This is a genomic window from Gracilibacillus sp. HCP3S3_G5_2, from assembly GCF_052063305.1.
Taxonomy (GTDB): domain Bacteria; phylum Bacillota; class Bacilli; order Bacillales; family Amphibacillaceae; genus Gracilibacillus.
This window is the reverse complement of sequence record NZ_JBQHXU010000004.1, coordinates 1-57,671: the sequence shown is the minus strand read 5'-3', so window position 1 is coordinate 57,671 and position 57,671 is coordinate 1. Positions and strand designations below refer to the sequence as shown.

45 protein-coding genes, 5 pseudogenes, 1 riboswitch and 2 other annotated features (1 of these 53 running past the window's edge) are annotated in these 57,671 nt (G+C 37.9%); of the genes and pseudogenes, 31 read left to right on the top strand and 19 right to left on the bottom strand.

Features of this window, described 5'->3' with window-relative positions:
• Window positions 1-1,787 carry the 3' portion of a beta-galactosidase gene (locus ACTNEP_RS07400; protein WP_441161172.1) on the top strand. It extends 265 nt beyond the left edge of the window, so only the last 1,787 of its 2,052 coding nucleotides appear in the window; the start codon falls outside the window, past its left edge; it ends in the stop codon at window positions 1,785-1,787.
• A gap of 467 nt (window positions 1,788-2,254) precedes the next feature.
• On the opposite strand, the pseudogene ACTNEP_RS07395 reads toward ACTNEP_RS07400, so the two are convergent.
• The 10 genes and pseudogenes from ACTNEP_RS07395 to ACTNEP_RS07350 all read right to left on the bottom strand — a co-directional run.
• Window positions 2,255-2,429: pseudogene (locus ACTNEP_RS07395) on the bottom strand (TnsA endonuclease N-terminal domain-containing protein); the annotation flags it as partial.
• Between the two features lie 87 nt (window positions 2,430-2,516).
• Window positions 2,517-4,280, bottom strand: a pseudogene (locus ACTNEP_RS07390) (vitamin B12-dependent ribonucleotide reductase); the annotation flags it as partial.
• A 249-nt stretch (window positions 4,281-4,529) separates the two neighbouring features.
• Complete coding sequence (locus ACTNEP_RS07385) at window positions 4,530-5,423, bottom strand: endonuclease domain-containing protein (RefSeq protein ID WP_441161171.1); 894 nt, start codon at window positions 5,421-5,423, stop codon at window positions 4,530-4,532.
• A 117-nt stretch (window positions 5,424-5,540) separates the two neighbouring features.
• A pseudogene (locus tag ACTNEP_RS07380) lies at window positions 5,541-6,335 on the bottom strand (ribonucleotide reductase N-terminal alpha domain-containing protein); the annotation flags it as partial.
• Between the two features lie 177 nt (window positions 6,336-6,512).
• Window positions 6,513-7,559 (bottom strand): aldose epimerase family protein, encoded by a 1,047-nt coding sequence (locus ACTNEP_RS07375; RefSeq protein ID WP_441161170.1) that lies wholly within the window; start codon window positions 7,557-7,559, stop codon window positions 6,513-6,515.
• 20 nt (window positions 7,560-7,579) lie between these two features.
• On the bottom strand, window positions 7,580-9,073 hold the full coding sequence (gene galT, locus ACTNEP_RS07370; protein WP_441161168.1) for a UDP-glucose--hexose-1-phosphate uridylyltransferase: 1,494 nt from the start codon (window positions 9,071-9,073) through the stop codon (window positions 7,580-7,582).
• 2 nt (window positions 9,074-9,075) lie between these two features.
• Window positions 9,076-10,068: a UDP-glucose 4-epimerase GalE gene (gene galE / locus ACTNEP_RS07365; protein WP_441161166.1), complete on the bottom strand. Its 993-nt coding sequence runs from the start codon at window positions 10,066-10,068 to the stop codon at window positions 9,076-9,078.
• A 160-nt stretch (window positions 10,069-10,228) separates the two neighbouring features.
• Window positions 10,229-11,416 (bottom strand): galactokinase, encoded by a 1,188-nt coding sequence (locus ACTNEP_RS07360; RefSeq protein ID WP_441161165.1) that lies wholly within the window; start codon window positions 11,414-11,416, stop codon window positions 10,229-10,231.
• Between the two features lie 234 nt (window positions 11,417-11,650).
• Window positions 11,651-13,939 carry a 5-methyltetrahydropteroyltriglutamate--homocysteine S-methyltransferase gene (gene metE / locus ACTNEP_RS07355; protein WP_441161164.1) on the bottom strand — a complete coding sequence of 763 codons (2,289 nt, stop codon included), beginning with the start codon at window positions 13,937-13,939 and terminating at the stop codon, window positions 11,651-11,653.
• Window positions 13,940-13,960: 21 nt separating this feature from the next.
• Window positions 13,961-15,802, bottom strand: coding sequence for a bifunctional homocysteine S-methyltransferase/methylenetetrahydrofolate reductase (locus tag ACTNEP_RS07350; RefSeq protein WP_441161163.1), 1,842 nt, complete (start codon window positions 15,800-15,802; stop codon window positions 13,961-13,963).
• 83 nt (window positions 15,803-15,885) lie between these two features.
• Window positions 15,886-15,990, bottom strand: a riboswitch (SAM riboswitch).
• A gap of 170 nt (window positions 15,991-16,160) precedes the next feature.
• Between ACTNEP_RS07350 and ACTNEP_RS07345 the strand changes: the two genes are divergently transcribed.
• Window positions 16,161-16,727 (top strand): nitroreductase family protein, encoded by a 567-nt coding sequence (locus ACTNEP_RS07345; RefSeq protein ID WP_441161162.1) that lies wholly within the window; start codon window positions 16,161-16,163, stop codon window positions 16,725-16,727.
• A 150-nt stretch (window positions 16,728-16,877) separates the two neighbouring features.
• Here the strand turns inward: ACTNEP_RS07345 and ACTNEP_RS07340 are convergent.
• Window positions 16,878-17,024 (bottom strand): annotated as a pseudogene (locus ACTNEP_RS07340) (short-chain dehydrogenase); the annotation flags it as partial.
• Window positions 17,025-17,068: 44 nt separating this feature from the next.
• Window positions 17,069-17,779, bottom strand: coding sequence for a DNA alkylation repair protein (locus tag ACTNEP_RS07335; RefSeq protein ID WP_441161161.1), 711 nt, complete (start codon window positions 17,777-17,779; stop codon window positions 17,069-17,071).
• Window positions 17,780-18,539: 760 nt separating this feature from the next.
• On the opposite strand from ACTNEP_RS07335, the gene ACTNEP_RS07330 reads away from it, so the two are divergent.
• The 15 genes and pseudogenes from ACTNEP_RS07330 to ACTNEP_RS07260 all read left to right on the top strand — a co-directional run.
• Window positions 18,540-20,084 carry a bifunctional metallophosphatase/5'-nucleotidase gene (locus ACTNEP_RS07330; RefSeq protein WP_441161160.1) on the top strand — a complete coding sequence of 515 codons (1,545 nt, stop codon included), beginning with the start codon at window positions 18,540-18,542 and terminating at the stop codon, window positions 20,082-20,084.
• A gap of 203 nt (window positions 20,085-20,287) precedes the next feature.
• On the top strand, window positions 20,288-21,091 hold the full coding sequence (locus tag ACTNEP_RS07325; protein ID WP_441161159.1) for a LysM peptidoglycan-binding domain-containing protein: 804 nt from the start codon (window positions 20,288-20,290) through the stop codon (window positions 21,089-21,091).
• Window positions 21,092-21,540: 449 nt separating this feature from the next.
• A complete protein-coding gene (locus tag ACTNEP_RS07320; protein ID WP_441161158.1) occupies window positions 21,541-22,836 on the top strand; it encodes a Gfo/Idh/MocA family protein in 1,296 nt (431 codons plus the stop codon).
• A 327-nt stretch (window positions 22,837-23,163) separates the two neighbouring features.
• Window positions 23,164-23,712, top strand: coding sequence for a 3-dehydroquinate synthase II (locus ACTNEP_RS07315; protein ID WP_441161157.1), 549 nt, complete (start codon window positions 23,164-23,166; stop codon window positions 23,710-23,712).
• A gap of 85 nt (window positions 23,713-23,797) precedes the next feature.
• Window positions 23,798-24,034, top strand: a binding site (T-box leader).
• Between the two features lie 59 nt (window positions 24,035-24,093).
• Window positions 24,094-24,314, top strand: a binding site (T-box leader).
• A 60-nt stretch (window positions 24,315-24,374) separates the two neighbouring features.
• Window positions 24,375-25,754 carry an anthranilate synthase component I gene (trpE, locus tag ACTNEP_RS07310; RefSeq protein WP_441161156.1) on the top strand — a complete coding sequence of 460 codons (1,380 nt, stop codon included), beginning with the start codon at window positions 24,375-24,377 and terminating at the stop codon, window positions 25,752-25,754.
• On the top strand, window positions 25,751-26,338 hold the full coding sequence (locus tag ACTNEP_RS07305; RefSeq protein WP_441161155.1) for an anthranilate synthase component II: 588 nt from the start codon (window positions 25,751-25,753) through the stop codon (window positions 26,336-26,338). The genes trpE and ACTNEP_RS07305 overlap by 4 nt, the downstream gene beginning before the upstream one ends.
• Window positions 26,335-27,360 carry an anthranilate phosphoribosyltransferase gene (trpD, locus tag ACTNEP_RS07300; protein ID WP_441161154.1) on the top strand — a complete coding sequence of 342 codons (1,026 nt, stop codon included), beginning with the start codon at window positions 26,335-26,337 and terminating at the stop codon, window positions 27,358-27,360. Before ACTNEP_RS07305 ends, trpD begins: the two co-directional genes overlap by 4 nt.
• Window position 27,361: 1 nt before the next feature.
• On the top strand, window positions 27,362-28,141 hold the full coding sequence (gene trpC, locus ACTNEP_RS07295) for an indole-3-glycerol phosphate synthase TrpC (RefSeq protein WP_441161152.1): 780 nt from the start codon (window positions 27,362-27,364) through the stop codon (window positions 28,139-28,141).
• Between the two features lie 4 nt (window positions 28,142-28,145).
• Window positions 28,146-28,784, top strand: coding sequence for a phosphoribosylanthranilate isomerase (locus ACTNEP_RS07290; protein ID WP_441161151.1), 639 nt, complete (start codon window positions 28,146-28,148; stop codon window positions 28,782-28,784).
• Window positions 28,759-29,964 carry a tryptophan synthase subunit beta gene (trpB, locus tag ACTNEP_RS07285; protein ID WP_441161150.1) on the top strand — a complete coding sequence of 402 codons (1,206 nt, stop codon included), beginning with the start codon at window positions 28,759-28,761 and terminating at the stop codon, window positions 29,962-29,964. The genes ACTNEP_RS07290 and trpB overlap by 26 nt, the downstream gene beginning before the upstream one ends.
• Window positions 29,957-30,745 carry a tryptophan synthase subunit alpha gene (gene trpA / locus ACTNEP_RS07280; protein WP_441161148.1) on the top strand — a complete coding sequence of 263 codons (789 nt, stop codon included), beginning with the start codon at window positions 29,957-29,959 and terminating at the stop codon, window positions 30,743-30,745. Before trpB ends, trpA begins: the two co-directional genes overlap by 8 nt.
• A gap of 697 nt (window positions 30,746-31,442) precedes the next feature.
• Window positions 31,443-33,056, top strand: a complete 1,614-nt coding sequence (locus ACTNEP_RS07275) for an extracellular solute-binding protein (protein WP_441161147.1) — start codon at window positions 31,443-31,445, stop codon at window positions 33,054-33,056.
• 63 nt (window positions 33,057-33,119) lie between these two features.
• Window positions 33,120-34,070, top strand: a complete 951-nt coding sequence (locus ACTNEP_RS07270) for an ABC transporter permease (RefSeq protein ID WP_441161146.1) — start codon at window positions 33,120-33,122, stop codon at window positions 34,068-34,070.
• 34 nt (window positions 34,071-34,104) lie between these two features.
• Window positions 34,105-35,019: a carbohydrate ABC transporter permease gene (locus ACTNEP_RS07265; RefSeq protein ID WP_441161145.1), complete on the top strand. Its 915-nt coding sequence runs from the start codon at window positions 34,105-34,107 to the stop codon at window positions 35,017-35,019.
• A 240-nt stretch (window positions 35,020-35,259) separates the two neighbouring features.
• Window positions 35,260-35,464: pseudogene (locus ACTNEP_RS07260) on the top strand (zinc-binding dehydrogenase); the annotation flags it as partial.
• A 25-nt stretch (window positions 35,465-35,489) separates the two neighbouring features.
• Here the strand turns inward: ACTNEP_RS07260 and ACTNEP_RS07255 are convergent.
• The 3 genes from ACTNEP_RS07255 to ACTNEP_RS07245 form a co-directional block, all read right to left on the bottom strand.
• Entirely contained in the window at window positions 35,490-36,098 is a 609-nt protein-coding gene (locus ACTNEP_RS07255; protein WP_441161144.1) for a YesL family protein, read from the bottom strand.
• Window positions 36,099-36,264: 166 nt separating this feature from the next.
• Entirely contained in the window at window positions 36,265-37,884 is a 1,620-nt protein-coding gene (locus tag ACTNEP_RS07250; RefSeq protein WP_441161493.1) for an ABC-F family ATP-binding cassette domain-containing protein, read from the bottom strand.
• 135 nt (window positions 37,885-38,019) lie between these two features.
• On the bottom strand, window positions 38,020-38,346 hold the full coding sequence (locus ACTNEP_RS07245) for a hypothetical protein (RefSeq protein ID WP_441161143.1): 327 nt from the start codon (window positions 38,344-38,346) through the stop codon (window positions 38,020-38,022).
• Between the two features lie 103 nt (window positions 38,347-38,449).
• On the opposite strand from ACTNEP_RS07245, the gene ACTNEP_RS07240 reads away from it, so the two are divergent.
• Both ACTNEP_RS07240 and ACTNEP_RS07235 read left to right on the top strand, forming a co-directional pair.
• Window positions 38,450-39,334: an AraC family transcriptional regulator gene (locus ACTNEP_RS07240; protein ID WP_441161142.1), complete on the top strand. Its 885-nt coding sequence runs from the start codon at window positions 38,450-38,452 to the stop codon at window positions 39,332-39,334.
• 113 nt (window positions 39,335-39,447) lie between these two features.
• On the top strand, window positions 39,448-40,746 hold the full coding sequence (locus ACTNEP_RS07235) for an alpha-glucosidase/alpha-galactosidase (protein WP_441161141.1): 1,299 nt from the start codon (window positions 39,448-39,450) through the stop codon (window positions 40,744-40,746).
• A 62-nt stretch (window positions 40,747-40,808) separates the two neighbouring features.
• Here the strand turns inward: ACTNEP_RS07235 and ACTNEP_RS07230 are convergent, their stop codons facing one another.
• Window positions 40,809-41,465 (bottom strand): YczE/YyaS/YitT family protein, encoded by a 657-nt coding sequence (locus tag ACTNEP_RS07230; RefSeq protein ID WP_441161140.1) that lies wholly within the window; start codon window positions 41,463-41,465, stop codon window positions 40,809-40,811.
• A 269-nt stretch (window positions 41,466-41,734) separates the two neighbouring features.
• Between ACTNEP_RS07230 and ACTNEP_RS07225 the strand changes: the two genes are divergently transcribed.
• From ACTNEP_RS07225 to ACTNEP_RS07215, 3 genes are all read left to right on the top strand, one after another.
• Complete coding sequence (locus tag ACTNEP_RS07225; RefSeq protein ID WP_441161139.1) at window positions 41,735-42,340, top strand: helix-turn-helix domain-containing protein; 606 nt, start codon at window positions 41,735-41,737, stop codon at window positions 42,338-42,340.
• 16 nt (window positions 42,341-42,356) lie between these two features.
• Entirely contained in the window at window positions 42,357-43,520 is a 1,164-nt protein-coding gene (rodA, locus tag ACTNEP_RS07220; protein ID WP_441161137.1) for a rod shape-determining protein RodA, read from the top strand.
• Between the two features lie 375 nt (window positions 43,521-43,895).
• Window positions 43,896-44,414, top strand: coding sequence for a redoxin domain-containing protein (locus tag ACTNEP_RS07215; RefSeq protein WP_441161136.1), 519 nt, complete (start codon window positions 43,896-43,898; stop codon window positions 44,412-44,414).
• Between the two features lie 158 nt (window positions 44,415-44,572).
• Here the strand turns inward: ACTNEP_RS07215 and ACTNEP_RS07210 are convergent, their stop codons facing one another.
• From ACTNEP_RS07210 to ACTNEP_RS07200, 3 genes are all read right to left on the bottom strand, one after another.
• Entirely contained in the window at window positions 44,573-45,343 is a 771-nt protein-coding gene (locus tag ACTNEP_RS07210; protein WP_441161134.1) for a YibE/F family protein, read from the bottom strand.
• Entirely contained in the window at window positions 45,340-46,443 is a 1,104-nt protein-coding gene (locus ACTNEP_RS07205) for a YibE/F family protein (protein ID WP_441161133.1), read from the bottom strand. The genes ACTNEP_RS07210 and ACTNEP_RS07205 overlap by 4 nt, the downstream gene beginning before the upstream one ends.
• Window positions 46,444-46,595: 152 nt before the next feature.
• Window positions 46,596-48,041, bottom strand: a complete 1,446-nt coding sequence (locus ACTNEP_RS07200; RefSeq protein WP_441161492.1) for a PLP-dependent aminotransferase family protein — start codon at window positions 48,039-48,041, stop codon at window positions 46,596-46,598.
• Between the two features lie 150 nt (window positions 48,042-48,191).
• Here ACTNEP_RS07200 and ACTNEP_RS07195 point away from each other — a divergent pair, with 150 nt between their 5' ends.
• The 9 genes from ACTNEP_RS07195 (at window position 48,192) to ACTNEP_RS07155 (ending at window position 57,554) form a co-directional block, all read left to right on the top strand.
• Window positions 48,192-48,803 (top strand): LysE/ArgO family amino acid transporter, encoded by a 612-nt coding sequence (locus tag ACTNEP_RS07195; protein ID WP_441161131.1) that lies wholly within the window; start codon window positions 48,192-48,194, stop codon window positions 48,801-48,803.
• Window positions 48,804-48,927: 124 nt separating this feature from the next.
• The gene (locus ACTNEP_RS07190) at window positions 48,928-50,013 is read left to right on the top strand and encodes a GerAB/ArcD/ProY family transporter (RefSeq protein ID WP_441161130.1); all 1,086 of its coding nucleotides are present in this window, start codon (window positions 48,928-48,930) and stop codon (window positions 50,011-50,013) included.
• Between the two features lie 7 nt (window positions 50,014-50,020).
• The gene (locus ACTNEP_RS07185; RefSeq protein ID WP_441161129.1) at window positions 50,021-51,574 is read left to right on the top strand and encodes a spore germination protein; all 1,554 of its coding nucleotides are present in this window, start codon (window positions 50,021-50,023) and stop codon (window positions 51,572-51,574) included.
• A complete protein-coding gene (locus tag ACTNEP_RS07180; RefSeq protein WP_441161128.1) occupies window positions 51,561-52,715 on the top strand; it encodes a Ger(x)C family spore germination protein in 1,155 nt (384 codons plus the stop codon). Before ACTNEP_RS07185 ends, ACTNEP_RS07180 begins: the two co-directional genes overlap by 14 nt.
• 13 nt (window positions 52,716-52,728) lie before the next feature.
• Window positions 52,729-52,962 carry a hypothetical protein gene (locus tag ACTNEP_RS07175; RefSeq protein WP_441161127.1) on the top strand — a complete coding sequence of 78 codons (234 nt, stop codon included), beginning with the start codon at window positions 52,729-52,731 and terminating at the stop codon, window positions 52,960-52,962.
• Window positions 52,963-53,192: 230 nt separating this feature from the next.
• Window positions 53,193-55,358, top strand: coding sequence for a DNA topoisomerase III (locus ACTNEP_RS07170; protein ID WP_441161126.1), 2,166 nt, complete (start codon window positions 53,193-53,195; stop codon window positions 55,356-55,358).
• 220 nt (window positions 55,359-55,578) lie between these two features.
• Window positions 55,579-56,145, top strand: coding sequence for a hypothetical protein (locus tag ACTNEP_RS07165; RefSeq protein WP_441161125.1), 567 nt, complete (start codon window positions 55,579-55,581; stop codon window positions 56,143-56,145).
• A 344-nt stretch (window positions 56,146-56,489) separates the two neighbouring features.
• Window positions 56,490-57,083, top strand: coding sequence for a DUF3889 domain-containing protein (locus ACTNEP_RS07160; protein WP_441161124.1), 594 nt, complete (start codon window positions 56,490-56,492; stop codon window positions 57,081-57,083).
• Window positions 57,084-57,245: 162 nt separating this feature from the next.
• Window positions 57,246-57,554, top strand: coding sequence for a lmo0954 family membrane protein (locus ACTNEP_RS07155; protein ID WP_441161123.1), 309 nt, complete (start codon window positions 57,246-57,248; stop codon window positions 57,552-57,554).
• Window positions 57,555-57,671 lie beyond the last annotated feature (117 nt).

Here is a 57,671-nt window from a genome sequence, read left to right as displayed (position 1 = left end):
GTGCAAGACCGGCGTGGATGTCTGAGAAATATCCAGAAGTATTACGTGTTGGAGCTAACCGTGTCCGCAATCTACATGGAATGCGTCACAATCACTGTTTTACGTCACCTGTATACCGTGAAAAAGTGCAGATTATCAATAGTAAATTAGCTGAACGATATGCGGATCATCCGGCAGTAATTGGATGGCATGTCTCCAATGAATATGGCGGAGAGTGCCATTGTAATTACTGTCAGGATGCGTTCCGTGCATGGTTAAAGCGAAAGTATAAAACGCTAGACGCACTAAATGATGCATGGTGGACAACGTTCTGGAGTCATACGTATTCAAGCTGGTCTCAAGTAGAATCACCTGCCCCTCATGGAGAAGTAATGGTTCATGGCCAGAACCTTGATTGGAAACGCTTTGTTACGGATCAAACATTAGATTTTTATCGCCATGAGGTAAAACCATTAAAAGAGGTTAAGCCAGAGATGCCTGCAACAGCCAATTTTATGGAAACTTTTGAAGGATTAAACTATGCAAAATTTGCGAATGATATCGATGTGATTTCATGGGATTCTTATCCGACCTGGCATGATCAGCAAGATGAGTCCTACCTTGCTGCCTATACAGCGATGAATCATGACTGGTTCCGTTCATTAAAAGATGGTAAGCCATTTTTATTAATGGAAAGTACACCAAGTTTAACGAATTGGCAGCCGATCAGCAAATTGAAAAAACCAGGCATGCATGTATTATCATCACTACAGGCGGTTGCACATGGATCTGATTCTGTACAGTATTTTCAATGGCGTAAAAGTCGAGGATCTAGTGAGAAGTTTCATGGGGCGGTCGTTGATCATGCCGGCCATGAATATACACGCGTCTTCCAAGAGGTCAAAGAACTTGGGGAAGGTTTAGCGAAGTTAGATGAAGTAGTAGGCACAACTGTTGACGCACAAGTCGCCATTATCTTTGATACCGAAAATCGCTGGGCAGTAAAGGATGCTCAAGGACCACGTAATGCAGGTGTTCATTATGAACGTACAGTAACAGAGCATTACCAAGCATTCTGGGAACAAGGTATCGCCGTTGATGTTATAGATTCGGAAAAAGACCTTTCTAAATATAAACTAGTCGTTGCGCCGATGCTTTATATGGTGAGACCTGGAGTTGGTGAAAATATTGAAAAATTTGTCCGCAATGGTGGGACATTTGTGACAACATACTGGTCAGGAATTGTTGATGAAAATGATCTTTGTTTCTTAGGAGGATTTCCGGGGCCATTGCGTAAAACATTAGGAATCTGGTCAGAGGAAATCGATGGTCTGTATGATGGAGAATCAAATCGGGTTAAAGTAGTTGGCAATAATGAATTAGGCTTGCGTGGAGAGTTTAAAGCAAAAGAATTGTGTGATTTGATCCATTTAGAAGGTGCAGAAGCCTTAGCACAATATGGTAGTGACTTTTATGCAGGCAGACCTGCATTAACTGTCAATCATTATGGTGAAGGTAAAGCCTATTATATTGCTTCGAGAAATGACGAGGCATTCCATCAAGCCTTTTTCGAAAAGTTAGCAGATCAACTAGCTCTAAAACGGGCAACAGGCGGCTTATTACCAAAAGACGTCAGTGCTCAAGTTCGTACGGATGGGGAAAATGAATTTCTATTCTTAATGAATTTTTCAAACGAGACAAAAGACATTGATTTGAACGAACAAACGTACCAAGATTTGATAACAGGCAATGAAGTAGCAGGGATCGTGTCATTAGCAGGATTCGGTGTGAAAGTATTAAAAAAATAGTATGCTAAAGGGTATTCCTAGACAAGGAATACCCTTTTTAACATGTAACGAAAAAGTTTGTTCCTTTTTGGCAGATCTTAGAAGAACGTTCTGCTTTATCAGACAAATGACAGCGCGAGGAAGATCCATCTTCATTAAGTTTCTTTGGGTCATTCACATTCAAATAATAAGGAAAAGTGCCATCTTCCATTCTAAGCATGATATGATCACCACTTCAAATTCTAAGCCTTTTGAGACTTCCATAGTGATTCCAGTGCCAAAACATTATATTCTATAGAATTATATTTACTACTAATTCGGGAGGATACTTCTTTAAAAATATCAATGGGAAGTTTTGATCTCAATTTGACCAATATTCATCCACCCGTTCTCTTCCTGTTCCTCATTAGCGAAACGGAATGCCTTAGCGTTAGAGGTCAACTTCGATAAAGGATTAACAACTCTAACTAAAATCTGATAGCTACCTTTAAAAATTCATGCTGCCTTTCTGTTTTCATTCCTTTCAATCGGCTAGAGCGACCTAATGAAGAGAGAAGAGACATCTTGAATATTCAACCACGGTTTATAATCTGAGCCAGTCCCGGCTCCACGGCCTTCTTTAATCCATTTGTCGATTTTAGATGTTCTTGTTCTTTTAGACATAAAAAAAAACACCCCTTTAGACAATAATATCCAAAGAGGTATTCCTTTCCAACTTTATTTCAAAACCACATATGTCCCAGCCTCTTCCTATAAGCCACATTTAAGCTGGGCACCACAGTTTGTACATGTATTACAGCCACCGATATCTTCAACACTACCCTTACGGCAGACAGGGCAAGTGTCGCCAACTTCTGAGCCGATCGACATGTCAGTTTTGTCTAATTCGTTCACTGTATCGACAATAACTACTTTCTTTTCCTCGTCTTCAAATAGCTCTGTTTGTTCGGAGAAAGTATTTTCCTCTGCTTTGAGCGTTAAGACTTGAGAATCACGGCTTCCGTCTACATAAACCGTACCACCTTTGGCACCACCACGATATAGACGACGGTAGACTTGCTCTACTTGTTCGACTTTATATCCTTTTGGTGCATTCACAGTCTTAGAAATAGAACTGTCTACCCAACGCTGGATCACACATTGCGTATCTGCGTGTGCTTCTGGTGATAAGCTCATCGCTGTTACGAACCATTTAGGTAAATGATCGGGATCCTGTTCTGGATTGTTGTCTAAATATTCCTGTACAATATCAGCTTTTACTTCAATAAATTTACCTAATCTTCCACTTCGATAGTAGGTAAAGGAGAAGTAAGGTTCCAGCCCAGTTGAAACACCTACCATTGTACCAGTTGAACCTGTTGGCGCAACGGTTAATAAATGTGAGTTGCGAATGCCATATTTTAAGACACCTTCACGAATGTCTTCTGGCATACCTTTCATATAACCGGTAGAGATAAAGTTTTTACGTAATTGCTGTGTTTCTTCTTCTGTTTCCCCAACTAAGAATGGGAAGCTACCTTTTTCTTTTGCTAATTCGATTGATGTCCGATAAGCAGTAGTCGCAATCGTTTCGAATATTTTATCTACTAATTCATTACCTTCTTTTGAACCATACTCAGATTCACAGTAAATGAGTAAGTCATGAAGACCCATTACACCTAAACCGACACGACGCTCACCTAGAGCTTGTACACGGTTTTCTTCTAGAAAGTATGGTGTAGAATCAATAACATTATCTTGCATGCGTACACCGATTTCGACCGTTTGTTTTAACTTCTCAAAGTCTGGGACTTTCTTTTCTTTATCCGCTACATTCGCTAAGTTAACAGCTGCTAAATTACAGACAGAAAACGGAGCGAGGGGTTGTTCTCCACATGGATTTGTCGCTACTACTTTTTGTCCGTAAGCAGTTGCGTTTGTTTTCTTATTTGCATTATCAATGAAGAAAATACCTGGTTCAGCAGAGTATGTGGCGCAAACGTTAATTAGATCCCATAACTCTTTAGCTTTGATGCGTTTATAAACTTTTACACCGAACCCTAATTTCTCCCATTCTCTAACGTCGCCAATTTCATGCCAATGCTTGTTGTAGTAATCCATTTCCTCTTCATCATAATTTTCTACATCAGGGAAGCGTAATTCGTATTCAAGGTCTTTCTCAACTGCTTCCATAAATTCATCGGTAATACAAACGGAAATGTTTGCACCGGTTAAAAAGTCAGGATTATGAACAGAATAGGAACCACCATCACGTAATTCTGCTTCTGCTTTCTCGATATTGGCATCCGTGAATCCACCTTGACCAGGCATGTTTTTAAAATTGACAATACCTTGGTAAAGTTGTACATCGTCACCAGAAAGTGGGGTGAATTTTAACTTATCATTCGCTAATTGCTGAATCGTTTCATCTTTCGTATTTTCAATTAAATAACGTAAAATTCGTGGATTTTGCATTTTGGAAATAATGAATTCAATGACATCAGGATGCCAATCGTTGAGCATGATCATTTGAGCCGAATAGAATGTTGCGTTGATTCGTGATATCAACTCTCTAGGTCACCCTAGAGTTCAGACCATATCTTGTATCTAATTTTTAAATTAGATACCCTCGCGCTTCGGAAGCACTTGCTTCCTACTCTACTCCCTTTCACGAAAATTGTGTGGTTTCGATGGTCGTTGAACCTTCTCCATTTTACAGGAGCTTGGCTGCTGATTGTCTTTCTCGACTTGTTGTTTTTGAGCTTTCACGCTTACCGTTTCCGGTTACGTTGTAGCCAGCAAGTCATGTAGAATGCTTTTTATATAATCAAAGTTGTTTATTATATCGTCTTCCCAAAAACGAACAATTTGATATCCATGATTTTTAGCTATCACATTTTTTTCTCTATCCATGTGTATTCTTTCAATCTGCCAATTTTCAGGATTAGGATAATATTTAGGATTAGCATGCCAATAATCTCCATCGCATTCGATTATTAGATTGAAATCCATCAAACAAAAATCATATTGTCTTTTCTCTAATATAAAGGAATATTTATAGTTAACATTGATTTCAATTAAATAACTTTCCATTATTTTTTCAATTCTAGTTTTCTGAAATTTCTCGTTTTCCATTTGTTTTAGTGTGGATGCTCTAATCTTTTCAATTGTCTCCTTACTATAGACTCCTGTTTTACCGCTATTCCATGAGGGGGTGTTGTTTCTTTTTCTTGTTTTTGCTGTTTTAGTAATAATTTTTCTAAAATGTTTTTCTTTTTCCTCTGGATGCATTGATTTATGCCATTGTTTTATTTTCGCGGATTTCAGTTTCTTTGCACAGGATTTGCTACAAGTCTTAGTTGCTCTATTAGGTCTTGTTGATGTATCAAACTTATTACCGCAAATGATACAAGTAAGTGGTTTTCCTTTGCTACGGCCGGAGCATATAGCGCTGCAATATTTTTTTGGCTTGCCTCTATAGAGCCCCACAGTATTTTGACAAAGTATATAAGAGCATTTCAAATCTTCTGGAAAGTAATAATATCGTAATAAGTATTCCTCTAAAGATAAGTTGTGGTAGTTTTTTAAATGTAGTGTAAACCATCCTTGTTTATTATGGGATGTTTTGTATTCACACAGTTTACAACTTTGATTATTCTTAGCATCATATATTTTCATGATAATCTCCCTTGTATAAACTGACAAATTTATAAGGTGGGATTTCAATTACCATTTATTCTTTAAAGAGTTCCCAGCAATTCACGAGGTTTTTTTATAGACGAGGCACTCAAATTTACCACGTCTTGATCCACCTTGCTCAACTAAATGAGTCAATTTAGCAATATCGTCTAGCCATGAGACAGAACCAGAAGACTTACCATTAACACCTCTAGCTAAAGCATTTCGAGGACGAAGAGTTGATCCGTTTGTACCAACACCGCCACCGCGTGACATAATTTCCATGACCTGCTTACGATGATCACTAATTCCTTCGCGGGAATCTTTTACAAAAGGCATAACATAGCAGTTGAAATAGGTTACATCTGTATGAGAACCTGCTCCGTAAAGGACACGTCCTGCTGGCACGAAATTCAAGCTGGATAGTTCCTGATAAAAATGCTCAAACCATTCATCCTGCTTCTCTTTTGTAGTTTCCACTTCCGCAAGCCCTGTTGCGTTACGTTTAGCAATTTGTTCATAAAAGACCTCTAACGGTTTGTCAATAATGCTTAAAGGACGCTCGATTACACCTGTTTCACGCTCTTCATCCTTTTCTAATACATGAACATATTCTTCCTCTACCTGGATCTTCGCTTTACGGCTAGTTTCATCGATCTCTAAAATGAAACCAGTACCTCTAGCAGGGAATTTAGGGTCTTCCTTAATGGTTAAAACAACAAAGTCACCTTTTTTTAATGTCTTTTTTTCTGTATCTTTGAATGCATATCGGTCTAGCATAACAAGTCGCGATACACCTTTATGTGTTGTCTCCATATCAGGTGTAATCGGGTGAACTTGAGGGAACTCTTTAATATCTTCATTTAACTGTTCCACATTGATTGCTAATGACCGTTTTTTCGTCAAATGCATTGAGTAGTAGCCTCCTTTATCTCTATAGGTGAAAAGATGATAACTAAATTAATCTATTCTAGCGTATCAAAATTAACGCATTTCATCAATATATTGTGCTCTTTTTACAAAAATAGACACTATATATTGATAGAAGCCAAAAAAGACACTCTTTCAGGTAAAAGAGTGTCTTTTTCCTTACTCTATTATATCAAAAATAAAAGTAGTTTTGCCAAAATATTTTTCGTCTTTATCTAACCAGACCGATGGAAAACCTTCATGATGAATGGATGCAGGTGAAGCTTGTGTTTCAAGACAAAGTCCTAAATATCTAACTGATTCCCGTTCACGTAACGCTAGTCCTTCAGGCAGATTATTAGATGTATACATGACAACACCTGGTTGATCAGTAATAACCGTTAATTGGCGGCCACTTTCTTGCTCGCGAACAACAACACTTTCTTGTTTAGAATGATCAAAGATGAAATAATGATCATATCCATGATTTGCTACAAGATTTTGTTTATAATCAGATGTTACACCATCCTTCATCAAGCGCCCTTTACGGAAATCATACACTGTATTATCCACATCTAAAATGTTACCAGTAGGTATTAATTCCTCATCTAATTCAAGAAATTTACTACTGTCTAACGTAATCTCATGATGTTGGATGTCTGATTTTAGATTACCACTAAGGTTAAAGTAGGAATGATTAGTACTTGTTAAAACGGTTTTTTGATCAGCGATACCTTCATACGTAATCGTAAACGCATTATCATTAGTTAAAGTGTAGGTTACCGTCATTCGTAAGTTTCCAGGATAGCCATTCTCACCATCTTCACTTTGTAATGTCAGTGTTAATCCTACTTCCTTCTTATTTTCAAAAGGAACGACCTTCCATATCGATTTATGAAATCCTGGCTCACCACCATGTAAGTGATGCATTCCTTCATTTTTTGGAAGTGTAAAGGTCTTGCCATCAATCTCAAACTGCGCATTTTCAATACGTCCTGCGACACGACCGATCAAAGCACCCAAAAATCCAGGGTTATCAAGATAATCTTCGTAATTCTCAAAACCAATGACAACATTTTCTAGCTGTCCGTTACGATCGGGCGCAAGAATCTTGGTGATAATTCCACCAAAATCCAGAATCGATATAGCCATCTCGTTATCATTGATTAATGTAAATTCCTTCCATTCTTGACCTTGCACGTTGACTACATTTGTTTTGATTTCCATCGCTTTCGTTTCCCCCTACATTATTCTTCGTTTAAGTATGACAAAAATCGCTTGAATGCATCTCTTCCAGTTTTATCTGTTTTGTATACACCTGCATCTTCTAAGACACGAGCGAATTTTTGGCCTAATGCATCTTCTACAATTTTGTTAACGTTGTCTTTTGTGATAGTGGAATGCTTATCTTTTATTGATTGTACCCAATCCTGATGGTATTCTGCAACCGGTACCTCTTCCCCTAATAGGTCTTTCTTGATCATCTCAAGCTCATCCTTTAATCGAGGAGGAAGTACTGCAAGCCCCATTACTTCGATAAGTCCAATATTCTCTTTCTTGATATGGTGGACATCTTCATGTGGATGGAAGATCCCCATCGGATATTCATCTGTTGTTCGATTGTTACGTAAAACTAGGTCCATTTCGTATAATTCACCACGTTTACGAGCGATTGGTGTAATGGTATTGTGTGGTGTATCACCTGTATATGCAAGGATATCTGCTTTAGGATCACTGTATACTTGCCATTTCTGTAAAATATAATCACAAGTATCTACTAGTTGCTGACGATCGCTTGATCGAAGGCGAATGACCGATAATGGCCACTTAACGACAACTGCTTCAACATTAGCAAAAGGATTCAGTGTAAACGGGAATTCCTCTTTCGCATTTGTCATCGCAAACGTATAATTACCTCCTTGATAGTGATCATGTGATAAAATACTGCCACCAACAATCGGTAAGTCTGCATTAGATCCAATGAAGTAGTGTGGGAACTTTTCAACAAATGCTGTGAGACGTGCAAAAGCATCCCGGTTTATTTTCATAGGACGATGCTCTCCTGAAAACAGAATAGAGTGCTCATTGTAATATACATACGGAGAATATTGTAAAAACCAATTTTCCCCTTCTAATGGGACTGCAATAATCCGGTGATTAGATCGTGCTGGATGACCGATGCGACCGACATATCCTTCATTTTCTGCACATAATAAATTCTTCGGATAGGCGAGATCCTGCTTCATTTCTTTTTCACGTTTAATCTGTTCCGGATCCTTCTCAGGTTTTGACAGATTGATCGTAATGTCTAACTCTCCATAGTCTGATGCGGTTTTAAAATGAATGTTCTGAGCGATTCGTTTTGTTTGGATATAGTTACTATCTTTACTTAATTGATAGAAATAGTCTGTCGCTTTTTCGGGTGACTCCTGATAATGTTGATAAAAGGTTTCGTTTACTTCTGAAGGCTTGGAGATGAAAACATCCATGATTTTGGCTGTTAATTGCTCTTTCTCATCAAGTAGTCCTTCGATCAAACCTTTGTTTATAGCTTGTTCTGCTAATTTTTCCAAAATATCCGGGATATCAAGATGAAGCAGTGTTGCGTCTTCTTGGTAACTTGCTTCATTGAGTAGCCCTAACACTTGGTTACGTGTGTAGATCTGGTCACTTTCCTTGATCAAATCTTTCTCAATGGCTTTGTTAACTAGTGTTTTTACTAAGCTTGAGATATTCGTCATGCTTAATCCTCCTTATAACCTGATGGATTTGCTTGATGCCAATTCCAAGCATCGGATATGATTCGATCAATATCAGTTCTTGTCGGGTTCCAGCCAAGAATCCGCTTCGCTTTATCAGATGCTGCAATTAACGTGCTAGGGTCACCTGCTCTTCTTGGTGCTACTTTTGCTGGAATCTCATGGTTTGTGACTTTCCGTGCGGTATCGATAATCTCTTTTACGGAGAAGCCTTGGCTGCTGCCGAGGTTAAAGATATTACTCTCTCCACCTTCTTTTAAATAGTTGAGGGCCAATAGATGAGCATCAATCAAATCTTCGACATGGATGTAGTCTCGAATACATGTTCCATCTGGTGTGTCATAATCCTCACCAAAAATCGATATATGCTCTCTCTGACCTAACGCTACTTGTAAAACAATTGGAATCAAGTGTGTTTCAGGACGGTGATCTTCTCCAATTTCCCCTGTGCTTCGAGCACCAGCAACATTAAAGTAACGAAGGGAAACAAAACGGATACCATGTGCCGCCTCGGTCCATTTCATCATTTTTTCCATTGTTAATTTTGTTTCTCCGTACGTATTGGTAGGTTTTGTCGGCATTGTTTCGGTAATCGGTACTTGCTCTGGTTCACCATATGTTGCGGCTGTAGAAGAAAAGACGATATGTTTGATGTCGAATTCTGTCATTGCCTGCAGTAATACTTGTGTTCCATAAACATTGTTATCGAAATATTTCAGTGGATCCTCCATGGATTCTCCCACTAGAGAGTTCGCTGAAAAGTGGAGCACTCCATCGATTTTTTCGTGTGTAAATACTTCCCGCAGGAATTCAATATCACGGATATCACCATTATAAAAAGTAGCATCAGGATGAATAGCTTCCCTGTTACCAGTCAATAAATTATCAATCACCACTACCTCATACCCTTGGTCAATTAACTGATAGACAGCATGTGAACCAATATATCCTGCTCCGCCTAAAACTAAAATACGCATCTCACATCATCCCTTCTATTATTATAAGATTATTAAAATCTGTAACTATTACTATCCCGTTTCGGCAGAATACTGTGCTTTCCGAGGAAGCTGAGGGCGTGCCCGGGGAAAGCGAAGTATTTTCCCGGAACGTATGCATACCTCACCAAAATTCAAAAAATTATACTTGGCTATTTTTTATGGAAATTTCCTTGGCGCCATCACCAATTGCCGCTACATAAAAGGTTGGTGCATAACCTGTTTTTTCACGATAGACTTTGTCAATTGCTGCTTTTACATTTTCTACTTCTGTTTTCTCCACAATTGCAATTGCACACCCACCAAACCCAGCACCTGTCATACGGGCACCGAGGACTCCCTTTTGTTGCCAAGCTGTTTCAGCAATGGTATCAAGCTCTATACCTGTGACCTCATAGTCATCACGTAAAGAAATATGGGATTGGTTAATTAATTTGCCAAACTGTTCAAGTTCACCAGTGTTTAATTTTTTCAAGGCATCAATTGTTCGGGCATTTTCATATACAGCATGTTTAGCGCGCTTCTGATTAATTTCATCTTTTATGAAAGATCGAGTTTCTTCAAATTGTTCTGGTGTTAATTCACCAAGGCTATTAATCGTTAACTCTTTTTGCAGATCAGCTAGTGCGGTTTCACATTGGCTGCGTCGTTCGTTGTATTTTGAATCAGCGAGTTCTCTTCTTTTGTTCGTATTAATGATGATAATATCATGATTTTCTAATTTAATAGGAGCATATTGATAGTTTAGCGTATCACAATCTAATAACATGGCATGATCTTCTTTTCCCATACCGATTGCAAATTGATCCATGATACCACTGTTAACCCCGATATATTGATTTTCTACTTTTTGCCCGATTTGGACCATGCGAATACGGTCAATATCCAGTTGAAAGAGATTTTCTATTAAAACGCCTGTTACTAATTCAATGGAAGCGGAGGAGGAGAGGCCTGCACCGTTTGGAATATTTCCATAGAATAACACATCAAACCCTGTATCAATGTGCCATCCTTCTTCCCGAAAGTATAAAACCATTCCTTTAGGAAAATTTGTCCAATCGTCTTCTTTTTTGTACGATAGGTCATCAAGCGTGACTTCGATTACACCTTTATCAGGGAAATTATCCGAATAAAGACGTATTAAGTTATCGTGTCGCGGTACTGCTAATGCATAAGTACCAAACGATATAGCGGCAGGGAAGACATGCCCGCCATTATAATCGGTATGTTCACCGATGAGGTTAATTCTCCCTGGTGCAAAGAATATTCTTGGTTGTTCTTTTGTCTGGAAAATATCATGGAACTTGGTAACTAACTTGGTTAAATCCATCGTTTTTATCATCCTTTGAAGTATTTTGTCGACTTAATTAATTTAATTTACTAACTATATTGTACGCGATTTCGTGATCAGATACAAGACTAAAAATGTAATTAATGTGAGAACTATAGGGGGGGTTAAATGGGAGGTGCTGTCCGCGAAATAATTGATGCTGCTCACGAGATATTCTTACTTATCTCGTGAACAGCAGTACTTATCTTGCCAATAGAGGGAAATTCTTTATTCTTACTGAAAAACATCAGAGCTATTTGCTTCTTTTACCCATTGATCTCGTGCTTTTTTCGCTGCAGCTACCATATTCTCAAGGGAATCAATTGCTTCAGCTTCGTTTCTTGTCTTCAGTCCGCAGTCTGGATTGATCCAAAATTGCTCGACGTCAATCGTCTCCAAAGCACGTTTGATGTTGGTTTCGAGCTCTTGAAGTGTGGGAATTCGTGGACTGTGAATATCATAGACGCCAAGCCCGATATCCTTCTTATAGTCATTTCTTTCAAAGGTTTTGACCATTTCGCCGTGACTTCTGGATGTTTCAATCGAGATAACATCTGCGTCTAATCTATCGATCGCTTCATAAATTGCTCCGAATTCAGAGTAGCACATATGTGTATGAATTTGTGTTTCAGGTTTTACGGTTGAGGTTGTAAGTTGAAAAGCATTAACTGCCGCGTCAAAGTAAGCTGGCCATTTTAAACGATCCAGTGGTAACCCTTCGCGCAAGGCAGGCTCATCTACTTGGATGATGCTAATGCCGGCTTTTTCAAGCGCCAATACTTCTTTTTCTAATGCTAAGGCAATTTGATCTTGTACGGTAAATCGCGGTAATTGCTCATGAACAAACGACCAGTTGAAGATAGTAACAGGTCCGGTTAACATTCCTTTTACTGGTTTATCGGTTAAGGATTGCGCATAGGCGATTTCTTTTACGGTGATCGCTCTTTCCCATTCAACATTACCAACCAATAATGGCGGTTTGACACAGCGTGAGCCATAGGATTGTACCCAGCCAAATTCGGTTACTGCAAAACCTTTTAACTTTTCTCCAAAATATTCCACCATATCTGTTCGTTCAAATTCTCCATGAACAAGCACATCTAAATCTAAATCCTCTTGAATGTGAATCCATCTTCTCGTTTCTGACTCAATAAAATCATTGTACACTTGATCAGAAATCTCACCTTTACGCCATTTCGTTCTGGTTTGTTTTACTTTGCGACTTTGTGGCAAGCTTCCTATTGTAGTAGTAGGCAATAATGGGAGCTTTAATTTCTGCTGTTGGTATTGTTTTCTTTCTGAAAAAGGGATTTCTCGTTTCACGTTTTTTCTTGCCGCTTCCGGTAGATGGCTGCGGTAATCGGATTGATTTAAATGGGTAATTGCTTGTTTACTTGCGGAAAAGGCATCCTCGACAGACTGTTTTCCTTTCTGTAAAGCGGTTGATAAGATTTGCAGCTCTGCTAATTTCTCATCGGCAAAGCTTAATCCGTCCTTCACTACCGGGTCTAATATTGTCTCCCATTCTTTCGTTATAGGCACATGCAATAAAGAACAAGAAGGTTGTACAATCAATGTTTCAACGTTTGCTAATTGTTGGATATCTTCTAACAGCTGATACTTTTCCTCTAAATTTGCCCGCCAGACATTCCGTCCATTAATAATACCCGCACCTAAAGCTTTATCAGAAGGGTAGCCAAATTTTTTGATTAAGTTGAAATGATCACCATGAACAAAGTCTAAGCCGATCCCTTTGACTGGAAGAGCTGTAATTCTGTGATAATGCTGAACAGTTTCGAAATAAGTTTGTAGGAGGATCTGAATACCTGAAACATTGTTATGAATGGTTTGATAGACCTGCTCTACAAGCTGTATTTCCTTTTCCGAAAGGTTCGTACCTAAGATAGGTTCATCTATTTGTACCCAGCTTGCGCCAGCTGTTGCCAATTCGTTAAGCACTTGTTCATATAACGGCAGTAATTTGTTAACCCAGCTCTCCAGTTCACTTTCATGATAGCCTTTAGCAAGTTTTACAAATGTAACTGGTCCGATCATGACAGGCTTCCCGTCAATATTTAATTCTTCTTTTGCTTCTTCATAATAATATAATGCCCGGTTTTCCAATAAAGCTGGTTTTGTTCCTTGTAATTCCGGTACAATATAGTGGTAATTGGTGTTAAACCATTTTGTCATTTCAGCTGCTACAGCATTTGTTTCTCCTCGGGCAATAGCGAAATAACAAGACAAATCTGTCGGATCATGATGCGTAAATCGTTCCGGTATAATGTTGAAAGAAACAGCGGTATCTAAAAGGTGATCATACAAGGAAAAATCTCCTATAGGAATGAGATCTATTCCTTGTTCTTTTTGTTTCTGTAGATTTTCTAGACGTAATTTTTTTGTTTTATCTTTAAGTGATTGGGCAGTAATCTCTCCACGCCAAAATGCTTCAATCGCTTTTTTCCATTCTCGCTTTTTCCCTATACGCGGGTATCCTAGATTACTACTAAGAATTGTTGTCATTGGATGAAAACTCCTTTTATTTTATATTTTTTTTATTAATTGTGCTTGCTGATGAACATACTTTGTTAGCTCGACTGTTATCGGGTAATGCATGAATGGTGTAATAAGATAAACGCCGTTAAAATAGTTCATAGCTGTCTGGATTAATTCTTTAGCAATTTCTTTCCCTTCTCGTAAACTATCTTCACGGTTATCATGCTGCTGCATTCTTGCTCGTACCTGATCAGATAGCTTCATGCCTGGTACTTCATGATGAAGGAATTCTGCATTCCGATGGGAGGTTAGCGGCATGATTCCAATAAAGATTGGATGATCAATGTGCTTCGTGAGTCGATGTAGTTGAATAATTTGTTCATGTTTGAAAATTGGTTGGGTTAAAAAGTAGTCGGCGCCATGCTTGATTTTCTGTTCCATTCTTTTTATTGCTTTTTCTAGGTTGGCAACATTCGGGTTTAATGCGGCAGCTACTTGAAAGCGCGTATTTGTTTTTAAAGAGTTGCCGGAAAAAGACAGACCCTGGTTGCATTGTTGTTTAATCAATCGTGTTAATTCGGTAGAGGTTACATCAAAAACAGATGACGAACCAGGAAAACCGCCAATTCGTGTCGGATCTCCTGTAATAGCCAAAATCTCATGAAAGCCTAGAGTGTGAAGACCTAGTAAATGGGACTGAAGTCCGATTAAATTGCGGTCTCGACATGTCAAATGGATAAGTGGTGCTACTTGACAACCTGCTTGCTTCATTTTTACTGCCATTGCAACATTACTAATACGTGGTGAAGCTAAGGAATTATCAGCTAATGTAATTGCATCTACCCCGACACTTTCCAGTGCAAATACGCCATCTAGAAATGCGTCTGTGTCTAAATGTTTAGGTGTATCTAATTCAACAATGACAGTGTGTCGTTTTCGAGCTTTTTCCGCTAATGTTGTTTGCAGGGGAGGTTGTGGTTTCTTAGCAGTATGAGTGAACGTAATTTGTTTAACCTTCTTTTGTTTAATCGGTTTTAACCCACTAATACCATCTTTCAAAGCTCGAATGTGTTCAGGTGTTGTACCACAGCACCCACCAATTAAACGCACACCTTGATCACGGAATTCCTTCGCACATTGTTCAAAGTAGTGGCTGTACTGGCTGTATACTAATTTTCCGTTTTGATAGGAAGGTAGACTCGCATTTGGATAGGCAGCTAAGTAAGCCTTCTCAAGAAGTGGAACGGATTCTAATGCTTTGATCATATAGTGAGGACCGAGATGACAATTTACGCCAACAACATCTGCACCAATTTCTTCTAATGCTTTTAAAGCAATGGCAAGTGGAATCCCATTTTCCATGATACCTGGCTCATGCATCGAGACATTGGCGATAATCGGTAAATCTGTTTCTTGCCTAGCAATCTTTAATACTTGTTTTATTTCTTCAAAGTCATAGTATGTTTCAAGTAATAAGCCATTGACCCCTTCCAATAACAGTGAAAATAGTTGTTCTTTAAAGCTACGGACAATGTCTTTCTTCGAAGCGACTAATTTTTGTATCCCTCTAATTCCCCCGATTGTTCCTAAAACAAATGCTTCATTTCCAGCTGCTATCTTGGCAAGTTGAACCGCCTTTGTATTTAACTCATGTACTTGGTCCTCCAAACCATAACGTGACAATTTAATATAATTGGCTCCATATGTGTTGGTTTGAATAACTTCTGCTCCGGCATCCATATAGGTTTGATGAACTTGGAGGATTTGATTAGGATGAGTAGTGTTGTAGGACTCGAAACATCGATCAACACCATGAGCGTACAGTAGAGTACCCATTGCTCCATCTGCAATCATTATTCTTTTCTGTAATGTATGGAGGAAATCCGCCATTTTTTCACCTCTTTTCCATGATAATTTTTAAACATAAAAAATCTCCGGCTATAGAAAGACGGAGATTAATTAGAATAATAAACATCTCATCTTTCAAGCACTTATTGCTTGCTGGAATTAGCACCTTGTCAGTACAGACGGTTGCTGAGGTATCATCGGGCCAGTCCCTCCACCTCTCTGGATAAGAAAAACTATTTAATTAGTAACATTCTTTAGCATTTTACAATAAAAGGAAATTTATTTCAACTACAAATTGGAAATTGATGGTATAAAACTTCACCTTGACTTGACTCTATCCCCGATTATGGTATGATGAACCTAGTTGAAAATGATTATCAATAAGAAAGAAGGCGTGTTCATGAATTTACAACAACTTATTATAGAACGTCGCTCAATATCTGCATATCAGGATAAAGAGGTACGAGTAGATTTAATAGAAGAATTGCTTGAAACAGCTATATGGGTGCCAAATCATAAAATGACAGAACCATGGCGTTTTGTTTTTATACAAGGTGAAGCAAAAGAAAAATTGGCGGAAATCAACCGTCAAGTCGCCCTTTCCAAAACGAACAGCAATTCAGACGAAGAATTAAAAATAGTAAGTGATAATGCCTACCACAAAATAATGAATGTGCCGTTTATCTTTTTTGTTATTAATAGCTTGCACCCACAGGAAAAATTAAGAGAAGAGGATTATGCTTCTTCCAGTTGTTTAATTCAGAACTTCAGTTTACTGGCATGGGAAAAAGGGTTAAGTGTTTTTTGGAAGACAGGAAAGCTTGCTTTCTGTCAAGAAACTGCAGAATTGATCGGCTTACAAGAGAATGAAAGAGTAGTAGGACAAATACAGGTAGGCTACCCAGCCAAAAACCTATCTCCAATTCCAAGAAGATCAGCTAAAGAAAGAATCACCGTTATAGAGTAAACGCATCGGACTGCTTGAATCCCGATGCGTTTTTTTGCTGTAAAGAACAGAACAGATAAACGGTGCAATTAGAACATATTTCCAATGTTACAAAAATGATTGTCATTTTCCTATAAGGAATACTACCGGTACCCCTTAGCATCTGCAGGCTTGATTGTACTCTGAGGGGCTCATCCGTGTTGTACGGCCAGTCACGTAGACGGTTGCTCCTGCTGCTCCTAACTCAATTGCGATGCCTCTGCCTGCGCCTCGGGTTCCTCCAGCAACTAACGCTACTTTCCCTGATAAAGATTTCATCATTAGCTACCTCTCTTCCTCTAATGGTCGATTTCATCATAGTGCTAACTCTTCTTTAAATTTAAGTAGTAGTCCTTTGTACTTTTATCAAACTTCTCTATAGCGTATCTTAATGTGACTCTAGACATGGTGCGAGCGTGCTTATTCAGGAAAGATTTTAGCTTGTCTTCGTCTTTTTTACCTGCTTCACGAATGAAACTGCCAACTGCCTTATTGATCAATTCCTCCGGATCGTTTACTAGTATTTCAGCGATGGCAAAGGTGTCCTCGAGGTTTCCTTTTTTGATAAAGCTATAGGTACTTACAATCGCTGTTCTTCGCTCCCAAATATTAGAGGAGTGTGCCATCTCGTACAGCTTATCCTTTGGTTTATCGAGCAAATAGTTTCCAACGACAGAAGGAGCGGCACGATCGACGAAGTCCCAGTTGTTGATTCGATCATGCCTTCCAACGTAAAGTTCGTATAATGCTTGTCTATGGTCGTCGGGGAGTTTCTTCGTCTTAGCCTGAAAATCCATAATGCTCACGGCACCCATTCTCACTTCATAATAATCACTTTCCAAAAGCAACTCGATTTCTTTTAAAGGCATATTCATAAATTGTTTTGCAATTTGGAATACAGTACGCATGTTTAGACCTAAGGCCTTCGTGTTTTTATCAGAACCTTTAAAAAACTTCTTCATTTTTTCGATTTCCGCTTCGTTTTGGTGTTGCTGTAACGCATGTATAAAGCGTTCAGCAGTATGATTGTCCATGATTTCAAAACTCCTTTCGGTTGGTGAATAGTAGTATAGCATATTAACGATCTCCATATTTCTTTTAGGTTGCTGTAAATCAGGAAATCCTTCTTTAAAATAAATGTGGACAATGATCCATCAACTGCTGCTTGATTTGCTCAGGTTGGTCCGTTTCCACAACAATACACTCGTACAAAGACGAAGGAGCCAATTCGAGGATCACTATCGAATGTCGTTTCGAGTAAGTCATGAATGTCGGTTTTCCGTTATGAAAGAAGCGTCCTGTCCGGTAAAGGTTAGTGAGACACTCCATCTGGAACTGCTGTGACGCGCTCTTGGGTCGATCCAACCCGTACAGTAGGAACTGCTCTGTCGACATCAAGTCGAGCCCACGGAAAGCGAAGTATTCTGCCAAAGCGTATTATACCACTTACCAAAAAATAGAATGGAAGAAGGCTATACTAATGAGATTTTTCATAGTTCGCTGTATCTATCTACTGCCAACCAGATCATTAGAATGGACAAGTGATTGGTGTGGGTAGGGTAAATCTATCGATTAAACCAAAAAAAAGCCGATGAAATATTTCATCGGCCAAAAGAAAAAGGGGCTATCATTTTGAGAAAGCAATCTTTGCAGCATTGCTCAATTTGAAACACTTATAATATAACAAATAAATGAAAAGATGGTGTTAAAGCTTAGTTAAGATTATGTAAACTTTTTCCTGATTCTATTAGAGAACGTTATAATGTTAGATAAATAGAGTTTAGGAGGGTCAATATGAAGAGAGTTTCGATTTGTGTAACTAGTGATGTACACGGTTATATCATGCCGACGAATTATCGTAACGATCAGGAAGTTCCTATAGGGTTAGCAAAAACGGCGACTATTATAAAAAAAATTCAGGAGAAAACCGATACCATCCTAATTGATAACGGCGATTTTATACAAGGAAGTCCCTTTACCTATTACTTTGCCAAAAAGCAACCTGATCAACCAAGTCCAGTGATAAAGGTTGCCAATCAATTAAACTATGACCTTGCCGTTATAGGGAATCATGAGTTTAATTATGGAATGGACTACTTGCGAAAAACAATCAAAGCCGCTAATTTTCCTTGGCTATCTGCTAACATCATCGATAAAAGAACAAAGGAGCCTTTTTTAGGAAAACCTTACCTAATAAAAGAAATCGCAGGCATACGATTTGCGATTTTAGGGCTAACTACACACTACATACCGAATTGGGAGGATCCGAACCATATTGCAAATCTTTATTTTGAAGATGCTTGCCAGTCAGCAAAACAATGGGTAGCAAAAATTCGTGAAACCGAAACGCCTGATGTGATGGTTGTTAGTTATCATGGTGGATTAGAGCGTGACCCTGTAACAGGCGAACCAACGGAAGATATCACAGGTGAAAATCAGGGTTATCAAATCTGCCAAGAAGTAGAAGGTATCGATATTTTAATTACTGGTCATCAACACCGCTATTTAACGGAAAAAATTAACGGTGTAACCGTTGTGCAAGCAGGTAACAATGGCCAAGCAATTGCGGAAATAGCATTAATGTTTGATCAATCGATTCAATCTATTACTGCTACTTTACATTATGTAGATGAGCAGACTCTAGTAGATCAGCAAGTGGCAACTAGTATAAGAGAGGACGAAAGAGCTGTACAAGCCTTTTTAGATCAAACTATCACGACTGTAAAAGGTGATATGGTGATAAGTGACCCAATGGACGTCCGCTTACATGGTCATCCTTTTATCAACTATATCAACCAATTGCAGCTAAATGTATCTCAAGCAGATATTTCCTGCACGGCATTATTTCACGATCAGTCACCAGGGTTTCCTAAGCACGTAACAATGAGAGATATTGTAGCTAATTATATTTATCCTAATACACTCAAGGTTCTTACACTCACCGGAAGTGATATAAAAGAAGCGTTAGAAAAATCGGCCAGTTATTTTCAAGTGAAAAATAATCAGATCGTTATTAATCCAACTTATTTGAAGCCGAAACCTCAACCTTATAACTATGATATGTGGCAAGGAATTTACTATGAAGTGAACCTATCGAATCCACTTGGTCAACGAGTAATTACGTTGGAATATCAAGGCGAACCACTAGATGTAAGACAAGAATTTCACGTAGTCATGAATAATTATCGTGCTAGTGGTGGTGGGGACTATCATATGTTTAAAAAGAAAGAAGTAGTGAAAGATATACCAATAGATATGACAGAATTGATTGCTAATGACCTACTGAAAAGAGAAGAACTGATTCCAGATACAAGTAGCTACTTTCGTATATTTACATAATGATAGATTTAAAAATTAGTATAAAAATAGAAAATATTACGAAATAGACGTATAAAACGCATCATTATTGCCCCATAATGACAAATGTGACAAGCAATTGTAAAATCGTAAACTTTGTTACAGACTCTTAAATTAGCTGTAACCACAAAGTATATTCACTATGATATAGTGGTGCTTGTCAACATTGAAAGGAGGCAACAATGATGCGAAGATTTTTAGTGTCAGTAGGTTTTGTTGCAACTAGTTTTTTGGTTGTACTACCAATTTCAGCAGCAGAATATGAAGTAGAAAAAGGAGATAGTTTGTGGGCAATTGCACAAGAACATAGTACAACAGTTGAAGATTTAAAGGAGATTAACAATCTAGATTCAGACTTGATTTTTCCAAAACAAATGTTAGAGATAGATAGAGAAATTACTTATAATGTAGAAAAAGGAGATACATTAAGCGAAATCGCTTTGGACAACAGCGTAACAGTTAGCGATTTGAAAGAATGGAATAACCTCGAGACTGATTTAATTATTATTGGGGAAAAATTAACAATTAAAGTAGACGAGGCAAAGTCTGAAGCGAATCAAACAGAGGAAGAAGTACAGCAAGAAAATAACATTGAAGAAACACCAGAAGCCTCTGAGCCTGTAGTGGAAACACAGGCTGATGCATCTGATGCGTCTGAAGAAGAAACAGCTGATAGCGAAGAATCCTCTGAGCAAAGTGGTGAAACCATTTCGATGACAGCAACGGCATACACAGCAGAATGTGATGGTTGTTCAGGCGTAACTGCTACAGGAATTGACCTGTTGGAAAACCGTAATATGAAAGTTATTGCGGTAGATCCTAGTGTTATTCCACTAGGAACTAGAGTACATGTGGAAGGTTACGGAGAAGCAATCGCAGCTGACACTGGTGGAGCAATCAAAGGGAACAAAATTGATATTCACGTTCCTACAAAAGATGAAGCCTACGACTGGGGCGTCCGTACTGTCGACGTCACTATATTAGACTAGTAAAGTCATCAGAAAACTCTCTCGTATTACTACGAGAGAGTTTTTTTGTACTAAGACAAGAACGTATAAAATTTGGGTAAATGATGAGCGCCCGGAAACTATTGACTTCACGAATTGCCCTACGATAAGTCATCATCGTTCGTACCTTAGCCGAGAGACAGCTATCATGGCTATAATAAAGCTTAGTATATGAATTGAACCCCATTTGTCAACACCAAAACGACCAAAATGGATGATGAAGTTGGAAGAATTTGCTGATCTATTCCGATTTAGTCGAATCCATGCCATGATTATGGGTAATTGTTATCTCATAAGACATTAAAACAAATAAAATCAAAAACAATTAAAAAAAATCACAGATTAAGAGTTGCTATTTCAGAGTAAATATCTTATAATTTTAACAACGTTGTTATTAAAGCGATTACAAAATAACATTGGGAGTGTTCAGAGTGAAGAAAAAATATGTATTAGTTGGAACCGGTGGTCGTGCAGAGTTTTTCTATGGGGCAATGGTGCGTGATTTTCAGGAAACATGTGAACTAGTAGCTTTTTGTGATACCAATCAAACACGTTTGAATTATGCTAACAAACTATTAAAAGACAAATATGGAGTCTCAGAAATTAATACGTATCAAGCAGATCGGTTTGATGAAATGGTAGAAACGGAAAAACCAGACATTGTGATTGTAACGTCCATGGACAGAACACACCATCGTTACATTATACGTGCAATGGAATTAGGCTGCGATGTCATTACGGAAAAACCAATGACGGTTGATGCCGAAAAAACACAAGCGATTATTGATGCAATTGAACGCACAGGTCAAAATGTTCGCGTCACATTTAATTACCGTTATGCACCACATAATACGAAGATCCGTGAGTTAATTCGTGATGGAGTAATTGGTCAAGTTAATTCGGTTCACTTTGAGTGGGCTTTGGATACACAGCATGGAGCGGATTATTTCCGTCGTTGGCATCGTGATAAACGTAATAGTGGCGGGTTACTCGTTCATAAGTCAACACATCATTTTGATCTAGTTAATTTCTGGCTCAATACGGAACCAGATGTCGTGTATGCAACAGGTGGACTTCGTTTTTACGGAAAAGAAAATGCGGAAGAACGTGGTGTGACGAAATTCTATGAACGAGCACATGGCAGTGAGTATGCTAAAGATGATCCATTTGCAATTGATTTAGAATCTAATGAACATTTGAAATCGATGTATTTAGATGCTGAAAAAGAAGACGGATATCACCGTGATCAGAGTGTGTTTGGTGATGGAATTAACATTGAAGACACATTAGGCGTAAATGTGACGTATAAAAACAAAGCGATTCTAACTTATTCCTTAAATGCATACTTACCGTGGGAAGGCTTCCAGATTGCCTTTAATGGTACAGGTGGACGAATTGAAGTACAAGTACGTGAGCAATCTTATATTAATTCAGGTGGTAACAAGAGTGATGAAGGAAAACTAAGCGGTAAATTAATCCGAGTGTTACCGATGTTTGGTGAACCATACGAAGTAGAAGTGGAAGAGAAAGAAGGTGGCCACGGTGGTGGTGATCCGGAATTATTAAATGACTTATTTGGCGTACCGAAAGAGGATGAATTTAACCGTGCTGCATCACATATTGATGGTGCCATTTCGATTTTAACTGGAATTGCCGGAAATAAATCATTAGCAACAGGGCAAGCAGTAAAAGTGGATGACCTGGTAGATTTGAAAAGAAACGAATAGATAAAAGGCTGTTGACAATGTCTGGTCAACAGCCTTTTATTACGTTAAGAATTAGCATTAGACTCCCCTAAGGAAAGTCGCACTTGACATTTCTTCTATTGATCTTGCTCCACTTCTAATACTTCATCATTTACAGACTGCTCGTCAGTTGAAAACCCAATCACACTGAAGCCTGTGATTAATAGAAGAAATAACACTATTAATAGTTTTCTCATATGTTATCCCTCCTAAATTTGTAAATCTACTATATATTCTATATGATAATCGCTAGAATAACTATGTAATTTCTGTGGAAAAACGCACAAAATTATGAATGGGGGCTAAAAAGTGGTAAATAACCTACAAGAGGCTGAAGTAGTCGAAATAGAGCGGATAGGTGAAGGGGCAAGAGTATGTTTAGATCTAGTTGATCATCTTTCACCAACCGAAGGGATATTGTTGGGCAATACTGGTCATGGCTACTTTTTGGTATTAGCAGAAAATCGCACAACTGATACATATCCAGCCAGACCTTTTCGGATAAACAGTGGGGCGATTCATCACTACGTTAGGAAAGAAGATGAAACGACAGCCTATTTAGCAGAACTGAAGCCGGGAGATACGCTGACGGTCTATAATGAAAAAGGTGAAGCCCGCAAAATTGCAATTGGGCGAGTGAAAATAGAGAAGCGGTCACTGGTGCGGATCGTAACAAAAGTAGGCGATACGGAAATCTCGGCGACACTGCAAGAGTCAGACAGTGTGCACGTATTAACTTCAGAACAAAAGGAAAAACAAGCAATTCTACTCCAAGAAGGTGACCGGATTTTGGTTAAGGTCGATCAACCAGGTCGGCATCTAGGTGAGAGAATAGACGAAGAGATAATCGAGTTTTAATATTGTATAAATTTTCTGAACATTTTAATTGAAGTGGTTGACAAATGAAAAAGAGCGTACTATGATAGTATCAACATTTAAAAACGTGATGGCATTGACGAAGAGAAGTAGCTTAACTTTTAGCACTAAAGAGAGCTGATGGATGGTGTGAATCAGTGTGCAAGGTAAGTGAATGGACTTCTGAGCCCCAAACCGAACGATTTTCTAGTAGGCTTTGGCGAGATACCCACTCGTTGCAAAGGGGTAGCGTTCATGAGACGTAATGAGTGAGCTGTTTTATGCAGCTAATAAAGGTGGTACCACGGGTTTCCTCGTCCTTTTTGGATGGGGAAACCCTTTTTGTTTTACTTAAAAAAGCAAATGAAAAAAGTGTCAGAATAAAACAAATCAATGAGAAGGAAGAGTACAATTTTTTCGCTGTATTACAGAGAGCCGGCGATGGTGAGAATCCGGTATACACGGAAATTGGAATGGACCTTCGAGAGTGCCCTGGAAATAACAGTATAGGGCAACGGTTAATCTCCGTTAACGGATAATGAGTGGTGGGCTATGAGATAGCCTTCAACAAAAGGTGGCACCGCGGTAACCAAACCGTCCTTATGCAGACTTATAACGTTTGTGTAAGGGCGGTTTTTTATTTTTCTAAGAAGGAGTCGAACGAAATGGTGAATTATAAAAGTACAGATGTAAATGGAGATACCATCACACCAATCTCGATATTCAATAGAATCAAGGGTAAGAAAAAATTCTTGCTGGAAAGCTCCGGCAGCCACGATGATAAAGGACGATTCTCTTTCATCGGGCTTAATCCATACAAGGAAATTATCGGATCAGCAACGGAGACGACCGTCACGAATTATACCAAAGGAACCACCGAATCGATTCAGCAAAAGCCATTAGAAGTAATCAAGACACACATTCCAAACGAGAAGCTGCCATTACCATACGCTTTTTACGGTGGAGCAATTGGATATATCGGCTATGACGCGATTAGACAATATGAATACATTGGCGAACTTTTAGAAGATGAAATTGACATGCCCGATGTCCACATGATGTTTTACCAGGATGTTATCGTATTTGACCATATGAAACAAAAGGTTACAGTGATGACGGTTGATCTAGATGGTACAAGAAGTGATGACCAGCTGGAAGCAGGCTTATATCAGCTACAGGATCAGATCCTGACACCTGAACCATTCGTGTCAGATGAAGAGTTACTTGTTAGATTCGAACCATCCCTTGGCAAAGAAACCTTCCTGCACATGGTGGAAACGGCAAAACAACACATTATGGATGGTGACATATTTCAAGTAGTCCTATCTCAGCGAATGAAAGCAAGCTTTGATGCCGATCCATTTACCTTTTATCGCAGGTTAAGAGTAGCTAACCCGTCGCCTTATATGTATTTTATCGATTTTGGCGAGTATATCGTACTTGGAGCATCACCAGAGAGTTTAATTAAAACAATTGGACGAAAGGTTGTCACAAACCCGATTGCAGGTACAAGACCAAGAGGGAAATCAGATACAGAAGATCAACAGTTGGCAACAGAACTACTAGCAGATGAAAAAGAATTAGCAGAACACAAAATGTTAGTTGATTTAAGCCGAAATGACCTTGGGCGTGTTTGTGAAGTTGGTTCGATCACGATACCAAAATATATGACGATTGAACGTTATCAACATGTTATGCACATTGTGTCTGAAGTTCATGGAGAATTAACACCAAACTATACCGGGTTGGATGCATTGATATCCACACTTCCGGCTGGAACGGTATCAGGAGCACCCAAAATCCGCGCTATGCAAATCATTAATGAACTAGAAAACAAAAAACGTGGTGTCTATGCAGGAGCTGTCGGCTATATCAATATGAGCGGTGATCTAGATTTAGCGTTAGCGATTCGCACGATGGTTATTAAGGGAAGTCATGCATATGTGCAAGCAGGTGCAGGTATTGTTTATGATTCTAATCCGCAATCGGAATACCAGGAAACATTAAATAAGGCGAAGTCGTTATTGGAGGTTAGTAAAAAATGATTCTATTAATTGATAACTATGATTCCTTTACTTATAACTTGTTTCAATATATCTCGGAACTAGGGAAGAAAGTTGAGGTTGTCCGCAATGACAAAATTACTTTAGAAGAAATCAGAACGTTAAAGCCGGAAGCAATTATTTTATCACCTGGACCCGGGACGCCCGAACAAGCTGGAATTTGTATCGATGTTGTCAAGAGTCTTTCGAATGAGTTTCCGATTTTAGGTATCTGTTTAGGGCATCAGGCCATCGGTGCTGCATATGGAGCAACCGTTACTCATGCAGGGCAGATAAAGCATGGCAAAACATCGATGATTCACCACCAAAATGATGAAATATTTGATTATTTGGAACAGCCGTTAGAAGTGATGCGGTATCACTCACTTGTAATTGAAAAAGAAACAGTCCCTGATCAGTTATTAGTCACCGCAACAGCAATGGACGACAAGGAGATTATGGCGGTAAAACATACCTATTTACCTGTTTATGGCTTACAATTCCATCCTGAATCGATTGGTACGGAAAAAGGGAAGAAAATCTTAAATAATTTCTTTAATGCAATTAGAAAGGAGAAGGTAGGATGAAAGAATTTATCAATAAAGCGATGGCAAGAGAGAACTTTACGATTGCAGAAATGGAAGCAGCTGCACGTGTTATGTTTGCGGAAGATACAAGTGATATAGCTATCGGAGGCTTTCTCACTGCACTGAAGACAAAAGGAGAGACATCAGATGAAGTAACAGGGCTGGTTAATATTATTCGCGAGAAATCTACCTTAAAGTTACCTGCTGAATTTACTAGTGCAATGGACAATTGTGGTACTGGTGGGGATGGCTCGCAAAGCTTTAACATTAGTACGACTTCTGCTTTCGTGATTGCGGGTGCTGGCATTACGGTTGCCAAACATGGTAATCGCAGTATTTCAAGCAAAACAGGAAGTGCAGATGTGTTAGAGCATCTTGGTGTGTCATTAGCTTTATCACCAGAACAAACATACGAAATTTTGAAGGATAACGGCATTGCCTTTTTGTTCGCGCCAAATGTTCATCCAGCAATGAAGCGAGTCATGAAAGCACGTAAGGAATTAGCAGTGCCGACAATCTTCAATTTGATCGGTCCATTGACGAATCCGGTTGAATTAACCACACAATTACTCGGAACATACCGTCGTGATTCGCTTGAGATATTAGCAAATGTATTACACAAATTAGGCAGAAAACGTGCCTTGGTTTTAAATGGTGCAGGCTATATGGATGAAGCTTCTTTAGCAGGTGAAAATCATTTGGTATTATTAGAACGAGGAGAAATTATGCAATTCACGTTAAATCCGGAAGAAGTAGGCTTACCTGTAATAGAAAATAAACGGATTCGAGGTGGCGATGCCAAAGATAATGCGGTGATATTACGCGAAGTATTAGAAGGGAAAAAAGGTCCGTACCGTGATACGGTATTATTGAATGCTGGTCTAGCAATATTTGCCGATGGTAAAGCAGAAACTGTTCAGCAAGGTGTGGAACTAGCACGTCAATCGATTGACTCTGGGGCAGCATTAGCAAAACTGGAAAACTTAATTAAATACAGTAATTCAGTAAAGCAAGAGGTGTAATATGACGATTTTAGAAAAAATTATAGCAGAAAAAGAAAAAGAAGTGGTAGAACTAAAAGCAAGCTATCAGCCGGGCCAGATCAAAGGAAAACGTGTCAATGTTTCCTTGTATGACACTTTTATGCAAGCAGAAAAAATGAATATAATAGCAGAAATGAAACGTGCTTCCCCATCTAAAGGGTTAATTAACGATGGTGTGGAGCCTGCTACGCAAGGACGTATCTATGAAACATGTGGAGCAGGTGCAATCTCAGTATTAACCGATACCCCTTTTTTTCAAGGAACTATCGAGGATATGCAGGAAGTAAGGGAAGTTGTCGATATTCCGGTGTTAAACAAGGATTTTATCATTGCTGAAATTCAAATAGATCGTGCTTTTGATGCCGGTGCGAATGTCATTTTATTAATTGCAGCTGCTCTCCCTGAACAAAGACTAACCGAATTATATCAATATGCAAGTGATAAAGGCTTGGAAATATTATTCGAGGTGCACAATGAAGAGGAATTAGCTGTTGCAAATAGAATCGGTGCACAGATTATCGGCATTAATAACCGCGATTTAAAAACATTTGAAGTCGATCTCGCGACAACAGAGCGACTTGCCGAGCAAATTGACACAACGAGAACACTATTAATCAGTGAAAGTGGTATGAAGGAAAGGGCTGATGTAGAACGCGTGAAGCGAGCCGGAGCTAAAGGGATTTTAGTCGGTGAAACAATGATGCGTTCTGTCAATTTAAAAGAAACGTTTGAAAGCTTAAGAGTACCGTTAGGAGAATAGAGCAATGGTTCAAGTAAAAATTTGCGGATTACAAAACAAAGAGGCAATGGAAGCTGCTATAGAAGCAGGTACAGATTTCATTGGATTGGTGTTTGCCAGGAGTAAACGGAGAGTAACAAAGGAGCAGGCAGCAACCTTAGCTAAGTTTGTTCCAGCTCATGTGAAGAAAGTCGGTGTTTTTGTCAATGAGCGCATCGAGGTAATCCGGGAAATCGCCCAAGATGTTGGTTTGGACTATGTGCAGCTACATGGGGATGAGTCACCAATCTTTTGTAAAGAAGTGGGCTTACCGGTAATAAAAGCATTCGAGATCCGAGAGGCGAGTGATTTGGCGAAGATTAGAGCCTATGATTGTGCATATTATTTGTTAGACAGTCCAGCTGGTAAATACCGTGGTGGCTCAGGTCAAACATTCGACTGGCAGCTAGCAAAGGAATATGATTTTTTAAATAAAAAGATATTACTTGCAGGTGGTTTAAACGCCGATAACATTGAAGAAGCGATCACAGAAGTGGCTCCTTTTGGTGTCGATGTCTCCAGTGGGGTAGAAACAGATGGCAAAAAGGATGTAGATAAAATAAAAGCATTTATAGATGCAGTAAAGAAAGGTGATGGAAATGGCAGAATATCAAGCTCCCAATGAAACGGGACATTTTGGGGAATATGGTGGCCGTTTTGTACCAGAAACGTTAATGCCAGCAGTATTAGAACTGGAAAAGGCATATAAAGAAGCAGTGAATGATGAGACGTTCTTAGACGAATTTGATTATTATTTAAAAGAATATGTAGGAAGAGAAACACCGCTCTATTATGCAGAACGCTTTTCCAAAAAATTAGGAGGACCGAAGATTTATTTGAAACGGGAAGATTTGAACCATACAGGTGCCCACAAAATAAATAATGCACTTGGTCAAGCACTTTTAACATTAAGAATGGGTAAGAAAAAGGTTGTAGCAGAGACAGGGGCAGGTCAACACGGTGTAGCAACCGCGACAGTCTGTGCATTGCTCGGGTTAGAGTGTGTCATTTTCATGGGAAAGGAAGATGTGCGACGTCAAAAGCTTAACGTTTTTCGGATGGAGTTATTAGGTGCCCGTGTTGAAAGTGTTGATCAAGGTAGCGGAACCTTAAAGGATGCCGTAAATGAAGCATTGCGTTATTGGGTAAGTCATGTGGAGGATACACACTATATTATTGGCTCTGTGGTAGGTCCGCATCCGTTCCCACAAATCGTTCGTGACTTTCAAAGTATGATTGGTTCTGAGACGAAAAAACAAATAAAAGAAAAGGAAAATCGTTTACCAGATGCAGTTGTTGCGTGTATCGGCGGCGGTAGTAACTCTATGGGAATGTTCTATCCGTTCGTGGAGGACGCGGAAGTGAAGCTTTATGGAGTGGAAGCAGGTGGAAAAGGTGTGGACACCGATCAGCATGCTGTTACACTGAATTATGGAAAAAAAGGGATTCTCCATGGTACCATGACTTATTTATTACAAGATGAAGACGGACAGATTCAAGAAGCACATTCGATATCAGCAGGACTTGATTATCCTGGAGTGGGACCAGAGCATAGTTATCTAAGGGATATCGGACGGGTCAATTATGTGGATATTACAGATGAGGAGGCATTGGAAGGATTACAAGAATTATCGAAAACCGAGGGTATTATACCAGCATTGGAAAGTTCTCATGCCGTGGCATATGCAATGAAACTGGCTAAAGAGATGAACGAAGAGGAAGTGATGGTGATTTGTTTATCTGGCCGTGGTGATAAAGATGTCGAAACAGTAAGAGATGCATTAGGTGGTGAACAAAATGGGTAAAGCAAAGATAGAGAAGGCATTTCAAGATGTCCTTGAACGAGGCGATAAAGCATTCGTACCGTATATTATGGCTGGTGACGGTAGTTTGGATCAACTGGATGAACAGTTAGCCTTTTTAGAAGAGGCAGGAGCAACAGTCGTTGAATTAGGGATCGCCTTTTCAGATCCGGTTGCAGATGGCCCTGTCATTCAGGAGGCAGGTTTGCGTGCATTAGCAAATGGTGTATCACTTAGTGTGGTACTGGAGAAATTATCAAAAGGAAAGAATCAGCGGAATATTCCGATTGTGCTGATGACCTATATGAACCCGATTCATGCATATGGTATGGATAACTTTGCTAAATCTTGTAGCGATGCAGGAGTTGACGGATTAATTATTCCTGATTTGCCTTTAGAAGAAGAGGGAATCATCGCTCCTGCTTTACAGGAGAATGACATTGCGCTTATTCGATTAGCAGCCATAACAAGTACAGAAGAACGTTTGACAGAAATCGGAAAGCGGACAGAAGGTTTTCTATATGCAGTCACCGTTACAGGAACTACCGGAATACGCTCGTCCTTTAAGGAAAATCTCGGTATTTACCTAGAAGCATTAAGAGAAAAAAGTGATGTACCTGTACTCGCGGGATTTGGTGTTTCAAGCCCAGAGCATGTTCACTCATTAACTGAGTATTGTGATGGCGTAGTAGTCGGAAGTAAAATCGTTGATTTATTATATAAAAATGATCGTGAAACCATACGTGAATTAATCGCATCGGCACAAGTATCAAAACGGAAGTAAAATCAAAATGGCTGTCCTAACACTGTGGACAGCCATTTTGATTTCTCCATTTCTGCAGCGGAATTTATCCTCCTGTTTTATTGCTTCTTAACAGCTTTCTCCTTTTCCTAATAAATGGACACTAGAATCAGTTATTACTGATATGGTTAAATAGGTAATTCATTCAATGAAAATATGTAAGCACAAATTCAAAAAAATAACCAATATCGTATTGCACCTGTTCACATTCACAGAGAAACAAGAGTAAATAATTACTTGGCTCCAGTTATCCACATTATTAACCAAAATGGGGGTATGTGGATAAATTTCTCTCACTAAATGAAATCTAAAAAAAAGATATGTATTCATAAAAAAGTGAATTCACACAATCTGTTTATGGTGGCATACTGTTAATAAGTTCTATTGCAATAGTTCTAAAATATGTACGAACAAGAAGTTGATTAACTGGTTACTTTTATTGGAAATTTGTAAGCGATATCATAACTTTTGTTGTCAATGAAGGAGGCGGTGGATTGAAATTGACAAGGTGATTGATCACCTGCAGATTGCTGCCGAACCGTAACCTTACACTTTTTTTGACAATCATAAATGCTTTCAACACTTTGTTTTTAGTTGCTGCAATTGATGATTAGTTCTTAAAGTATGCGTGCCAATTTGTTTACTAGCAAAGTATAAAACGAATTAGGGGGAATTAGGTGTGAAAAGCAAAGTATTATTATTCATTACCATTTGTTTGACGGTATTGTTAGCAGCTTGTAGTAATGATGAGACAAGTAGTGAACCAGAAGAAACAGAAGATGGAAAGGTCGTTTTAACTGGGCTGATCACAAAGCATCCATTAACCAAAGAGCTTGAAAACATGGAATGGTTAGCAGAAGTAGAAGAAAGAGCAGGTGTGGAGATTAAATGGGAAGAGGTTACAGCTGATTGGGACCAAAAGAAAGGTGCGATGCTGGCAGGTGGTGATATTCCTGATATTATTATTGGTCCGAACGCGATTACAGATGCTGACTTTGCGCAATTCCCTGGGTTATTTGAAAATCTTGCTCCATTAATTGAAGAGCATGGGCCAAATATTCAGGCGATGTTTGAGGAACAACCTCAAACAGAAATACTTTCCACACAAACCGATGGGGAGATCTATGGGTTGTCCAAATATCAGCAGTTCTGGCCAGAAACAGCCACAATGCAATTCATTAATAAACAATGGCTCGATAATCTGGGGTTAGATGTACCGACAAATTGGGAGGAATTGTTTGATGTATTAATGGTGTTTAAAGAAGAGGATGCCAATGGTAATGGTGATCCAAACGATGAAATACCAATGGATTTTGCGCCAGTAGGGGAAGGTGGCTTTGGATACTTCCATCCAACAGTATTACTTGGCGGCCTTGGAATGACGGTAACTGGTGGTGGTGGTCAAGGTTATTTTCTGGAAGATGGTGAAGTGAAGAACTTTTTTATCGATGAGCGATATAAAGAATTTGTAACATTTTTAAATAAATTATATGAAAACGGTTTAATAAATGATGAAGCATTTACACAGGATTATTCACAGTACCAAGCATTAGCTCGCGGTGAAGGCGATACAGCAAAAATAGGTTATACATTTGGTTGGGAAAGAACGGACAGGTTTGGTTTAGGTGTTGCAGATCAATACGTATCGTTTGATCCGATGAAGGCTTCTGCTGACTACGATGGGGAAGTAAGCTGGTCTTATGACTATAACGAACTGAATTTTGGTGTTAACTTTGTTCAAATGTCATCAATGACAAGCAATAAAGAAGCGGCAATGAAGTTTATCAATGAGCTTTATGACCCTGAAGTCAGTTTGCAAATTTTATTTGGTTCAATCGGACCTAATATTGAAAAGACTGGTGATAACTCCTACAAAATCCTTGAACCAGAAGATGAAGAAATGGATCCGGGAACATGGAAGTGGACCTCTACTTGGGCGGATAACGGACCAATGTTTATATCAGATGAATTAGATGTTGAATTACCTGTCGATATGCAGGCAGTAGATGAACAACAGGCACCGTATAATGCTGTGTTCGAATCGCTTGACCGTGAGAATGATGTATTTCCGGGAATGATGCTGAAATATTCAGAAGAGGATCATAATCAAATGACACTTGTTAACACAGACTTTATGAACATTGCGATGTCTAAGTTTGGCGAATGGATAACGACAGGTGGTATTGAAAATGAATGGGACAGCTATGTACAACAGGTTGAGCAGATAGGCTTACCGTCAAATATTGAGATTATTCAACGTTACTATGATGATTATAAAGAACAGTTAAACTAGTAAATCAGAAGGAGGGATATCGGTTGAAAGCTGATATCTCTCTAACAAAAGGAGCGTCATATCATGTCCTTTTCCCAAGGAACGAATACTGAAGCTTTGCCTAAAGTAAAAAAAGCTACTGTTTTTAATACGTTAAGAAGAGACTATCAATTATGGATTATGATTCTACCTGCAGTCATCTGTGTAATTATATTTAACTATATACCAATGTACGGTATTCAGTTAGCATTTCGGGAATATGATTTCACTGCTGGTTTGACAGGTGGGGAATGGGCGGGGTTTAAATATTTTGAACAATTCATTAATAGTCACCTTTTTTGGGATCTGATCCGTAACACATTACTAATCAGTATCACGACGATTGTTGTTGGTTTTCCGGCACCAATTGCCCTCGCATTATTAGTAAACCAAATCAGGTGGAAAAGAGGAAAACGAATATTACAAACAACTGTTTATTTGCCACATTTTATTTCTATCGTGGTTTTGGTAGGTTTATTGAATGTTATGTTATCTCCTAATACTGGGGTTATTGGCTTGCTGCTAGCAAAGCTCGGTGTGGAAGGCAATTTGTTGGCGTCTGTTTCCGCCTTTATTCCCATATATGTATTATCAGACGTGTGGCAACATGTCGGTTGGAACAGTATTATTTATCTGGCAGCCTTGTCTGCTGTTGATCCGCAGCTTTATGATGCAGCAAAAATTGATGGTGCGAATAAGTGGCAAATTATTAGAAATGTGGAAATACCAGCAATTGTTCCGACCATTATCATTTTATTAATACTTAATATGGGTGCGATTATTAGTACTGGCTTTGAAAAAATATTCTTAATGCAAAACTCTCTCAATTTACCTATATCAGAAGTAATTGAAACCTACGTTTATAAAACCGGTATTGTTTCCAATCAATTTAGCTATGCCGCCGCTATTGGTTTATTCAATACATTAATTAATTTCACGATGCTGGTTATTGTCAATACGATCGCGAAGAAAGTTGCCCGTATTAGTTTGTGGTAAGTATAGCTCCAATTAATTTGAAGGAGGAAGCGTAATGCCTTCTATCACAATGAATAGAATTAGAAATAAAAAGCCGACAGATCTACTCTTTGATGTTACCGTTGTCGCAATATGCTTGTTAATATTTTTTATTGTGGCCTATCCAATTTATTTTATTGTGATTGCATCAATTAGTGATCCCACTTATGTATCAACTGGAAGAGTACTTTTTGCTCCAAAAGGGTTTAGTTTATTTGGATACGAACAAATTTTTGCTGATTCAAGGGTTTGGATCGGTTATCGGAATACATTGTTCTATGCTATTGTCGGAACAACTGTTAGTTTACTGTTAACATTACCTGCAGCATATGTTTTGTCTCGACAAGAATTCAGAGCAAGAAGGTTCTTAATGTTTTTCTTTATTTTCACCATGTTTTTTAATGGTGGGTTAATACCAACTTATATGTTAATGAGAGATTTAAGTTTAATAGACACACCATGGGTATTTATCTTTAATCCCGTTACCGTGAATATCTTTAATTTAATTATTACGAGAACATTCTTTGAGAACAACATTCCACATGAAATGTTTGAAGCGGCAACAATGGATGGCTGTTCACATTTTAAATTTTTCTCAACGATTGTATTGCCATTGTCTAAAGCTGTTACAGCTGTCATCGGGCTCTATTATCTAGTACATCATTGGAACGACTTTTTTACAGGGTTAATCTATATCCGTGATTACAATTTACAGCCACTGCAAATTGTGTTGAGGGATATCCTGTTATCTAACCAAGTATTTGCGGAAGGTGCCGGAAGTGGGGGAACTGGCGGAGGTTATGCTCAGCGCTATGCCGATCAGGTTAAATACGGAATTATTATCGTATCCTCACTACCTGTATTAATTCTATATCCATTTATTCAGAAATACTTTGAAAAAGGTGTATTAATTGGCTCAGTTAAAGGATAAAACTAGTCTACTTACGAGATAAAGTTAATCTGTTGGCGAGATAAGTTTAGATATCTCGCCAATAAATGCCATCATATATTTCATTATAAAAATCGTTAAAATAATCAATAACATAATCTCGAAATGTACAAGCTGCCTTGGTTAGATAACGATCTTCAAGCCATGCGATTTGATAGGTTCGCTGACATACGGGTTCATCGATATGCACCAAGTCGAATGGTGGATTATTATCGTCAAAGATTGAATCACGCAGCAGCAGGGGGAGTTGGCACCTTCGCAGTACAAATGGCTCAAGCATGGGGAGCAACCGTCATCGGCCCCGCAAGTGAATACAAGCATGATTACCTGCGATCACTCGGGGTAGTCCCTGTCACTTATGGAGATGGACTTGTTAACAGAGTGCGTTCTCTCACCGGATGGAATAGATGTAGCTCTTGATACCGCGGTTCTTACGATTGCTTAAGCATATTCTATTGTTCAGGTGTTGCAAAAAAGGAATAAGCCGTCCGCATAATAATATAAGCTAGTAAACTAACACCCAAAGCAGGTATAAAACCTGGCACTAAATAATACAGGTAAATAGTCGCTGCAATTAACGCGAGCATTGCTATGGCATGTAGCGGCTTGCCAATAACCAATATAGCAGAATATTTAATATACCCAAGCACGGAAAATTGGTAATGTACATAGATCGGGAAAATGAACACAGCCACAAGCGCAATAATGGCTAACAAGATATATGTCATCACCATTAATGTAGAGTTTAATAGTGAACTGTCTAACCGACCTAAGATTTGGATGTTAAACAGTAAAATAGCAGCTGCAATTGTCAGTATATAGCCAAGGATATTAGATTGGATAAACGCTTGTTTGTAATAGTGAATAAATTCGTGAAACAGCTTGATATCATTTTCTGATTTAATATCTTGCCTAATTGTTGCGAACAAGGCTGCGGTAGCTGGAAAAATTCCTGCTACAAATAATCCTAGTATCGAAAAGATAAACCAATATAAATTTAATAGCAAGATCTTAAAAATCCACTCACCAATTGTTATATAAACAGAAATACCCTTATTCATAAAAGCGCCTCCAAAACTTTTGTATCTATTTAATAAGCATACACAAAAATAATAGATTGGTAAATTTAATAAGGGAAATATAAAAGAAAAGATAGGAATTCTAAAAATAGGATAAGAATGCTGTTTTTTATTAAAAAGGCTACCTCTTTATGAGATAGCCTTGATTTTATGCATACATCGCACGGATTTCTTTTTGTAATTTCTGATCAGCTACATACTCATCGTAACTGATTTCTTTATCGACAATTCCTTTAGGTGTAATCTCGATAAGGCGATTGGCGATACTGTTAATGAATTGATGGTCATGAGATGTGAACAGAATCGAACCTTTAAACTTAATTAAACCATTGTTCAATGCAGTGATTGATTCTAAGTCCAAGTGGTTGGTCGGTTCATCTAATACCAGCACATTGGCATTCGATAACATCATTTTTGATAACATACAACGTACTTTTTCCCCACCAGATAATACATTTGCTTTTTTCAGTGCTTCTTCTCCAGAGAATAACATACGACCAAGGAATCCACGTAAGAAAGTTTCGGTTTGATCTTCTGGTGAATATTGACGCAGCCATTCTACTAATGTCATGTCATTACCTTCAAAGAATTCCGAGTTATCTTTAGGGAAGTATGATTGGGAAGTGGTAACCCCCCATGTATAGTTTCCTTCATCTGGTTCCATTTCACCCATCAGGATATCGAATAACACTGATTTCGCTTGTTCATTTGGTCCGATAAATGCGACTTTGTCATAAGGTTTTAATGTAAAACTTACATTATCTAAAACTTTTACCCCGTCAATTGTTTTGGAAATCCCCTCTACACGTAATAAATCGTTTCCTATATCACGTCCAGGTTGGAAGGCTACATACGGATAACGACGAGAAGAGGGTTTAATATCATCCAGTGTAATGTTATCGAGCATTTTTTTACGAGAAGTTGCCTGCTTTGATTTCGATGCATTGGCACTAAATCGAGCAATAAAGTTTTGTAATTCTTTTATTTTCTCTTCTTTTTTCTTGTTTTGATCTTTAGCCATTTGTAAGGCTAGTTGACTTGATTCATACCAGAAGTCATAGTTACCTACGTACAATTCAATTTTTCCATAATCGACATCGGCAATATGTGTACACACTTTATTTAAAAAGTGACGGTCGTGTGAAACAACGATAACGGTATTTTCAAAGTTGATTAAAAATTCTTCCAGCCATTGAATAGCTTGAATATCCAAGTGGTTGGTCGGCTCATCTAATAATAAAATATCAGGATTACCAAACAAGGCTTGAGCAAGTAATACTTTTACCTTTTCAGAACCTGATAAATCAGCCATTTTTTTCGTATGAAGTTCTTCACCAATTCCAAGACCTTTTAGAAGGATAGCAGCATCAGATTCTGCTTCCCAGCCGTTCATTTCGGCGAATTCACCTTCTAATTCAGCTGCACGCATGCCATCTTCTTCTGTGAATTCCCCTTTAGCATAAATAGCATCCTTTTCCTGCATTACTTCATATAGACGAGAGTGCCCCATGATAACCGTCTTTAATACTTCCTGTTCTTCGTAGGCAAAGTGATCCTGTTTTAATACGGCAAGGCGCTCATCTTTCCCAAGTGAAACATGACCAGTTTGTGGTTCGATTTCACCAGACAATATTTTAAGAAACGTAGATTTACCAGCACCGTTGGCACCGATCAAACCATAACAATTTCCTGCGGTAAATTTAATATTAACGTCTTCGAATAACTTTTTGTCACCGTAACGTAAACTAACATTGGTTGCTTGTAGCATACTCCATAATTCCTCCATTATCTCATATCTTAAAGCAAGCTTAAGCGATTTGGGTTAGGAAGTCAATCATTGAGATATTAATGAACATAAAAAAACTTCTCTCATAATGAAATATAAGAGAAGTTAAGCAACATATTATGCTTCTTTAGTTTCTGTAGCTTCTTTATCTTTATTTTTTACATTGGCAATCCCGTCAACAAGCAGACAAATGAAGGCAGCCCAATGTAACACCATACCAAGCCCTGGAATAAATCCAAGCACGCTTGCCACAATACCTATTACGGGTCCCCATATTGTAGCGTTGTTACTTTTTGATAGAATTAATGTTACGATATGATAGACTAACATAATAAAAAGAGGCGTCCAATATAATGAAAGAATAATAGCGCCGCCGAATACAGGTATTCCTAATAAAAACTCTAAACCTGCACCAACTAATTTAAGTATACCAGCTAATAACATATGTAATTCCTCCTTTCTTCATAGTTCTAAAGTTTTGAAACAAATTCAATTTTACCATATATTATGAATTAATCAACTGAATAATGATTGGAGAAATGCTAAAATGAAACACTATTCTCGCCACCATTCATATGGTTTTCGCTTAAAAGGAGACTATCAGGAACGTGTCGCCGGTCTTCATGCTATTGGAAAGGAATCCCGTACAGAGCATACGTATAGATGGAATGGACTAGAAAGAGGAGAAGAAGGACGTCTTGTATTTCAATATACACTAGATGGTAAAGGAGCGATCAAGATCGGGGAAAAGACTCACCTATTAGCAAAAGGAGATGCTTTTTTCGTCCAGATCCCCAGTGATCATTGTTATTACTTACCAGAAGAGTCGACTCATTGGGACTTTATCTATATTACGCTTTATGGCAGAGAAGCGTTACACCATTTTCACATGATAAAAGAAAAATATGGGCAAATTCTTCACCTTCATCAGCGTTCAAGGCCGATTAAACATATATTTCGAATGCTGGAGAAATTAGAAACGACTGGTATTAACCATGGATATGAGGCCTCTGGTTATGCATATTCTTTTTTAATGGAATGCCTTCATTTTCTTGAATATGAACAGCAACAAGCACATCATTTGCCTATGGCCATTGCCAAGGCAGTATCTTTTATAGAAGAAAACTATGCAGAAGATATTTCATTAGATGATATTGTAGCGATCTCTGAATTATCTAAATATCACTTCACTCGGCTCTTTGCTAATACTGTCAAGCAAACGCCGATCCAGTATTTAACCAAAGTGCGTATCCAGCACGCTTTAGAGCTACTACAAGATAATGAGAAGACAATTGAAGAAATAGCGAAAGAAGTAGGTTATACATCTAGTAATTATTTCAGTAAAGTATTTAAAAATTTACTTAACGAGAGTCCAAGTAATTATCGCCAAAACAAATATGTGATGCCTGTAGATCGTTTAATTATGGATTGACGAAAGCAATATTTTACCTATTTCAAAAATATTTACGATTGTAAACGGTATCTATCCTTTATATCATAATATCAAGTGATAGCAATTTAATGCGAATTATGAGGAGGATAAAGATGTCTAAGATTACGTTTTTAGGAGCAGGAAGTACGGTTTTTGCCAAAAATCTTTTAGGAGATTGTATGACAGTTGATGCCTTACAGCATTTTGAATTTGCTTTGTTTGATATTGATCACGAGCGTTTGCGAGATTCAGAAATGATGTTGAACAATTTAAAGAAAAGCTTAAATTCGAAGATAAAAGTACAAGCTTACCATGACCGTAAAGAAGCATTAAGAGAGGCGAAATATGTAATTAATGCTATTCAAGTTGGAGGCTATGATCCGTGTACCATTACTGATTTTGAAGTTCCGAAAAAATACGGATTACGCCAAACAATTGCAGACACACTTGGAATAGGGGGTATCTTTCGGAATTTACGAACAATTCCTGTTATGCAAGAATTTGCTCGTGATATGAAAGAAGTTTGTCCTGATGCATGGTTTTTAAACTACACTAATCCAATGGCTGTTTTAACTAATATTATGTTGAAAGAAGGAATCAAAACGGTAGGATTATGCCATAGTGTTCAGGTTTGTGCTAGTCATTTATTAGATTCTCTGGAAATGCCAAAAGACAATGTACAATGGAAGATTGCTGGTATTAACCATATGGCATGGTTGCTTGAAATTACAAGAAATGGAGAAGATCTTTATCCAGAAATTAAAAAGCGTGCCAAACAAAAACAACAGGAAAAGCATGATGATATGGTTCGCTATGAATTGATGGATAAGTTTGGTTACTATGTGACTGAATCATCAGAACATAATGCAGAATACCATCCATATTTTATTAAAAGCAGCTATCCTGAATTAATTGATAAATATAATATTCCGTTAGATGAGTATCCGCGCCGCTGTGTGAACCAAATTGAAGGCTGGAAAAAAATGCGTGATGACCTTGTTAATGATCAAAACCTGCAGCATGAACGTACACATGAATATGGTTCTTACATTATTGAAGCAATGGAAACAAATCAGCCATTTAAAATTGGTGGAAATGTACTGAATACAGGTGGGCTTATTAGCAATTTACCAGAAAATGCTGTAGTGGAGGTTCCTTGTTTAGTAGATGCCAACGGAGTAACACCTACCTATGTTGGAGCCTTACCAGAACAATTGGCTGCACTGAACAGAACCAATATTAATACACAGCTGTTAACAATAGAAGCGGCATTAACGAAGAAGAAAGAAAAGATTTATCAGGCAGCATTGCTTGATCCTCATACCGCAGCAGAGTTATCAATCGATGATATTATCGCTTTATGTGACGATTTGATTGAAGAGCATGGTGACTGGCTTCCGGAATATCAATAACAACATGAACCTCTATCATTACTGAACAAGGGTCTCTGTTTTTAACAGAGACCCTTGTTCAGTTATTTGTGTGGTGCAAGCGATACTGCAGTAGGTGTATTTCCCTGAGCGAGCATGGGCTCGGCTACACGTTTGCGGAAAAATTGAATAAATGGACCGGTGAAAAAAGCCAAAATAACGGTCGCTATACCGACAATTGCTCCAAATGAAAAGCCGATGACGACACATAAAATATCTGTTGTAATTCTCGCCACTGGAAAAGCAATTTTGTTATTGGACACCTTTACAATGACGAAGGCTAACGCATCATAAGGTGAGATTCCCAGATTAGGCGTAATATACAAAGCAACACCCAAACTAGTAAATATTACCGCGATTGCCATCATGGCAATGCGAATGGCAACGTTAGTCATATCATCAAAGAAGAAACTGTAGCCTAAGATGATAAAATCAGATATAAAGCCAATTCCTACCATGTTCACAATAGTTCCGATTCCGATTAAACTTCGATAATAAACGAATACCACTATTAGTAACAGTGGGTTAAATATCAATTGATAAACCCCGAATGATATCCCTAGGAACCCACTAATTCCCAGATTTAATGTTGAGTAAGGATCTGTTCCAAACGCGCTAAGTCTAAGTAGTGCAACGGCAATTCCGATACATAAGTTACCAATAAGCACCATATTAAACCCTTTCCAAGTTATCGCTTTCATATTTTGTCCCCTTTTATTTTCTATGTATGTATCCATTATTAATAATTCCTATTATATAGGAATTATTAAGCGATAGATAGATGTATCTGTTAGTTCAATCAAGTCATTTTTAGCGAAAAGTCTGTTCATCCAGCATAAGGAGTGTTGACAATTTGTCAACACTCCTTTATTTTTAATGATAGGTTTTTAATACTGAATGTATTAAATGGAAATGCCTAATCAAGCGTCAAGTAATTTATAATCGCGCTTTTTTAAGAGGGTGTACTAACATGTCAAGTAATTACTCAATGTTAATAAAGGCTATATTAAGGGAAAAAAATTTAAGTATGCGTCAATTGGCTAAAGAGACAGGGATTAACGTTTCAACGATTTCTAGAATTATTAATGGAAAGCGAAAAGCAACGTTAGAGCATTTAAAAGCTATTTCTTTTAGCTTAAACGTCCCTTTATCAGATTTAGTAAGTGACAAAAATAATGAGACTACAGAGCCAGTATCCTTTCAATCTGTTCTTGCTCTTTTAAAGGAAATGAAACTCACTGTAGAAGATTTTACACCTGATCAATTAAAGGAAAATATACAAAAATATCAGCAAGAAAGCAGTACAAAAGAAGGACGAGCAACTATTTTACATCAATTCCAAACAAAACTTTCGGAAATTGGTGGACAAGGTCCGTATATACAAGAGTTAGAGATTATGTATCAGACTTTTAAAGAAAAAAAATCATCAAAAAAAGAGCTTTTATTGATGGGAAGCGCACTGCTTTATTTTATTGCATCAATCGATATGATTCCGGATTATTTGTTTCCGGTAGGGTATTTAGACGATGCATTAGTGATACAGTATGTGATGCAATCTATAGCAATGAAGCAGTAAGACAAAGGAGAAGCAAATGGCGAAGAAACCTACACTAGACTATCTGATGATCATTATTTTAACTGGGCTATTAATTATAAGTCTGTTCGCTGTTTATAGTGGGACAGGGCAGTACACGGAGGGACAATCTCTTTATTTTGCCAGGAGACAATTTATTTGGTACATCATCAGTATTGCCATCATGATTGCTGTTGCTTACTTTGATTACGAATTGCTTGAAAAGTGGGCAGTTTATTTATATGTTTTAGGAATATTATTACTTATTTATGTCCGTTTTTTTGGTATCGAGCGGAATGGTTCACAAAGATGGATGGATCTTGGGTTTATGGATCTCCAGCCATCTGAATTAATGAAGCTTTTTTTAGTTATATATTTAGCAGCAATATATAAAAAATATGGCAAAGAAAAGTTAACGTTTGTCCAAAGTATCCCGCTTGTTTTAAAAACGGCCTTGCTTCTGGCCATTCCGTTTATTTTAATTCTTAGACAGCCTGATTTGGGTTCTGCCTTGTTAATTGCGGTGGCAGCACTTGTTTTATTACTTATGTCAAATATAAGTAATAAAATGATCACTTGTGTGATATCGGTGTTGACATCCGGTGCGATATTACTAATCTATTTATTTTCTCAACACGAGGAGTTGATAACTAAATTTTTTAAGCCACATCAATTAGGTCGAATCTATAGTTGGATTAACCCTTCGGAATACTCAATGGATTTTGGCTATCAATTAAGACAAGCGATGCTGGGTATTGGAGCGGGGCAGCTAACAGGATCAGGCTTTAATCAAGGTTTTCAGGTGCAAAGTGGTCGAGTGCCTGAAGCCCATACCGATTTTATTTTTGCAGTCATTGGTGAAGAATTCGGGTTTATTGGAGCAAGTGTGTTAATTGTTTTATATTTCTTATTGATTTACCGTATTATTACCATTGCGTTAAAAGCCAATGATTTATTCGGTGTTTATATATGTGTTGGTATTACGGCACTTATTGCATTTCAGGTCTTTCAAAATATTGGAATGACAATTGGCTTAATGCCTGTAACAGGAATTGCTTTACCGTTTATTAGTTACGGTGGAAGTGCACTAATTACGAATATGCTTGCATTAGGTCTCGTTCAAAGTATTTATGCAAGGTCAAAAGATTATATGTTTTCTTCAGAGAATGATCCAATTGTATAAGAGAAGAATCAAATATATATTTCTCGTTGTTGAGTGTACTTTTCTAGTCAAAAGACATGTTCCCCCTACTGGAGTGGCATGATCAAATCAGGACCGGGCAGGATTGCCCGGTTTTTCTTATCTAAGGGCCACTCTCTTTATCACGGTATAACCTTCTGTAAGACTCAATCTTTTCTTCTGTTTATCCTCTATTACAGTGATAAAAAATCACCATTCATCCATTGCTCATATTACTATGATCGGCTGGGCATTATTATAAATAATAACACAAGCTTCTATTTTCCAATTTTCACCGCATATTATCTTTTATATCATTTTAGTCATGATTGCTGTATTACTAGGATATATATATTACCGTAATGGGGGGTGGATAAAATGAAAAAATGGGTGATTAGTTTTGTGTTACTGGCAATGATCGGCTGGGCTGTTGTAGATGTTATAACAGCTAATAAGGAGAGTGAGGCCGTTAATATCGGTTTGGAAATAGGGGATATGGCACCAGATTTTGAATTGCAAACATTGGACGGAGAAACGGTAAAATTATCTGATTACCGCGGTGAGCCGGTAATGCTTAACTTTTGGGCTACATGGTGTCCACCGTGTCGAGCTGAAATGCCTGATATGCAACGGTTTTATCAAGACACTGGAATGAATATATTAGCGATTAATTTAACGAAGACTGAAACCAATTTGGAGGATATCAACCAGTATGTCGAAGAATACGGTTTAACCTTTACGATACCATTAGATCAAGAAAATCTAGTAGGTGATCGCTATCAAATCCGTCCGATTCCTACTACTTATATGATTGATTCTGCTGGCATTATTCAGTTTTACGTCTTTGGCCCACTTAACTATGAGCAGATGATGCTTGAATATAACAAAATAAGCTAGTCGACTTACTCAGATTGGTTTGTACCAAAATCGATAGTTAAGAGAATTAGAGAAAGGAAGCAGTGCCAATGCTTGAAAAAAGGACAATCTATGATAAAAAGCAAGCATCAATGGCTAACTGCTTCTATGGAAGGATGGAGTCTCTAGACGAGTGAGCGTTAGTTTTGATTTTTATTACTCATCCTCACTAGATAATGAGCTGTCATCGCAGAAGCGATCGGGATAACAAGGGCAACCCCCATTCCGGCTGTGAAAATCGTAATCATCTCGTCACTAAATACCTTGGAATTAATAATTTCTCCAAATGAATACGATAAATCTTTAAACCAAATCAGTAATCCCATATATCCTCCAAAAAAAGCGAAGAATAATGTGTTGGTGCTTGTATTCAATATATCCCTACCAATGCGTATGCCTGCCAGAAATAACTCTTTTCTGCTAATTGATGGGTTATGGTAATAAATTTCACGCATCGGTGAAGTAATAGAAATTGCTGTATCGACAATTGCTCCAATCGTACTCATAATGATAACGGAAACGGCGACTTTTACAAAATCAATTCCGATAAATAAAGAGAAGATCATTAATTCTTCCGACTCTTCTTCTCCAAAGCCTTGGATCATTGATCTTTCAGTGATAACGATGATAAAAAATAACAGGATGACAAGCGTTGCAATAGTTGAAAAGAAAGCCATCGTCGTTTTACTGTTAACTTCATTAATGTAAAAAAGACTGATTGCACTAATCAAAGAACAAGCCAGCAGAGTTAACCAAATTGGATTGGCGTTTGGATCGTTCATTATTAAAATCGTTATGATAAGGATACCGAAATTTAAAAATAATGCGATAAACGATTTTATTCCTTTTTTTCCCCCGACAATGGCCATTAACGCAAATAATATGACCGACAATAACATTAATACATTCATAATCTAGCCTTCTTTCTTTTAATGAAGAAAATAGACGTATAGATAGCAATTGGAATAGTGAGCACAATACCAATACCACCAGCTAAAGCCCGTGCCAATTCGATAGAAAGGTTCATGGATAAGGTGAAACCGAGTGGTGATGCATTTTTAAAATATAGGAGTAGCATCGGGATTGAACCACTTACATAGGCAAAAAATAAGATGTTAGTCATTGTTCCCATAATATCTTTGCCAATATCTATGCCAGAGGCTTTGAGTGCCTTTAACTTTATCTTGTTATTTTTTTCATATAGTTCAAAAATAGAAGCAGACATGGTGATGGCAACATCCATTACCGCCCCAAGAGAACCGATCAACAATCCTGCCATAAAGACAATTTGCGGATTTCTACTGAGAAACGACATTTCTTCATAACGTAACCCTTGTTCGCCCGTTACAAATAAAGCGAGGTAGGCAATCAACAACGAGCATAATGTGCCAAGTAGAGTCGCAATAATCGCTGTGTATGTTTTTTCATTGAAGCCATTGACCAGTAGTAACGATATGACAGTAAAAAGGACAATACTAATACCGCAAATGATCAGTAGACTGATATCGGAATTTTGCAGATATATATCTAGTGCGAATGACAAAATAGCTGCATTAACAGCTAAACTGACAACGGATAAGGCGCCTTGTTTCTTACCAACCGCTAATAATATAAGGACAAAAAACCATGCTACAAGGATGAGATATTTATCCCGTTTAACGTCTTCCATTGTTCCTGTAAATGTAGCTTCATCGATAGAAATAAATGCTTCATCTCCTGGTTCAAATGCTTGATCAAACGCTTGTGAACCAGAATATTCATTCGTTATCTCGATAGTTTCTCCTTTGTAGGTGCCGTTTTGTATTTCAGCCACTATTTGTTGGGTGACGATCAGATCATGATTGTCATATTGATCGACTACCTCATTTCTGTCTGTCTCAGTTGTTTCTGTCACTTTAGCAATTGGTCTGTCATAAAACTCGTGATTATGATGGACAAAAATAATGGAGCCGATAAAACCTACAGCTATCAGCAAATATATATATAGATGTTTTTTCGTTAATTTTTGCAAGCTATTCACTCCAACATATAATTAAGATAAGACTACCATATGATAACATATTTCATGTATAAGAGAATGCCAGAAGAAACAGGTCATTGGTTGGCAAACGGCTTCTTTTTACTTACGGTGTTTGATGCTGAGTAAAGGGAAGTCGAAATCCTTTAAACATTTCTGATAATTTCGGACAGTTGAGATAAACCATATTCTAAATCGTGAAGTGATGCAAAAGAATAGGATATCCGTAAATATTGATCTGATTGTTTGTGGTAAATGTTCCCTGGATTGAGTAATATTCCTCGTGATAAGCCATCTTCAAATAATTTCTTCATAGAGATAGAAGGCAGCAATTTAACCCATATGTAGAACCCACCTTTTGGAATTTCCCAAGTCGCGATATCTGAAAAATGAGCTTCCAGAATGTTTAAGGTAAGATCACGACGCTTCTTCAATTCACTCCGCACCAATGAAAGATTGTCTTGATATAATGTACTTGATAGCCATTCATATGCTGCCCATTGCGAGAGTGTACTAGAGCCATAGTCGGATTGCATCTTAATATCGGCTAAGCGATTAATAACTGCTTCTGGTCCAACTACCCAACCAATTCTTAATCCAGGACTCAAAGCTTTTGACATACTTCCTAAATATAATACCATTCCATTATTATCATACGCTTTTATTGGTTGTGCTGGCTTTTCATCTATCCAAAGATCACGATAAACATCATCTTCGATTAATGGTAATTGCTCATTTTGACAGATGGCAAGAAGCTGTTTGCGTCTCTCCTCACTCATTAATATACCGGTCGGGTTCTGAAAGGTTGGAATCGTGTATAGAAAAGAGGGCGTATATTGTTTTTTATATGAAGAGATCAAATCGGCACGAACGCCCTCACTATCTAATGGAATACCAAAAAGCTGCATTCCTGCAGATTGAAACACATGTAAAGAATGGAGATAGGATGGTTTTTCCGTTAGTATAATGGAACCTCTATGTAGCAAGCCGATGCTTATTAGCTGTAATGCTTGTAACGCACCTGAGACGATAAGGATGGAAGAAGGAGGAGCATTTATACCAATCTGATTTAGATGCTTACTAACCTGTTCTCTTAGCTCATACAAGCCTTTAGGCTCTTCATAGCCGAATGACTTTATTTTGCAAGGTAGTTTTTCGAGCACACGTTGCATCAAGTCGTTATTGATTAGTTCCGGTGACAATTCTCCTGTCCCTAGACGTATCATATTTGGTTTGAATTCCGCTTCATTAATTTCTTGAATAGTTGGAAGATTTGGCTGATAAAGACCAGCTTTTACATAGGAAATCCAATCAGGTGGGGGAGTTGACATTAACTGGCTCCATGCTGTATTTATTACTTTTGTGCCTCCTCCACTTTTCCCCTCAATAAATCCTTCTGCTGCCAATTCATTAAGCGCTGTAACAATGGTACTTCTATTTACATGGAATTGTCGTGCCAATTCTCTTTGGGATGGCAGTCTAGTTCCTACTGTCCATTCACCACTAGCAATTTGCTCCCTTATAAAAGCAGTTATTTGTTTATGTAAAGGTATCGTTGAATTTCTATCAGGCTTCCATTTTATCGTTAACACAATTTCTACATCCTTCCAGCCAATGATATTGGTTTTATTATAAGATTTGGTTGGCAAAATTTCCAACCAAATGGTTGGAGACAAGCTAGCAAAATTCCCCTTAAAATAGGATATGTTCAGCTGAACAATATCGAACAAAGGATGGTCTCGATGCTTGAACCAATCATACATGGACTCATTTTATCTTTTGGATTAATTCTACCAATTGGGGTACAGAATGTATTTATTTTTAATCAAGGGGTTCTCCAACCAACATTTTTGAGGATACTGCCAGCCATTATCACTGCATCGATTTGCGACACGGTTCTTATTATGGTAGCTGTATATGGAGTCTCCTTTATTTTGTTAGATTTAGTCTGGTTGATGAATGTGCTGATTGTTTTAGGGATAATATTTTTATTCTATATGGGGTCGGTTACTTGGAAAGCAGGTGTTGCTGCTAGTAAAGACAGTGAAAAGGCCTCATTATCGATAAGAAAGCAAATAGTATTTGCCTTATCAGTTTCTATGTTAAATCCACACGCAATGATAGATACGATTGGTGTGATAGGACCTAGTTCACTGAGATATGATGGAGAAGAACAATTTATCTTCGCCTTAACTTGTATCACGGTATCGTGGGTATGGTTTTTTGGGTTAGGACTGCTCGGTCGCTTTAGTAAAGAGTTGGATAAGTCTGGCCATTTTTTAACATGGTTAAATAAAATTTCAGCCGTTTTCATGTGGTTGGCTGCTATTTTGTTAGTGCTATCTTTTTTGTAATAGCATTAACTTATAGTGGCTGGATTAAAACAAGAATCACGCGCACTTATATTAAATTTGCATAAATGTGTCTCTATCAGCGAATAATGGATAGTAATCGGATTAGTAGTGGAGGTGGGGATATATGGAAAACTCAAGGATTTCATCAATCCAAGCTTTAATGCTAGGAATAGCTAGTATTACTGTGACAGGTCACCTATTATTTATACCCGTTATTATTAATCATGCTGGTAGAGATAGCTGGTTATCCGTAGTCCTCGCAATATTTCCGGCTGTTCTGATCGGTTTTGTTATTTCGTTATTAGCACAGCGATATCCTGAACATACATTAATAGAATATTGTCAAATTATTCTTGGTAAATGGATTGGTAAATTAATAGCAATTGTATTTCTTTTTTATTTTTTCCATGAGGCAAGCTTATCATTGAGAGGGTTTGGTGAGTTCTACACGTCTGCGATTACTCCTCGAACACCTATCTTGGTTTATTTTATCGCTATGCTAATTCTTGCTACATATGCGGTTCGAAATCGCTTGGAAATTCTGGCAAGAACGAATCAAACTTTCCTTGTGTTGATGATACCAATTGGAATTGTGGCATCGATCTTAACGCATAAAGATAAAGACTATGGAAATTTACTTCCTATGTTGGAAGAGGGATTTACACCAGTTATGTTCGGAGCATTTAATTTAACGTCGCTGTACAGTTCTTTCATTGTTTTAGGTATGATTTTTCCATACATTACAAATAAGAACAGATTAAAGAGATTAAGCATCATAACAATGATCATTTTAATTATTATGTTTATTGGCCCGGTTACTGGTGTAGTGACGATTTTTGGAGAAGAGCGAGCGATGGGGTTATATTTTCCGACTTTCCAATCATTACGAGATATAGAAATAGGAGAATTTCAAAGATTGGATATTATTGGTGTCTTACTATGGTCGATGGGGTCTTTCTCGAAAGTTACCTTGTTTTTTTATGCTATTGTGGTAGGTTTGGCGCAATTATTTCAGTTAGATGATTATCCGATTTTAGTCATTCCTACAGCTGCTTTGCTAGCAATTCTTTCGCTAATTACTAGTGAAGACTTAATCGGGATATATCGATTCCTTATGCATATATATCCATACTTTACGACATTTATTGGATTATTTATTCCAATACTCTTACTAATTATCAGTCAATTTAAGCAGACAAAAAGAGGTTGAGCCATCTATGTTGAGCAGAAAATCATCATTAAAAAAGAACCAGAAAAAGAAAATCGAGAATCAGCTCTTTCAAGGTAATTTAGCTAAGGATATTGCCATCATAAAAGAACTATTTGGATATAGTTCTGATTTAACTATTCGTTATATTGGCAGAGAGGAAGGTCCAATAGCTATTTTGTATATAGATAGTTTAGTGGAAAGAAATTCTCTTGAGGAAAATGTCATTAGTGAATTAAATGATATGTATCATCAACATCCTTCCAAACAATTAAACATAGAGGAAGTCAGTTTTTCTACTATAAAAAAACAAAAGGCATTTTCAACAAAGGATGCTTTTACCTACTTATTACAAGGATATTCACTTGTTTTAATCAACAATCAGAAAACGGGGATTGCACTTGATACTGCCGGGGGCGAGAGACGTCAAGTGACGGAGTCGGAAGTAGAAACGGTGGTCCGAGGACCAAGGGAAGCATTTAATGAATCATTGCAAACAAACATTGGATTAATCCGCAAACGACTCCATACGCATAAATTAAAGATTCATGAGTTGAAAATAGGTGAGTTATCCCAGACTTCGGTTGCAGTTATCGGAATTAATGGGGTGATGAAACCTAAAATGTTTAATGAAGTAAAAAAACGTTTGGAAAAGATAGAAATAGATGGAATTTTGGATTCTCTTTATTTAGAAGAAATTATTGAGGACCCGAATGGTTATACCCCATTCCCAACCATTTTCAACTCAGAAAGACCAGATCGTATTGCTGCTGGTTTGTTAGAGGGTAGAATTGCGATTTTAACCGAGGGTACACCTGGTGTTTTATTGGTACCAGCAACCATTGGATTGTTTTTAACTTCCAATGAAGATTATTATCAACGATACGATTTTGCCAGTTTCCTTAAAATACTAAGGGGATTTACATTTTTACTATCCATTATATTACCAGGTTTCTATGTAGCGCTTCTTACTTATCATCAGGAAATGATTCCCACTCCCTTAATCATCGCCTTAACAGGACAACGGGAAGGGGTACCGTTTGCTATTGCTATTGAGGTAATTATTATGGAGATAACGTTTGAAATATTAAGAGAGGCAGGTCTCCGGTTGCCTAAGACAATAGGTGCAGCGGTATCTATCGTTGGAGGATTGGTTCTAGGGCAGGCAGCAGTGGAAGCAGGTCTTGTTGGCGAAGCGACTGTTATAGTAGTTGCACTAACAGCCATTTCGTCATTTACGACGCCATCTTATAACTTGGCGATATCAGCAAGATTGTTAAGGTTTGCTCTTATATTATTATCTGCTTCTCTGGGGGCGTTTGGTCTAATTTTTGGATTGATATTTATCTATATCCACTTAACGACACTTCGCTCCTTTGGCGCACCATATTTAACGCCGATTGTACCGTTTAATCATGACAATTGGCGCGATTTATTTATTAGAACACCATGGTGGATGATGAAGGAAAGACCAGATCAGGTAGCAGGTGAAAATAAAAAAAGAATGTCAGAATCGCGAGATAATGATCATTTAAAGAGGAGACAAAAAAGTGAAAATAATTAGATTTGTTTTACTATTTATTTGTATCATTCTTTTAAGTGGTTGCTGGGATAAGAAAGAATTAAATAATATCGCGGTGGTAATAGGGGTAGGAATTGATAAAGTGGAGGCGGAAATCCCCATTTATGAAATAACAGCTCAAGTGATCAAACCACAAGAAAATGACGCACAGGGAACGGAATTACCAACATGGAGTGTAACTGCCCAAGGAGAAACGGTAATGAGTGCGATTAAAAATTTGAACAAGCTTTCGCCACGTCGGCTATATTGGTCACATCTTCAAATAATTATTTTGAGTGAGAGCTTAGCAAAAGAGGGTGTTTCCCCGATTATCACGTGGTTTGAACGTGATAGAGATAGCCGATCTGCTTCCTATATGGTGGTAACGCGTGGTAGTGCCCAAGATTTACTGAACCAGCAAGTAGAACTTGGAAGTATTCCGTCCAAAGCGATGAGTGATCTTTTAGATACTGCTGAACAACGGCAAATTATTGCACGGCAGGTAAAGCTTCGCGACTTTACTACTGTACTTACTACTCCGGGAATTGATGCTTCCCTTGATGTGATCGAGCCTAAAGAGATAAGAGGAGAAGTGGAAGCATATGAGGTAAATGAGATAGCTGTCTTTAAAGAGGATAAAGTAGTGGGTTATATTGAGGGACCAGAAATAGCGGGGACAGAACTACTGAAAAACAATTATAATTACTTCATTTTAGAAGGGACATGTCCTGGGCAGGAGGAAGAATATTTTGCTTTTCAGACTACTGACTTTGAGAGTGATGACGAGATTATTGTCGAGAATGAGGAAATAAGGTATAAAGTGAATATACTGATGGAAGGTAACCTTTCAGATCAGACATGTCCATCAGCTCTCATGGAAAGAGAAAGGTTAGAGCAGACGGAGGAGGAAATAGCTGAAGTAATTACCTCGTATATTGAGGATGAATTTGAGACAGCAAAAGAAATGAATGCTGATATTTATGGAATTGGCCAGAAATTAAGACGCAATTATCCTGAAGACTGGAATAAGTTGAAGGATCAACCAGAAGAGCTTCTTGCAAAAGTTCATTTTGAGATCCAAGTGACTTCCAACATACGAAGATCGGGATTAATTATTGAACCAACTAAAACGCAAATGGAATGAAAGGATAACCAATATGTGGATTGCCGTATTAACAGTGATATTTATCCTGCTTATAGGTATTGATGCCAAACGTTTATGGAAAAAACAAAATAAAAAAGAGTGGGTACTGTATTTCTCCCTATTAACAGTAGCTTACATTTTATTTATTGCGAACGAATATCACATTTTGCCACTGGAAAGGTTTAGCCTAATTGAAATAATCACGGATGCTGTTCAGTTATTTTTGCCACAGGATATCGATATTTAATGTTAGGACAATTTAAACAATAAGCGGTTCTCATTATAGCTTAAGTGAATGTTAAGTTTGTGAAAAAGGTGACTGATCCGAAAAAGGATGCAGCACCTTTTTTTCGAATGAAAGCTGCATGATTGATGCTATACGTCCCCTTTTAAGTATGATAAGATGTTTGTACCTCCTAACAGAGCTTACTTGACACAAAATGGTTAGGAATTTGTGAATTGAAAGGATGTTCCTTCATGAAAAAAACGGTAGTATTAGCCGAAAAACCATCTGTAGCTCGAGACATCGCACGAGTATTACAGTCTAATAAAAAGGGAAATGGATACTTAGAAGGTCCAAAATATATTGTTACATGGGCGTTAGGACATTTAGTAACACTAGCTGACCCCGAAGTTTATGATGATAAATATAAAACATGGAAACTGGAAGATTTACCAATGATCCCTAATAAGCTAAAAACGGTTGTGATGAAGCAAACAAGCAAACAATTCAATGCCGTAAAAAGCCAGTTGAATCGGGGAGACGTAGGGGAAGTAGTCATTGCTACTGATGCTGGAAGAGAAGGAGAATTAGTGGCGCGTTGGATTTTAGACAAAGCCCGTATCAACAAACCGGTAAAAAGATTGTGGATTTCTTCTGTAACAGATCAAGCTATTAAACAAGGGTTTCAACATTTAAAACCGGCCAAGCAATACGACAACCTTTATGCATCAGCTGTTGCCCGATCAGAAGCAGATTGGTATGTCGGCTTAAACGCAACACGAGCATTAACAACGAAATTTAATGCACAATTATCAAGTGGACGTGTACAAACGCCTACTCTTGCGATGATAGCCTCAAGAGAAGAAGAAATTAAGCAGTTCAAGCCGCAAGCATATTATCAACTAAAAGCACGAACACCGGAGGGCATCACGCTTACTTGGCAAAATCAAAAAGGAGAAACAAGAATTTTTGATCAATCCAAGGCTAAAGAGTTGCAATCCCGAATGCAAAACAAAGAATTAACTGTAACTAAAATTGATAAAAAGAATAAAAAACGTTATGCACCAACCCTTTATGATTTAACAGATCTGCAAAGGGACGCAAACCGTATTTTTGGTTTTTCTGGAAAACAAACATTATCGATTATGCAGAAGCTTTATGAACAGCATAAAATTTTGACCTACCCACGAACCGATTCTAAATATATATCCACAGATATTGTCCCTACGCTAAAGGAGAGGGTAGCAAGCTGTGGGATTGGTCCATATGCGAAAGCTGCAAACCAAATAAAAAAACGATCGATTAAAGCTCATCCATCATTTGTTGACAATGCCAAGGTTTCTGATCACCATGCTATTATTCCGACAGAAGAACCGGTTTATTTATCGAAGCTATCTGATCAAGAATTAAAAATTTATGATTTAGTTATCAAACGTTTTTTAGCTGTGCTGCTACCACCTTTTCAATATCAACATATTCAGCTAACGGCAGAAATCGTAGGCGAGACATTCACTGCTACAGGTAAAGATGTAATCGATCAAGGCTTTAAAGCAGTTTACCATGATGAAGACGAAGAGAATGAGGAACAGAAAATCAGTAATATACATGATCAGCATGTGTGGAAGAACCCCATGGTAACATTGGTTGAAGGCGAAACGAAACCACCGGAGAGATTGACTGAAGGTACCTTATTGCAGGCAATGGAAAGTCCGGCGAAGTTTTTAACGAAAAAGGAAAAACACGCAACGAAGACATTACAAGTAACTGGTGGGCTAGGTACTGTTGCCACTAGAGCAGATATTATTGAGAAGTTATTTAATACTTTTTATATCGAGAAAAAAGGAAAATATCTATATCTTACCTCAAAAGGTAAACAATTGCTCGATCTCGTACCTGCTGATCTACGTTCTCCATTATTAACGGCAGAATGGGAGAAAAAGCTAACTCAGATTGCCAATGGTCAGTTGAAGAAGATAGAATTTATCAATGAAATTAAAGGCTATACAAAGGAAATTGTCGATCAAGTTAAATCAACGAAAGCAACCTATAAACACGATAATATGACTGGTACCAAATGTCCGAAATGTGGCAAGCTAATGTTGGAAGTAAACGGAAAAAAAGGTCGTATGTTGGTTTGTCAAGATCGTGAGTGTGGGGAAAGGAAACCAATTGCGAAGAAAACCAATGCTCGTTGTCCAAACTGCCATAAAAAAATGGAACTGCGTGGACAAGGAGAAGGGCAAACCTTTTCCTGTGTATGTGGATATCGCGAAAAATTATCCTCCTTCCAAAAGCGAAAAGAAAAACAAGGTAAAAATAAAGCAACGAAACGAGACGTAAATAAATATCTAAAACAGCAAGACGATGGATTTGCTAACACAGCCTTAGCAGATGCCCTTGCGAAATTGAAGAATAAGTAAAGTGGCAGTTTCAGACTGCCACTTTTTTTTCGAAAATAAAGCAATCAGAGGGCTCTATAATCCACTATTGCGCATTAATGGAAATTATACTATAGTTAAATTTATGTATCATTGTATTTTTTTATACATCTTGAGACCTATTTGGAAATATATCCACAGCCCATTACCCACTATATAAAAACAAGCTATCATATAGAAATGGAAGGAGGGGCAGGTGAAGATGAAAAATATTTATCTAGTTTTCACAGACACAGGAACTGTTTTATCTCGCCTCATTAACCTGTGTACCAAATCTACATTAAACCATGCTTCTATTGCATTTGATTTATCTTTAACGGAAGTATATAGCTTTGGGAGGAAAAATCCATATAATCCATGGATCGGTGGATTTGTTAGAGAAAATCTACGTACTCCTTTTTTCAGCCAGTCCCAATGTGCCATTTATCAATTAACAGTAACAGAGGATACATATTATCTGCTAAAGCAACGAATAAGAGAGATGGAAGCAGAAACAAACCGCTATCATTACAATTTATTGGGATTATTCGGTGTCCTCTTTAACATGGAACTACATCGGGAGCATGCTTATTTCTGTTCCGAGTTTGTAGTAACGATCTTGAAAGAAGCAGGTATTTATGTTGATGAGAGACCAGCGTGTCTAATAAAACCGCAAGATTTAAAAGAGTGGCAAGCATTGGAATTAATTTACCATGGTGATTTACCTGTTTACCTAAAACAGCATGGTGGTTATGAAGTAAAAAAAGTACCATTATGGAAGATTAGTTAACGGCAATTATATATTATATGTCATTTTTAAAGAGTCTGTAATAAGGCTCTTTTTTTGTGTGTAATAATGTAAAGACATATAGGGTCTGTGACATCGGGTGATACCCAGATAATAAACAAACCATAAGTGCGAGCAACAAGATTTGTTTAATAAACGGAGATAATCAACAAATCACGGGGGTGAGCAACAAGATTTGTTCTTTAAAATCGAGATTTACTAGTATCATTGACGACATCCAAGTTCTCCGAAGCTGATGGATAAAAAGCCTACTTCATTTTCTATTTGCACAACTTTAGCCTATGCTTTCATAGAATATCTTGAGTAAATGTTTAGGAGGAAAAATGATGCATCATTATTACCATTACGGTTATCCGTATTATCAACCGTATCCTAACGTTATCCGTCAGAATTTAATCAACGGGCAGGCAACTTGGACAGAAGGTGGGAATGTAACACAATGTAATATACCATGGTCTCATAATCAGTATATGACAGTAGCAGTCAGCAGCAATTCACCATATCAATGTGGTCAAACAATTAAAGTGAGAAACCCACAAAATTTGCGGGAAGTAATCGTGACAGTCGTTGATACAGTCCCTAATGCTCCAGAAACACGCTTGAATTTACATCGCAGAGCATTCGAAGCATTAGGCGTAAATCCATCTGTTGGTGTAATTTCCATCCAATTTGAACCATCTCCAGAATTAGAACAAGTTAAATGGGGCAAATATTTATTGGAAGTAACACAAGTAGCGTATCCCAACTATAATGTGACGGATTATAGCTTTGTAGAAAAAACACAGCTAGGCGAAAATCGGGTAAGAGAAGTATATGATTTTCACTTGCAAAATACGCAAGAGCGCATAACTGTACGAGGAACAGTAGTCTATAACCCGACAACAGAACGTGTTATTTCTTTTGATATAAAAGAAATATAGTCAGTCTAACCACCTTCCATTGCTGGAAGGTGGTTTTTTGAGGTAACAGCAACCAGTCCTATTCAATCATACGCCTCCAGACTTAGTCTAAAATATATCCGCAGCCCATTACCCAAATCAATGAGACAAGCTATCATAAAGACATGGAAGGAGGGAACGCATGTGAAAACATTTTTACTTATCAGTTTAGCAGTAATTGCCTCAATTGTTTTGTTAGCAAATCTCGGTCCGATGATTCTGCTCTTGATTAGTGTGGTGATTGCTTATTATGGTGTGAAACAGTTTATCTTAGCAGAAACTACCGGACAGAAAGTCGGATGGGGCATTGTCATCTTAATTGGTGTATCGATGTCATTGTCAAACATACCAGCGTTAATCGGTGTGGTCGCGCTAGTCGTATTGTATTACAGCTATAAAAAGTACCAAGAAGAAAAAGAACATGAAGATTACTTAGAGTGGGACAAGCTATAAAGATAAAATAGGAGCATTCCTGTAATGAAGAAATTTGAGGATTGAAACAAAAAGAGCCCTCTTGGTATCATACGAGGTGTCCAAAGCTTCGAAGCAAAAATGGACCCTTAATTTAAG

What these genes read in the sequence shown, in the direction of transcription:
- ACTNEP_RS07385 (WP_441161171.1), bottom strand. Translation starts at nt 5,423, where the DNA reads ATGAAAATATATGATGCTAAGAATAATCAAAGTTGTAAACTGTGTGAA.
- ACTNEP_RS07375 (WP_441161170.1), bottom strand. Translation starts at nt 7,559, where the DNA reads ATGGAAATCAAAACAAATGTAGTCAACGTGCAAGGTCAAGAATGGAAG.
- galT (WP_441161168.1), bottom strand. Translation starts at nt 9,073, where the DNA reads ATGACGAATATCTCAAGCTTAGTAAAAACACTAGTTAACAAAGCCATT.
- galE (WP_441161166.1), bottom strand. Translation starts at nt 10,068, where the DNA reads ATGCGTATTTTAGTTTTAGGCGGAGCAGGATATATTGGTTCACATGCT.
- ACTNEP_RS07360 (WP_441161165.1), bottom strand. Translation starts at nt 11,416, where the DNA reads ATGGATTTAACCAAGTTAGTTACCAAGTTCCATGATATTTTCCAGACA.
- metE (WP_441161164.1), bottom strand. Translation starts at nt 13,939, where the DNA reads ATGACAACAATTCTTAGTAGTAATCTAGGATACCCGCGTATAGGGAAA.
- ACTNEP_RS07350 (WP_441161163.1), bottom strand. Translation starts at nt 15,802, where the DNA reads ATGGCGGATTTCCTCCATACATTACAGAAAAGAATAATGATTGCAGAT.
- ACTNEP_RS07345 (WP_441161162.1), top strand. Translation starts at nt 16,161, where the DNA reads ATGAATTTACAACAACTTATTATAGAACGTCGCTCAATATCTGCATAT.
- ACTNEP_RS07335 (WP_441161161.1), bottom strand. Translation starts at nt 17,779, where the DNA reads ATGGACAATCATACTGCTGAACGCTTTATACATGCGTTACAGCAACAC.
- ACTNEP_RS07330 (WP_441161160.1), top strand. Translation starts at nt 18,540, where the DNA reads ATGAAGAGAGTTTCGATTTGTGTAACTAGTGATGTACACGGTTATATC.
- ACTNEP_RS07325 (WP_441161159.1), top strand. Translation starts at nt 20,288, where the DNA reads ATGCGAAGATTTTTAGTGTCAGTAGGTTTTGTTGCAACTAGTTTTTTG.
- trpE (WP_441161156.1), top strand. Translation starts at nt 24,375, where the DNA reads ATGGTGAATTATAAAAGTACAGATGTAAATGGAGATACCATCACACCA.
- ACTNEP_RS07305 (WP_441161155.1), top strand. Translation starts at nt 25,751, where the DNA reads ATGATTCTATTAATTGATAACTATGATTCCTTTACTTATAACTTGTTT.
- trpD (WP_441161154.1), top strand. Translation starts at nt 26,335, where the DNA reads ATGAAAGAATTTATCAATAAAGCGATGGCAAGAGAGAACTTTACGATT.
- trpC (WP_441161152.1), top strand. Translation starts at nt 27,362, where the DNA reads ATGACGATTTTAGAAAAAATTATAGCAGAAAAAGAAAAAGAAGTGGTA.
- ACTNEP_RS07290 (WP_441161151.1), top strand. Translation starts at nt 28,146, where the DNA reads ATGGTTCAAGTAAAAATTTGCGGATTACAAAACAAAGAGGCAATGGAA.
- trpB (WP_441161150.1), top strand. Translation starts at nt 28,759, where the DNA reads ATGGCAGAATATCAAGCTCCCAATGAAACGGGACATTTTGGGGAATAT.
- trpA (WP_441161148.1), top strand. Translation starts at nt 29,957, where the DNA reads ATGGGTAAAGCAAAGATAGAGAAGGCATTTCAAGATGTCCTTGAACGA.
- ACTNEP_RS07270 (WP_441161146.1), top strand. Translation starts at nt 33,120, where the DNA reads ATGTCCTTTTCCCAAGGAACGAATACTGAAGCTTTGCCTAAAGTAAAA.
- ACTNEP_RS07265 (WP_441161145.1), top strand. Translation starts at nt 34,105, where the DNA reads ATGCCTTCTATCACAATGAATAGAATTAGAAATAAAAAGCCGACAGAT.
- ACTNEP_RS07255 (WP_441161144.1), bottom strand. Translation starts at nt 36,098, where the DNA reads ATGAATAAGGGTATTTCTGTTTATATAACAATTGGTGAGTGGATTTTT.
- ACTNEP_RS07250 (WP_441161493.1), bottom strand. Translation starts at nt 37,884, where the DNA reads ATGCTACAAGCAACCAATGTTAGTTTACGTTACGGTGACAAAAAGTTA.
- ACTNEP_RS07245 (WP_441161143.1), bottom strand. Translation starts at nt 38,346, where the DNA reads ATGTTATTAGCTGGTATACTTAAATTAGTTGGTGCAGGTTTAGAGTTT.
- ACTNEP_RS07240 (WP_441161142.1), top strand. Translation starts at nt 38,450, where the DNA reads ATGAAACACTATTCTCGCCACCATTCATATGGTTTTCGCTTAAAAGGA.
- ACTNEP_RS07235 (WP_441161141.1), top strand. Translation starts at nt 39,448, where the DNA reads ATGTCTAAGATTACGTTTTTAGGAGCAGGAAGTACGGTTTTTGCCAAA.
- ACTNEP_RS07230 (WP_441161140.1), bottom strand. Translation starts at nt 41,465, where the DNA reads ATGAAAGCGATAACTTGGAAAGGGTTTAATATGGTGCTTATTGGTAAC.
- ACTNEP_RS07225 (WP_441161139.1), top strand. Translation starts at nt 41,735, where the DNA reads ATGTCAAGTAATTACTCAATGTTAATAAAGGCTATATTAAGGGAAAAA.
- rodA (WP_441161137.1), top strand. Translation starts at nt 42,357, where the DNA reads ATGGCGAAGAAACCTACACTAGACTATCTGATGATCATTATTTTAACT.
- ACTNEP_RS07215 (WP_441161136.1), top strand. Translation starts at nt 43,896, where the DNA reads ATGAAAAAATGGGTGATTAGTTTTGTGTTACTGGCAATGATCGGCTGG.
- ACTNEP_RS07210 (WP_441161134.1), bottom strand. Translation starts at nt 45,343, where the DNA reads ATGAATGTATTAATGTTATTGTCGGTCATATTATTTGCGTTAATGGCC.
- ACTNEP_RS07195 (WP_441161131.1), top strand. Translation starts at nt 48,192, where the DNA reads ATGCTTGAACCAATCATACATGGACTCATTTTATCTTTTGGATTAATT.
- ACTNEP_RS07190 (WP_441161130.1), top strand. Translation starts at nt 48,928, where the DNA reads ATGGAAAACTCAAGGATTTCATCAATCCAAGCTTTAATGCTAGGAATA.
- ACTNEP_RS07185 (WP_441161129.1), top strand. Translation starts at nt 50,021, where the DNA reads ATGTTGAGCAGAAAATCATCATTAAAAAAGAACCAGAAAAAGAAAATC.
- ACTNEP_RS07175 (WP_441161127.1), top strand. Translation starts at nt 52,729, where the DNA reads ATGTGGATTGCCGTATTAACAGTGATATTTATCCTGCTTATAGGTATT.
- ACTNEP_RS07170 (WP_441161126.1), top strand. Translation starts at nt 53,193, where the DNA reads ATGAAAAAAACGGTAGTATTAGCCGAAAAACCATCTGTAGCTCGAGAC.
- ACTNEP_RS07165 (WP_441161125.1), top strand. Translation starts at nt 55,579, where the DNA reads ATGAAAAATATTTATCTAGTTTTCACAGACACAGGAACTGTTTTATCT.
- ACTNEP_RS07160 (WP_441161124.1), top strand. Translation starts at nt 56,490, where the DNA reads ATGCATCATTATTACCATTACGGTTATCCGTATTATCAACCGTATCCT.